General features: G+C 69.6%; 54 protein-coding genes and 1 pseudogene (2 of these 55 running past the window's edge). 27 read left to right on the forward strand and 28 right to left on the reverse strand.

Features of this window, described 5'->3' with window-relative positions:
- The 5 genes from QUG92_RS08465 to QUG92_RS08485 form a co-directional block, all read right to left on the reverse strand.
- Positions 1-384: the 5' portion of a VOC family protein gene (locus tag QUG92_RS08465; protein WP_289458704.1), read on the reverse strand. Its footprint begins 54 nt before the window's first position; 384 of the gene's 438 nt are visible here — the first part of the coding sequence; its start codon is at positions 382-384; the stop codon falls past the left edge of the window.
- A 64-nt stretch (positions 385-448) separates the two neighbouring features.
- Complete coding sequence (locus tag QUG92_RS08470) at positions 449-928, reverse strand: VOC family protein (RefSeq protein WP_289458705.1); 480 nt, start codon at positions 926-928, stop codon at positions 449-451.
- Positions 925-1,080 (reverse strand): DUF8730 family Cys-rich protein, encoded by a 156-nt coding sequence (locus QUG92_RS08475; protein WP_182046326.1) that lies wholly within the window; start codon positions 1,078-1,080, stop codon positions 925-927. The genes QUG92_RS08470 and QUG92_RS08475 overlap by 4 nt, the downstream gene beginning before the upstream one ends.
- A 271-nt stretch (positions 1,081-1,351) precedes the next feature.
- Positions 1,352-2,935, reverse strand: a complete 1,584-nt coding sequence (locus QUG92_RS08480) for an SIR2 family protein (protein WP_289458706.1) — start codon at positions 2,933-2,935, stop codon at positions 1,352-1,354.
- A gap of 97 nt (positions 2,936-3,032) precedes the next feature.
- Positions 3,033-6,494, reverse strand: coding sequence for a proline dehydrogenase family protein (locus QUG92_RS08485; RefSeq protein WP_289458707.1), 3,462 nt, complete (start codon positions 6,492-6,494; stop codon positions 3,033-3,035).
- Positions 6,495-6,575: 81 nt separating this feature from the next.
- On the opposite strand from QUG92_RS08485, the gene QUG92_RS08490 reads away from it, so the two are divergent.
- The 4 genes from QUG92_RS08490 to QUG92_RS08505 all read left to right on the forward strand — a co-directional run bounded on the left by QUG92_RS08490 (position 6,576) and on the right by QUG92_RS08505 (position 11,988).
- Complete coding sequence (locus QUG92_RS08490) at positions 6,576-7,496, forward strand: LysR family transcriptional regulator (protein ID WP_289458708.1); 921 nt, start codon at positions 6,576-6,578, stop codon at positions 7,494-7,496.
- A 124-nt stretch (positions 7,497-7,620) separates the two neighbouring features.
- A complete protein-coding gene (locus QUG92_RS08495) occupies positions 7,621-9,393 on the forward strand; it encodes a hypothetical protein (protein ID WP_289458709.1) in 1,773 nt (590 codons plus the stop codon).
- 242 nt (positions 9,394-9,635) lie between these two features.
- On the forward strand, positions 9,636-11,180 hold the full coding sequence (locus tag QUG92_RS08500; protein ID WP_289458710.1) for a putative Ig domain-containing protein: 1,545 nt from the start codon (positions 9,636-9,638) through the stop codon (positions 11,178-11,180).
- A gap of 175 nt (positions 11,181-11,355) precedes the next feature.
- Complete coding sequence (locus QUG92_RS08505) at positions 11,356-11,988, forward strand: FMN-dependent NADH-azoreductase (protein ID WP_289458711.1); 633 nt, start codon at positions 11,356-11,358, stop codon at positions 11,986-11,988.
- A 24-nt stretch (positions 11,989-12,012) separates the two neighbouring features.
- Here the strand turns inward: QUG92_RS08505 and QUG92_RS08510 are convergent, their stop codons facing one another.
- Entirely contained in the window at positions 12,013-13,056 is a 1,044-nt protein-coding gene (locus QUG92_RS08510) for an MBL fold metallo-hydrolase (RefSeq protein WP_289458712.1), read from the reverse strand.
- A gap of 91 nt (positions 13,057-13,147) precedes the next feature.
- Here QUG92_RS08510 and QUG92_RS08515 point away from each other — a divergent pair, with 91 nt between their 5' ends.
- Positions 13,148-14,191, forward strand: coding sequence for an ATP-dependent DNA ligase (locus tag QUG92_RS08515; protein ID WP_289458713.1), 1,044 nt, complete (start codon positions 13,148-13,150; stop codon positions 14,189-14,191).
- 28 nt (positions 14,192-14,219) lie between these two features.
- Positions 14,220-14,435, forward strand: a complete 216-nt coding sequence (locus QUG92_RS08520; protein WP_289458714.1) for a hypothetical protein — start codon at positions 14,220-14,222, stop codon at positions 14,433-14,435.
- A gap of 22 nt (positions 14,436-14,457) precedes the next feature.
- Here the strand turns inward: QUG92_RS08520 and ligD are convergent, their stop codons facing one another.
- Positions 14,458-15,477 (reverse strand): non-homologous end-joining DNA ligase, encoded by a 1,020-nt coding sequence (ligD, locus tag QUG92_RS08525; protein WP_289458715.1) that lies wholly within the window; start codon positions 15,475-15,477, stop codon positions 14,458-14,460.
- A 47-nt stretch (positions 15,478-15,524) separates the two neighbouring features.
- Here ligD and QUG92_RS08530 point away from each other — a divergent pair, with 47 nt between their 5' ends.
- From QUG92_RS08530 to QUG92_RS08540, 3 genes are read left to right on the forward strand one after another with little or no spacing between them, the layout of a single operon-like run.
- Positions 15,525-16,361: a DUF429 domain-containing protein gene (locus QUG92_RS08530; protein WP_289458716.1), complete on the forward strand. Its 837-nt coding sequence runs from the start codon at positions 15,525-15,527 to the stop codon at positions 16,359-16,361.
- 9 nt (positions 16,362-16,370) lie between these two features.
- Positions 16,371-17,573 carry a glycosyltransferase gene (locus QUG92_RS08535; RefSeq protein ID WP_289458717.1) on the forward strand — a complete coding sequence of 401 codons (1,203 nt, stop codon included), beginning with the start codon at positions 16,371-16,373 and terminating at the stop codon, positions 17,571-17,573.
- Positions 17,573-18,208 carry a uracil-DNA glycosylase family protein gene (locus tag QUG92_RS08540; RefSeq protein ID WP_289458718.1) on the forward strand — a complete coding sequence of 212 codons (636 nt, stop codon included), beginning with the start codon at positions 17,573-17,575 and terminating at the stop codon, positions 18,206-18,208. Before QUG92_RS08535 ends, QUG92_RS08540 begins: the two co-directional genes overlap by 1 nt.
- 198 nt (positions 18,209-18,406) lie before the next feature.
- Here QUG92_RS08540 and QUG92_RS08545 read toward each other — a convergent pair whose 3' ends face one another.
- Complete coding sequence (locus QUG92_RS08545) at positions 18,407-18,835, reverse strand: DUF6892 domain-containing protein (RefSeq protein WP_069711223.1); 429 nt, start codon at positions 18,833-18,835, stop codon at positions 18,407-18,409.
- Positions 18,836-18,958: 123 nt separating this feature from the next.
- Between QUG92_RS08545 and QUG92_RS08550 the strand changes: the two genes are divergently transcribed.
- Together QUG92_RS08550 and QUG92_RS08555 are read left to right on the forward strand one after the other, a co-directional pair.
- Positions 18,959-20,428, forward strand: a complete 1,470-nt coding sequence (locus tag QUG92_RS08550) for an APC family permease (RefSeq protein WP_289458719.1) — start codon at positions 18,959-18,961, stop codon at positions 20,426-20,428.
- Positions 20,429-20,664: 236 nt separating this feature from the next.
- Positions 20,665-21,279 (forward strand): hypothetical protein, encoded by a 615-nt coding sequence (locus QUG92_RS08555; protein ID WP_289458720.1) that lies wholly within the window; start codon positions 20,665-20,667, stop codon positions 21,277-21,279.
- Here QUG92_RS08555 and QUG92_RS08560 read toward each other — a convergent pair.
- The 3 genes from QUG92_RS08560 to QUG92_RS08570 all read right to left on the reverse strand — a co-directional run bounded on the left by QUG92_RS08560 (position 21,239) and on the right by QUG92_RS08570 (position 22,669).
- On the reverse strand, positions 21,239-21,715 hold the full coding sequence (locus tag QUG92_RS08560; protein ID WP_182046340.1) for a hypothetical protein: 477 nt from the start codon (positions 21,713-21,715) through the stop codon (positions 21,239-21,241). The two genes, QUG92_RS08555 and QUG92_RS08560, sit on opposite strands and share 41 nt — an antisense overlap.
- 97 nt (positions 21,716-21,812) lie before the next feature.
- Positions 21,813-22,280 (reverse strand): DUF6264 family protein, encoded by a 468-nt coding sequence (locus tag QUG92_RS08565; RefSeq protein WP_289458721.1) that lies wholly within the window; start codon positions 22,278-22,280, stop codon positions 21,813-21,815.
- The gene (locus tag QUG92_RS08570; RefSeq protein ID WP_289458723.1) at positions 22,280-22,669 is read right to left on the reverse strand and encodes a DoxX family protein; all 390 of its coding nucleotides are present in this window, start codon (positions 22,667-22,669) and stop codon (positions 22,280-22,282) included. Before QUG92_RS08570 ends, QUG92_RS08565 begins: the two co-directional genes overlap by 1 nt.
- A gap of 117 nt (positions 22,670-22,786) precedes the next feature.
- On the opposite strand from QUG92_RS08570, the gene QUG92_RS08575 reads away from it, so the two are divergent.
- Positions 22,787-23,119: a hypothetical protein gene (locus tag QUG92_RS08575; protein WP_289458724.1), complete on the forward strand. Its 333-nt coding sequence runs from the start codon at positions 22,787-22,789 to the stop codon at positions 23,117-23,119.
- Positions 23,120-23,156: 37 nt separating this feature from the next.
- Here the strand turns inward: QUG92_RS08575 and QUG92_RS08580 are convergent, their stop codons facing one another.
- Positions 23,157-23,648 carry a DUF427 domain-containing protein gene (locus tag QUG92_RS08580; RefSeq protein WP_182046344.1) on the reverse strand — a complete coding sequence of 164 codons (492 nt, stop codon included), beginning with the start codon at positions 23,646-23,648 and terminating at the stop codon, positions 23,157-23,159.
- Positions 23,649-23,694: 46 nt separating this feature from the next.
- Between QUG92_RS08580 and QUG92_RS08585 the strand changes: the two genes are divergently transcribed.
- The 3 genes from QUG92_RS08585 to QUG92_RS08595 all read left to right on the forward strand — a co-directional run bounded on the left by QUG92_RS08585 (position 23,695) and on the right by QUG92_RS08595 (position 25,861).
- A complete protein-coding gene (locus tag QUG92_RS08585) occupies positions 23,695-25,125 on the forward strand; it encodes an amino acid permease (protein WP_289458725.1) in 1,431 nt (476 codons plus the stop codon).
- Between the two features lie 99 nt (positions 25,126-25,224).
- Complete coding sequence (locus tag QUG92_RS08590) at positions 25,225-25,551, forward strand: hypothetical protein (protein ID WP_289458726.1); 327 nt, start codon at positions 25,225-25,227, stop codon at positions 25,549-25,551.
- Positions 25,552-25,600: 49 nt separating this feature from the next.
- On the forward strand, positions 25,601-25,861 hold the full coding sequence (locus tag QUG92_RS08595; protein ID WP_289458727.1) for a hypothetical protein: 261 nt from the start codon (positions 25,601-25,603) through the stop codon (positions 25,859-25,861).
- 42 nt (positions 25,862-25,903) lie between these two features.
- On the opposite strand, the gene QUG92_RS08600 is transcribed toward QUG92_RS08595, so the two are convergent.
- Positions 25,904-26,209, reverse strand: a complete 306-nt coding sequence (locus QUG92_RS08600) for a hypothetical protein (protein WP_289458728.1) — start codon at positions 26,207-26,209, stop codon at positions 25,904-25,906.
- A 64-nt stretch (positions 26,210-26,273) separates the two neighbouring features.
- The gene (locus tag QUG92_RS08605; RefSeq protein WP_182046349.1) at positions 26,274-26,723 is read right to left on the reverse strand and encodes a BLUF domain-containing protein; all 450 of its coding nucleotides are present in this window, start codon (positions 26,721-26,723) and stop codon (positions 26,274-26,276) included.
- Positions 26,724-26,808: 85 nt separating this feature from the next.
- Here QUG92_RS08605 and QUG92_RS08610 point away from each other — a divergent pair, with 85 nt between their 5' ends.
- The 3 genes from QUG92_RS08610 (at position 26,809) to QUG92_RS08620 (ending at position 30,844) form a co-directional block, all read left to right on the forward strand.
- Positions 26,809-30,111 carry a DEAD/DEAH box helicase gene (locus QUG92_RS08610; protein ID WP_289458729.1) on the forward strand — a complete coding sequence of 1,101 codons (3,303 nt, stop codon included), beginning with the start codon at positions 26,809-26,811 and terminating at the stop codon, positions 30,109-30,111.
- 74 nt (positions 30,112-30,185) lie between these two features.
- Positions 30,186-30,428: a hypothetical protein gene (locus QUG92_RS08615; RefSeq protein WP_289458730.1), complete on the forward strand. Its 243-nt coding sequence runs from the start codon at positions 30,186-30,188 to the stop codon at positions 30,426-30,428.
- Positions 30,425-30,844, forward strand: a complete 420-nt coding sequence (locus QUG92_RS08620) for a type II toxin-antitoxin system VapC family toxin (RefSeq protein WP_289458731.1) — start codon at positions 30,425-30,427, stop codon at positions 30,842-30,844. The genes QUG92_RS08615 and QUG92_RS08620 overlap by 4 nt, the downstream gene beginning before the upstream one ends.
- A 20-nt stretch (positions 30,845-30,864) precedes the next feature.
- On the opposite strand, the gene QUG92_RS08625 is transcribed toward QUG92_RS08620, so the two are convergent.
- Positions 30,865-31,644 carry an aldo/keto reductase gene (locus QUG92_RS08625; protein ID WP_289458732.1) on the reverse strand — a complete coding sequence of 260 codons (780 nt, stop codon included), beginning with the start codon at positions 31,642-31,644 and terminating at the stop codon, positions 30,865-30,867.
- A gap of 179 nt (positions 31,645-31,823) precedes the next feature.
- Between QUG92_RS08625 and QUG92_RS08630 the strand changes: the two genes are divergently transcribed.
- Together QUG92_RS08630 and QUG92_RS08635 are read left to right on the forward strand one after the other, a co-directional pair.
- On the forward strand, positions 31,824-32,657 hold the full coding sequence (locus QUG92_RS08630) for an HNH endonuclease family protein (protein ID WP_289458733.1): 834 nt from the start codon (positions 31,824-31,826) through the stop codon (positions 32,655-32,657).
- A gap of 91 nt (positions 32,658-32,748) precedes the next feature.
- A complete protein-coding gene (locus QUG92_RS08635; protein WP_289458734.1) occupies positions 32,749-33,540 on the forward strand; it encodes an SDR family oxidoreductase in 792 nt (263 codons plus the stop codon).
- A 45-nt stretch (positions 33,541-33,585) separates the two neighbouring features.
- On the opposite strand, the gene QUG92_RS08640 is transcribed toward QUG92_RS08635, so the two are convergent.
- From QUG92_RS08640 to QUG92_RS08655, 4 genes are read right to left on the reverse strand one after another with little or no spacing between them, the layout of a single operon-like run.
- Positions 33,586-34,605 (reverse strand): aminoglycoside phosphotransferase family protein, encoded by a 1,020-nt coding sequence (locus QUG92_RS08640; RefSeq protein WP_289458735.1) that lies wholly within the window; start codon positions 34,603-34,605, stop codon positions 33,586-33,588.
- Entirely contained in the window at positions 34,602-35,513 is a 912-nt protein-coding gene (locus QUG92_RS08645; RefSeq protein ID WP_289458736.1) for a carbohydrate ABC transporter permease, read from the reverse strand. The genes QUG92_RS08640 and QUG92_RS08645 overlap by 4 nt, the downstream gene beginning before the upstream one ends.
- A complete protein-coding gene (locus QUG92_RS08650; protein ID WP_289458737.1) occupies positions 35,513-36,472 on the reverse strand; it encodes a carbohydrate ABC transporter permease in 960 nt (319 codons plus the stop codon). Before QUG92_RS08650 ends, QUG92_RS08645 begins: the two co-directional genes overlap by 1 nt.
- Positions 36,469-37,818 (reverse strand): ABC transporter substrate-binding protein, encoded by a 1,350-nt coding sequence (locus tag QUG92_RS08655; RefSeq protein ID WP_289458738.1) that lies wholly within the window; start codon positions 37,816-37,818, stop codon positions 36,469-36,471. Before QUG92_RS08655 ends, QUG92_RS08650 begins: the two co-directional genes overlap by 4 nt.
- Positions 37,819-37,952: 134 nt before the next feature.
- Here QUG92_RS08655 and QUG92_RS08660 point away from each other — a divergent pair, with 134 nt between their 5' ends.
- The 3 genes from QUG92_RS08660 to QUG92_RS08670 all read left to right on the forward strand — a co-directional run bounded on the left by QUG92_RS08660 (position 37,953) and on the right by QUG92_RS08670 (position 40,617).
- Positions 37,953-38,381 (forward strand): SseB family protein, encoded by a 429-nt coding sequence (locus QUG92_RS08660; RefSeq protein WP_289458739.1) that lies wholly within the window; start codon positions 37,953-37,955, stop codon positions 38,379-38,381.
- A 285-nt stretch (positions 38,382-38,666) separates the two neighbouring features.
- Positions 38,667-39,443, forward strand: coding sequence for a hypothetical protein (locus QUG92_RS08665; protein ID WP_289458741.1), 777 nt, complete (start codon positions 38,667-38,669; stop codon positions 39,441-39,443).
- A 130-nt stretch (positions 39,444-39,573) separates the two neighbouring features.
- Positions 39,574-40,617 carry a restriction endonuclease gene (locus QUG92_RS08670; RefSeq protein ID WP_289458742.1) on the forward strand — a complete coding sequence of 348 codons (1,044 nt, stop codon included), beginning with the start codon at positions 39,574-39,576 and terminating at the stop codon, positions 40,615-40,617.
- Between the two features lie 191 nt (positions 40,618-40,808).
- Here QUG92_RS08670 and QUG92_RS08675 read toward each other — a convergent pair whose 3' ends face one another.
- Both QUG92_RS08675 and QUG92_RS08680 read right to left on the reverse strand, forming a co-directional pair.
- Positions 40,809-41,606 (reverse strand): nuclease-related domain-containing protein, encoded by a 798-nt coding sequence (locus tag QUG92_RS08675; protein WP_289458743.1) that lies wholly within the window; start codon positions 41,604-41,606, stop codon positions 40,809-40,811.
- A 135-nt stretch (positions 41,607-41,741) separates the two neighbouring features.
- Entirely contained in the window at positions 41,742-45,233 is a 3,492-nt protein-coding gene (locus QUG92_RS08680; protein ID WP_289458744.1) for a TM0106 family RecB-like putative nuclease, read from the reverse strand.
- 658 nt (positions 45,234-45,891) lie between these two features.
- Between QUG92_RS08680 and QUG92_RS08685 the strand changes: the two genes are divergently transcribed.
- A complete protein-coding gene (locus tag QUG92_RS08685) occupies positions 45,892-46,710 on the forward strand; it encodes an N-acetylmuramic acid 6-phosphate etherase family protein (RefSeq protein WP_289458745.1) in 819 nt (272 codons plus the stop codon).
- Here QUG92_RS08685 and QUG92_RS08690 read toward each other — a convergent pair.
- From QUG92_RS08690 to QUG92_RS08715, 6 genes are all read right to left on the reverse strand, one after another.
- Positions 46,690-48,288 carry a DUF262 domain-containing protein gene (locus QUG92_RS08690; RefSeq protein ID WP_289458746.1) on the reverse strand — a complete coding sequence of 533 codons (1,599 nt, stop codon included), beginning with the start codon at positions 48,286-48,288 and terminating at the stop codon, positions 46,690-46,692. The genes QUG92_RS08685 and QUG92_RS08690 overlap by 21 nt on opposite strands.
- The gene (locus tag QUG92_RS08695) at positions 48,288-49,082 is read right to left on the reverse strand and encodes a hypothetical protein (protein WP_289458747.1); all 795 of its coding nucleotides are present in this window, start codon (positions 49,080-49,082) and stop codon (positions 48,288-48,290) included. Before QUG92_RS08695 ends, QUG92_RS08690 begins: the two co-directional genes overlap by 1 nt.
- A 119-nt stretch (positions 49,083-49,201) precedes the next feature.
- Positions 49,202-50,029 carry a hypothetical protein gene (locus QUG92_RS08700; protein ID WP_289458748.1) on the reverse strand — a complete coding sequence of 276 codons (828 nt, stop codon included), beginning with the start codon at positions 50,027-50,029 and terminating at the stop codon, positions 49,202-49,204.
- A 7-nt stretch (positions 50,030-50,036) separates the two neighbouring features.
- Positions 50,037-51,704, reverse strand: a complete 1,668-nt coding sequence (locus QUG92_RS08705) for an N-6 DNA methylase (protein ID WP_289458749.1) — start codon at positions 51,702-51,704, stop codon at positions 50,037-50,039.
- A 509-nt stretch (positions 51,705-52,213) separates the two neighbouring features.
- Positions 52,214-52,618 (reverse strand): hypothetical protein, encoded by a 405-nt coding sequence (locus QUG92_RS08710; RefSeq protein WP_289458750.1) that lies wholly within the window; start codon positions 52,616-52,618, stop codon positions 52,214-52,216.
- A 142-nt stretch (positions 52,619-52,760) separates the two neighbouring features.
- Positions 52,761-52,976: a DUF1653 domain-containing protein gene (locus QUG92_RS08715; protein ID WP_289458751.1), complete on the reverse strand. Its 216-nt coding sequence runs from the start codon at positions 52,974-52,976 to the stop codon at positions 52,761-52,763.
- Positions 52,977-53,028: 52 nt separating this feature from the next.
- On the opposite strand from QUG92_RS08715, the gene QUG92_RS08720 reads away from it, so the two are divergent.
- On the forward strand, positions 53,029-53,619 hold the full coding sequence (locus QUG92_RS08720) for a hypothetical protein (protein ID WP_289458752.1): 591 nt from the start codon (positions 53,029-53,031) through the stop codon (positions 53,617-53,619).
- 110 nt (positions 53,620-53,729) lie between these two features.
- Positions 53,730-53,990: pseudogene (locus tag QUG92_RS08725) on the forward strand (very short patch repair endonuclease); the annotation flags it as partial.
- Between the two features lie 227 nt (positions 53,991-54,217).
- Here QUG92_RS08725 and QUG92_RS08730 read toward each other — a convergent pair.
- The gene (locus QUG92_RS08730; RefSeq protein ID WP_289458753.1) at positions 54,218-55,150 is read right to left on the reverse strand and encodes an NADP-dependent oxidoreductase; all 933 of its coding nucleotides are present in this window, start codon (positions 55,148-55,150) and stop codon (positions 54,218-54,220) included.
- 1,031 nt (positions 55,151-56,181) lie between these two features.
- Between QUG92_RS08730 and QUG92_RS08735 the strand changes: the two genes are divergently transcribed.
- On the forward strand, positions 56,182-56,962 hold the 5' portion of the coding sequence (locus tag QUG92_RS08735; RefSeq protein WP_289458754.1) for an ATP-binding cassette domain-containing protein. It continues 1,670 nt past the right edge of the window; 781 of the gene's 2,451 nt are visible here — the first part of the coding sequence; the start codon lies at positions 56,182-56,184; the stop codon falls past the right edge of the window.

Here is a 56,962-nt window from a genome sequence, read left to right on the forward strand (position 1 = left end):
GATGACCATGCCCGCATCGCCGAGGTCGGTGACCTCGCCGTGCTCGATGCCCGCGGCGTCGAGTCGCTCGGCGGCTGCGTGGAGCTCGTCGACGGAGCCGACCACGAAGCTCACGTGGTCGAGGCCGACCGTGTTCGGGTCGAAGCGCTGACCGCTCGGTGCGACGGGGCGCAGGCCGAACAGCTGCTCACCGACCGGGAAGATCGCACCGCCGTACAGCCGCTCGCGGTCCTCGGTGATCCCGGGCTCGTCGATGTGCTCACTAAAGTCCATCGCCGGTGCCGTGCCGAACAACTGCTCGTAGAAGGCCTTGCTGCGGTGGATGTCGGTGACGGTGACCCGCACGTGTGCGAGGCCGAGGGGCTTGACGATCTGTTCGCTCATGCCGTCAAGCCAACGCCGGGCACCTGGGCGGTGGTGGGGGTCGTGCGGCTACCGGCCAGCGTGCTCAGTCGTCCTGGCGAGCGGGGTCCGGACGGGGCGCTGCGAGTTCGAGGTTGATGTCGTCCGGGTCCTGCAGCGAGAGGATCACGAGGCCGAACGGTTCGAGGTCCGTGACCTCGCCATGCGCGATGCCCGCAGCGTCGAGCCGTCCGACGGCCCGGTGGAGGTCGTCGACGGACGCCACGCGGAGGCTCAGGTGGTCGAGGCCGACGCGGTCGGGGTCGAAGCGGTCGCCAGCCGGGGCGACCGGTCGGAGCCCGAGCGTCTGCCCGTGGAAGGTGAAGGAGCAGCCGCCGTAGGTGCGCCACGGGTCGTCGCGGACCGTCGGGTCGTCGATCTGGTCGCTGAAGTCACTGCCGGGTGCCGTGCCGAACAACTGCTCGTAGAACGCCTTGCTCCGCGCGATGTCGGTCACCGTGAGTCGCACGTGGGAGAAGCCCCGCGGCTCGACGATGCCGTCGCCCGCCGCCTCCGATGTGCTCACCGGAAGCCCGCGGTGTCGAACACGTGGCGCGGGAGTCCGTGGCCCGTGCAGCGGTCACGACGGCGGACGCCGCGGAGGACGTCCCGCACGTGGTCGCCGCAACCGGTCCACGAGGTCTTGCCGCACACCGGGCACTGGACGGACTCGCACATGGCGGCCACGGTACGCAGCGGCCCACCGGAGCGACCGGCGGAGGCGTCGCCTGCACCGCTGACGGTCCGGAATACGCACTCGGCGCCGCGGCCGTCGCGCACCGAACCAGGACGCCGACATCGAACCAGCGGGCGGTGCTGGTTCGACGTCGGCTCCGTGGTTCGACGGACCGTGTCAGATGAACGGACCGGGTCAGACGAGCGCGTCGGTAAGGTGGTTCGGCGTCCCCTACCGTGTGGAGTGCGCAGAGGGCTACGAGTGCGCAGAGAGCTACTCAGTAGACCGTCCGAACTCTACGTAATCGAGGAAGCAGACGCACTTCGCCCATTGCGTAACCTGCAACGGTCTTGAACCTTCAAACACGCCTCTCTGCTCCTTCAGATATGCGCGAAGTTGTTCGACGTCCACACCACTTGGGTCGAGGTGAGGAATCGCGAAGAGCACATCGTCCATGCTGCAGTTATCGATCAGCCCAGCAAGACTGCTAAATTCAGTCACATGTTGCAGAGCCTTCTTCACATAGCCACCTGGGGCACGCAGCGCCGATGTGATATTCGTGACTCGCTTAGTAATGATTGCAGGGAATCTCGAGCTATCGATAACCTCACCGTTCTGCGTCAGTTCTCCAGCACCGCGTAGGTACTTGAAAATAGGCGTATTCGTCGTTCCGGTGAGAAATTTAGGCAGGACCTTCGTCACAATCTGCTGGTAAATTGCCGGATCCCCGTCCGGAATTTGTGAGTCGATAACGTCCTTCAGAAGTTCCCGCCGCTGAAGACCAACGATTCCTTCCGAAGCGAGCTTCGCTCTCACTCCGACACCGATAACGACGTCTATGTCAGTTGTATCTACGTCGCTATCGATGTCCTGAACATATAGCCGCCCCTTTGGAGAACTAGTCCGCACCAGCTCGTAAACCTCTTCCTTAAGTTCATGCAGGAACTTTGTAGGAAAACGCCGCCGAATCTTACCTAAGGCGTCGAACACTTCCGAGAAGTCGTTCACATGTGCGGCAACCATGGGGAGCGAGAGACCGTCGAGCGGAAATGGTGCGGGTGACAGATGCGACGCCACCGGCTCCTCGTGCCATTGAATGAAAATCAACCGATCCTGGAGCTTCTCAATATTATTCTTTGTGAGGACACTGGCGATACTCGTCAAAATCTCACGCACATTATCATCCTCAAGGGAATAACCCAAGAAGACAACGGGGTGCTCAACGAAAATGGTCAGAAGCTTAGCTGCTAGGTAAACGTTCCTATCCGTGAACCGATCGTAGTCTTCGGCGGTCAGCACGAGACTTTCTGGATCTGTGATAGAACCGTGGATCTTGTAGATCTCGCCAACACCCACCGCGTCATGAAAAAGAAGTTCATCCTGCCCCGAAAACACTCGGAAACCCGGAAACACTGACTCAAGTAGAGAGTCAAAGTTGGTCGTGATCACACCTTCGACGGTTGCCGATCGGAGCTGGTTCAACTCGTCGGCGAGGCCACCTTCTTCCGGTAGACGCCCGTCGAGATCAGCCAGCAATCTCGCCACCTCAATTTTCAGAGGAGAAGAAGGGCCCTGAGGAGAAGGGTAGAGGCCGCGGCTGTCCTTGAAGTCATCACCATCCCACCACACGTCGTGAAAGTCATCCGCGATCGCCGACGCAATTCGGGGCAGATCGTCACTTCCATATCGCGAAACGTACCGCTCATAAGGCGAGTTGGTCGAATCCGCGAAGTGACGCAGGAGGCCCTTCCAGTCTGGCGAATTAGCGTAGCGGCGCGAGAAGCCGCTCCCAACGAACAAGAAGGGCGCGGTCTGCAACCGCCCGAGGTGCAAGACGAGGTCGTCGGAGAGAGACACATACCTATGTGTCCCGAGGATCGTTCAGGCATTTTGCACTCGTTTTCGGCGTGTCGCGAAAGCCGATGGCTGATTGAGGGCTGAGAGGCTCGCGCCGTTACAGAACTAGCGAACGAGCAGTAACGCTGGGCGTGCCGAAGCGGTGCGCGGTGATCGACACCGCCTGCTCGCGGAGGAACGGCAGCAACTCGATCCGCCCGGCCTCGGTGACGGGCTCGCCGTACACCGCGACGTCGGGACGCCCACCGATCGCGGTCGTCAGCGCCGCGGTGTCCCCGCCGACGAGACGCACCCGCGTGGACTCGCCGCGCGCGATGCGGCTGGCGAACGCGTCGTCGGTCTGCCCCTCGGCGACCGAGCGGACGTTCGGCAGCGCGCGGATCGCGGACGCCACGGCCGCCGGCAGCGACGCGGCCGTCGAGACGTCCACGGTCGTGCCGGCGCGGAGCGCCGCCGCGACCACCCGGACGAGGTCGGCGACCGAGGACTCCTCCGCCGACGCGAGCCGCACGTGGACACCGGGGTACGGCAGGTACCGGGCGATGTTCCGCTCGGCGCTCAGCGCCGACACGTCGACCGCGGCGCCGAACAGCGTCGACCAGGCCTGCTCGTCGGACGCCGTGGCACGGTCGAGCACCTCGGACGAGAGGCCGGTCGCGCGGACGAAGGACTGCACCGGCGACGACACCGCGGCACCGCTCGACGCCGTCGCAGACGTCCAGGACCCGAGCCCGAGCAGGTAGTTGAGGCCACCGGCCTTGGTGCCGGCACCGACGGCCGACTTCTTCCACCCACCGAACGGCTGGCGACGGACGATCGCGCCGGTGATGCCGCGGTTGACGTAGAGGTTGCCCGCCTGGATGTGCTCGAGCCACGTGCCGATCTCGGACGCGTCGAGCGAGTGCAGGCCCGAGGTCAGGCCGTAGTCGACCTCGTTGACGATGTCGATGGCCTCGTCGAGGGTCGACGCGGTCATGATGCCGAGGATCGGACCAAAGTACTCCGTGCGGTGGAAGGCGGACCCGCGACGCACGCCGTCGCGGACACCCGGGCTCCAGAGCTGCCCGGTCTCGTCGAGCCGCTTCGGCTGCACGGCCCAGGTCTCCCCCGTGCCGAGCGTCGTGAGCCCCTCGAGCAGCTTGCCGGTCGCGGGCTCGATCACCGGGCCCATCTGCGTGGTGGGGTCGGTCGGGTACCCGACCGTGAGCGACGAGACGGCGTCGAGCAGCTGGGACCGGAAGCGGCGCGAGGTCGCGACGGACCCGACGAGCACGACGAGCGACGCCGCCGAGCACTTCTGCCCCGCGTGCCCGAACGCCGAGGCGACGACGTCCTTCACGGCGAGGTCGAGGTCGGCCGACGGGGTGACGATGATCGCGTTCTTGCCCGAGGTCTCCGCGAGCAGCGGCAGGTCGGGGCGGAACGACCGGAAGAGCTCGGCGGTCTCGTACGCACCGGTCAGGATCACGCGGTCGACCTGCGGCGCGGCGATCAGCTGCTTGCCGAGGTCGTCCTCCGCCACCTGCACGAAGGCCAGGACGTCGGCAGGTGCCCCGGCAGCGTCGAGCGCGGTCTCGATGACCGACGCCAGGACGGCACCGCAGCGCTCGGCGGGCGGCGCGGGCTTGAGGACCACCGCGGACCCGGCGGCGAGCGCAGCCAGCGTCGACCCGGCGGGGATCGCGACCGGGAAGTTCCACGGGGGCGTCACCAGGGTCAGGGCGGCGGGCGAGAAGGCGGCGCCGTCGACCTCGTCGAGCTGCCCGGCGAGCTCACCGTAGAAGTGCGCGAAGTCGATCGCCTCGGACACCTCGGGGTCGGCCTGGTCGATGGTCTTGCCCGCTTCGGCCGCCATGACCTCGACGAGTGCGGCGCGGTTCGCCTCGAGTGCGTCGCCGATCGCGTGCAGCACCGCGCCCCGCGCGCTGCCGGACCACTGCGCCCACGACGTGCCGGCGGTGCGGACGCGGTCGAGGACCGTGGTGAGCTGCGTGGCGGAGGTGAGCCGGGCCTCCCGGACGCCGCGCTCACCGAGCGTCGACGACGCGACGCGCGACGTGATCGCCGCGCCCCACTCCCGCACCTCGGCGACCGACGGGTCGCTGTCGGGGGTGTTGTCGAAGTGTCCGGGGCGCGGTCGCTCGACGGCCGCGTAGCGGTCCGCCACGCGGTACGAGGGCGGGGCGTCGAGGCCACCCGGCTGCGCGAGCGGCGCGAGGGAGTCGCGGAAGCGCGCTTCCTCACGCGCGAAGAGCCGCGGCGAGGACGCCAGCGAGAACACCGCCGACATGAAGTTCTCCTGCGACGCCCCTTCTTCGAGGCGGCGGATCAGGTAGGCGATCGCCACGTCGAACTCGCCCGGGTGCACGACCGGCGTGTAGAGGAGCAGCGAGCCGACGGTGCGGCGGACGGCCTCGGCCTGTCCCTGCGCCATGCCGAGCAGCATCTCGAACTCGATGCCCTCGCGGACCCCGCGCTCCCCGGCGAGCAGCCAGGCGTGTGCGACGTCGAACAGGTTGTGTCCGGCGACCCCGACCCGCACGTTCGCCACGCGCTCCGGCGTGAGTGCCCAGTCGAGCACGCGCTTGTAGTTCGTGTCCGAGTCCTGCTTCGTGTGCCAGGTGGCGAGCGGCCAGCCGTGCACCGACGCCTCGACCTGTTCCATCGGCAGGTTCGCGCCCTTGACGAGCCGCACCTTGATGTCGGCACCGCCGCGTGCACGACGGGCCGCGGACCACTCCTGCAGCTGCTGCATCGCGGCGAGCGCGTCGGGCAGGTACGCCTGCAGGACGATCCCGGCCTCGAGGTCGGTGAACTCGGGCTCGTCGAGGAGCTTCGTGAAGACCGCGATCGTCAGGTCGAGGTCCTTGTACTCCTCCATGTCGAGGTTGATGAACTTGCGCGGGCTGCTCTGCACCGCACGGCGGAACAGCGGCCGGAGCTTCGCGATGATGTCCTCGACCGCGTGGTCGAACGCCCACGGCGAGTGCGGGTGCACGGTCGACGAGACCTTGATCGACACGTAGTCGACGTCGGGGCGGGCGAGCAGCCGCTCGGTGCCCTCGAGACGACGCGACGCCTCCTTCTCGCCGAGGACCGCCTCGCCGAGCAGGTTGACGTTGAGCCGGACGCCGTCGCGCTTGATCTTGGCGATCGCCGGGCCGAGCTTGGCGTCGGTGGCGTCGACGATGAGGTGTCCGACCATCTCGCGGAGGACCCGGCGTGCGATCGGCACGACGACCCCCGGCAGCACGGGAGCCATGCCGCCGCCCAGTCGGACGAGCCCGCGGAGCGCCGCCGGCAGGAAGCCGGGAGCGTCGGGCGCGATCTGCCGGAGCTTCCGGGCGGCGACCCCGAGGTCCTCCGGGCGGACGACACCGTCGACGAAGCCGACCGCGAACGCCAGGCCCTTCGGGTCGGCGAGGACCCCGGCGAGCTGCTTCGCCGAGCCGTCGACCGGGTACGTCTCGGCCTCGGCCAACCACTGCCGCACGAGGGCGACGGTGCTGTCGGCGAGCGCGTCGTGGTCGGTGGTGGTGGGCGCCTGGAGGTCGGTCATGGGATCAGTGTGGAGTTCCGGAAGCGGTAGCGGAAGCAACTCCTGCTGATGCGTACCGTTCAGTTCAGCTACAGTCTCGTCATGTTCGACGTCCGGCGTCTGGTCCTCCTCCGCGAGCTGTCGATCCGTGGCACCGTGGCCGCCGTCGCCGAGGCGATGAACTTCACCCCGTCGGCGGTCTCGCAGCAGCTCGCGGTGCTCGAGCGCGAGGCAGGGGTGCAGCTCCTCCGCCGGTCCGGACGCCGGCTCCAGCTCACCCCGCAGGCCGAGGTCCTGGTGACCGCGGCAGGCGAGGTGCTCGACGTCCTCGAGCGCGCACAGTCGTCGGTCGAGTCGACGCTGACCTCGGTGCAGGGACGTGTCCGCGTCGCGGTCTTCCAGTCGGCGGCGCTCGCGCTCATGCCGTCCGCGCTGCGTGCGATGGCGCTCGAGCACCCCGACGTCCGGGTGGAGATGGTGCAGCGCGAGCCGGAGACCGCCCTCGGCGAGACGTGGGCGCGCGACTTCGACATGGTCATCGCCGAGCAGTACCCGGCGCACTCGGCCCCGCGGCTGCCCGGGCTCGACCGACGTGACCTCACCACCGACGCCGTCCGGCTCGCCCTGCCGCCGGTCGACGTCTGCCTCGTACCGCTGTCGGACGACGACCCCACGGTGGCGTTGCTCGACGCGGCCGAGATGCCGTGGGTGATGGAGCCCCGCGGGACCGCCTCACGGCACTTCGCCGAGCAGACCTGTCGCCGCGCGGGCTTCGAGCCGGACGTCCGGTACGAGACCGCGGACCTGCAGGCGCAGATCCGGCTCATCGAGTCGGGCAACGCGGTCGGGCTGATGCCGGACCTGGTGTGGGCCGGGCGGTCCACGAGCTGCCGCCTGCTCGAACTGCCGGAACCGGCCCGACGCACGATCTTCACGGCGCAGCGGATGTCGAGCGCGCAATCCCCCGCGGTGACGGCGCTCCGCGCGGCGTTGGAGCACGCGGCCACGACCCAGCACGCATGACGGCGGCCCCTGGCCGGCCCCGCACCGTTGCCCGATCGTGACCTCGGAGCCGTGAGGAGTGTCGTCGGCCCGACACCTCCAGGTGAGGGGCCACCGCGGCTCCACCAGATCCGAGGGGGATCCCATGCAGCACGTCCACCGCCCAGTCGTCCGCCGCACCGCGGCGTTCGGCGCGACCATCGCCATCGTGAGCGCCGCGTCGGCGTTCGGACTGGGCGCGACGAGCGCGACGGCCGAGAGCGCCGGGCCGGACGCGACACCCACCAGCACGAGCACCGCCACGCCCACGCCCACCAGCGCGAGCACCACCGCCGCCGCCACCACCGCGACCCCCGCGGCCACCCCCGCCCCCGCGGCCACCCCCACCGACACCGCGACGCCGGCCGCGCCCACGACGAGCACCCCGGCCGCCACCGCCACCGCCACCCCCGCCGGCACCGTCGCGGTCACCGGCACCCCGCGGGCCTGGCGCACCCTGACCGCCACGACGTCGGGGTGGCCCGCGGGCACGACCTTCACGTACGCGTGGCACTTCCGGCACCCGGTCGTCATCGACAGCCAACCCGCCACCGACCGGACGTACGTCGTCGACCCGGAACTCGCGGACGCGACGGTGACCGTGACGGTGACCGGCACCGCACCCGGTGCGACCCCGACGACCGTCACCAGTGCCCCGACCGCGCCGGTCGTCGTCGACCAGGAGGAGGACCTCCGCTTCATCTACGGGTCGCGGGTGGTCTCCGTCACGCCCGACGAACCGTTCTCCGTCTCCCTGTCGCCCGCACCGAACCCCGACCTGCGCTTCTTCGCGAACGGCTCGATCGGCGGCGGCCCCGACCCGAGCGCGCTGCCGACGGGCGTCACCCTGTCCGAGGACGGCGTGCTGTCCGGCACCCTGCACCGCTCCCCGTCCGAGGGCTTCTGGGTGCACGTCTCGACGCCGTTCCACCCCGGCGGCGGCCTCTCCGAGCGCATCCTCCTCAGCGCGATCCCCGAAGCGGGCGACGGAGACGGCGCGGGCAGCGGCACCGGCACCGGGAGCGGCACCGGCACCGGGACGGGCACCGGGACGGGCGACGTCGCGGGCTCGACCCCCGAGTCCCCGCTCCGCCTCGAGGCGACCGCCGGCGAGGCCTTCTCCCACGACTTCGCCGTCGACACCGCGCCCGGCGAGGACGTCCGCTACACCCTCCGGTCGCCGTCCCCCGAGCTGGCGGACGACCCGCTGCGCGGCACGGACTTCCGGTTCGACCAGCGCACGGGCGTCCTGTCCGGCTCGGGCACCACGGCGGGCCTGTCCTCCCTCATCGTGGACACCACCGTCGGGGACCGGACCACGACCCGGTACGTCGAGCTCGCCGTGCGGCCGGGCGCGACGACCGGTCTGCAGGCGTGGCTGACGCTCGTCGGCGATCCGCAGCTCCGGGAGTGGAAGGTGGACCAGGACGGCACCGTGACGCAGACCGTCTTCCCGAAGGGCGGACCGGGCCGGAGCACGACCGTGTCCCGGCCGAGCGTCCCGCAGTCGTCGACCCTCGACGTCCGGGCGACGCCGGTCGACCGCTGGGGCAACTTCACCGCCCGCTACGAGGACCTCGACGGCGACGGCTCGGCCATCCGCTCGGATGTCCGCAGCGACGTCGCGACGGACGTCGTGACGCCGGACGGTGCCGCCGTCCGTGTCCGGTTCCCGCACGCCTCGACGCACACGCTGACGATCAGTCGGGGCGGCGCGACCGCGGTCGTCCCGATCACCGTCGTGCCGCGGGACGGACAACTGGCCTTCACCGGCGCGGACACGACGGCACCGCTCGCCGCCTCGGGCGGGCTCCTCACCGTCGGCGCTGCGCTGCTGCTCCACCGGGCTCGTCGTCACCTCCGTCGTGGGCGCGCCTGAGCGACCCTGCCGACCACGTGACGGACGGGAGGCTCCCCACCAGCCGGTGGGGAGCCTCCCGTCCGTCCCGGCGCCGTCGCCCACCCGTGCTGCGGGGCCGCGCAGAGGGCCCCAACACAGGTCACAATCCGGGCACGGAGACCCCTGCGAGTCACCTGAACCTCTACGATCCGAGAACGCCGTAGATTCACGGCAGATTCTCACGATCCGGCACCCGACCGGACCTGATCCCTGGGGGACCCGTGCACCGCAGCACCTCCACGACCCGACGCGCCTGCGCGCTCGGCACGACCGTGGCACTCATCGGCCTGACCACCGGCTTGGGCGTCTTCACCTCGACGGCCGCCTTCGCCGTCGAGGGCGACGCACCGACGCCCGTCGTCGCCTCGGCGGACCCGACGCAGCCCGCCGCGCCGACCGACGCCGCCACCGCCCAGCCGACCGACACCGCCACGACGCCGGCCCCCACGGACGCCGCGACCGCGCCGACGGACACCGACACCGCCACGCCGGCACCCACCGGCGAGCCCACCGCCCCGACGACCACGGCCCCGGCGAAGACCGTCGCCCCCGCCGGCGGCTCGGCCACGACGAAGGCCGCCCCGAGCGCCGTCGCCGCCACCGTGACGATCGTCGGCGACGCGAAGGTCGGCACGACCCTCCGCTACGACTCCACCGGCATCGGCAACCCGTCGAGCGCCGTCTGGACCGTCGACGGTGCCACCGTCGCCGAGGGCTCCTCGTACCTCGTCCCGAAGGAGATCGTCGGCAAGACGATCACCCTGACGGTGACGGGCGCGACCCCCGACCAGACCGCGACCGCCACCACGAAGGCCGTCACCGAGGACGTCGCGTTCGCCGACGAGACCACCGCGGACGCACCGCTCACGCTGTCCCTCACGGCCGGCCAGGACCTCTCGCGCTCGTTCGCCGTCACCGCCGGCAGCGGCGACGTCACGTACTCGGTCGGGTACACCGACCCGTCGTACGCCGACCCGGACGACCCGGAGATGACGCCGGAGTACTTCCTGCCGGACGGCGTCACGCTCGACCCGACCACCGGTCTGCTCAGCGGCACGCCCACCAGCGCCAGCTCGTACGACTTCACGATCGTGGCGACGAACGGCACCTCGACCGCGACCGAGTACGTCGTGGTCGAGGTCGCCCCGGCCGAGGCCGTCGGCGTCCTCGCCTACGCGACGGACACGTCCTTCGAGGAGTTCTTCGACTCCATCGACGACGAGGGCAACCCGCGCCTCGACCACCCGGTCACCTCGTGGATCATCACCCCGGACGGTGAGATCATCACGCTGACGCAGCCGGCGGACTGGAACGATGAGCCGACGGTCACCCTCGGCGGCAACCCGACCGTCAAGCAGGGCGGTTCGCTCTGGATCGACGGTGCACCGGTCGACCAGTTCGGCAACCCGACGGTGCAGCCCGACGAGGACGGCAACACCCCCGCGCCGACCGTCACGAGCGACGTCGCGAGCGACCAGATCGCCTTCGACGAGGACGAGTTCTCCACGCGCGTCACGTTCCCGCACGCCTCGACCCACCACCTGACGGTGGCGCAGTCCGGCCTCTCGGTCTCCTTCCCCGTGACGGTCGTCCCGACCGCCGCGACCGTTGGTACCACGCCGACCGTCGTGACCCCCACCACGGGCCAGCTCGCCTTCACGGGTACCGACGCGACCGGCGCCCTCCCCTGGGCCCTCGGCTTCGTCGCCGCCGGTGCCGGCCTGCTCGGCGCGGGCGTCCTGCGTCGCCGCCGCGCCCAGCGCTGATCCACCCGCTCCCGTCCGGTCCGTCCCTCGGCACCGGACGGGAGGCTCCTCCCGCGGCCCCGTCGCGTCCCTCCCGGACGCGGCGGGGCCGTTCCGCGTCCGCGCGGACACGGCCGGTCGGCCGCACGTCCGGCACGCCGGTCGCGCCCCCGGTCCACATCGGTAGCGTTGGCGCATGCCCTCCCTGCTGCACATCGACTCCTCCGCCGACCTCACCCACTCGCGCTCCCGCGCGCTGACCGCCGCGTTCGCCGACGCGTGGCGCGCCCGCGGTCCGGAGTACACGGTGGTGCGCCGCGACCTGCACCTCGACCAGCTCCCGCACCTCGAGAGCTCCGCGCTGCACTGGGCGGTCGCCGACCGGACCGCCGAGGAACACGTCGACCCGCAGGCCGACGCACTCCGGCAGGAGGTCATCGACGAGCTCCTCGCCGCCGACGTCGTCGTGGTCGGCGCGCCGCTGTACAACTACACGGTGCCCTCGACCCTCAAGGCCTGGATCGACCGCGTGCACGTGCCGGGGGTCCTCGCCGGTGGCGTCCAGCCCCTCGCCGGCCGTCCGGTCGTCACCGTGGTCAGCCGCGGCGCGACCTACGACGCCGGCACCCCGACCGAGACGTGGGACCACGGGTCCCCCGTGCTGCACCTGATCCTCGGCACCGCGCTCGGCATGAAGCTGTACCCGGTCACCGTCAGCGCCACCCTGGCCGACCGGATCCCGGACCTCGCGGCCCTCGCCGAGCACGCCTCGGCCGAGTTCGCCGACGCCCGCACGACGCTCGAGCGCCTCGCGACCACGGTCGTCTGACCCGACGAGCGGCACCGCCCGGCGTCAGGCCGGGCGGACCTCGTCGCCGCGGCCGAGCAGGTCCACGTGGAAGGCCGTCTGCGTGAGCGCGCTCGCGAGCAGGAAGCCCGACATCGAGTCGATCCCGCCGCTGAACGGCACGCGGGACGCCACCTCGAACAACGTCGGCGACGACAGGTCGTCGAGCGCACCGGCCACGTGACAGGTCCGCTCCTCACGGTGCCGGACGAGTGCACGCACCCGGGTCACGACGTCGCGGAACCGGTACTCGTGCCCCGGGCAGACCTCGAGGTCGCCGTAGCCCTCGAGCCGCACGAGCGAGTCGAGGTACTGCCCGAGCGGGTTCGCACCGGTCCGGCCACCCAGACCGATCCCGGAGTTGATCCGCGGCAGCACGTGGTCGCCGGTGAAGAGCAGGCCGTCCTTCACGTCGACGAAGCACAGGTGGCCGGCGGTGTGCCCGGGGGTCCAGAGCGCCCGGAGCCCGCGGCCCGCGACCGGCAGGAGGTCGCCGTCCTCGACGAGCAGGTCGGCGAGGGGCTCCTCCGTCCGGCCGAGCCCGATGCGCCGCCCGCTCCCCCAGGCGGCGACCACGCCCGCACGCAGGTCGTCCGGCACGCCCCAGGTCGCGATGTCCGCGTCGTTCGCGACGGCGTCGTCGTGCTCGCGGCGCAGGGCCTCGACCTCGAGCCGGTGCATCGCGACCCGGGCACCGCTGGCACGCCGGATCGCCGCTGCCGCCCCGAGGTGGTCGGCATGCAGGTGCGTCACGACGACGAGTCCGATGTCGTCGACCGACCGGCCGATGTCGCGCAGGCCGGCCCGGAGCACCTCCGGTCCGTCATCGGATGCCCACCCGGGGTCGATCACCGTGAGCACGCCGTCCGTGCCCTCGACCACGTACGCCAGGGTCGCGTCCGCGGTGCCGGAGCGGAAGGGCACCGCGATCGTCCAGATGCCGGGCCGGATCTCCTCGACGGGCGGCAGGACGCCGTCGCGGAGCGCGGCGGCCTGCACCGGACTGATCGGGTCCGGAGCCGGCGCTGCCGGAGGGGGCACGGTCGTCACGGCACCACCGTAGCGACCGCCGGTGACGCTGCGCAGGCCGCACCGCGCCTCCCGGCCCGACCCGGTGAGCACGGCCGAGTAGACAGGTCCCATGGAGATCGCACCGATGCTCGCCAAGGCCATCGCCACCGTCCCCGATCCCGACAGCGTGCGGGGCGGCCTGCGGTACGAGCCGAAGTGGGACGGCTTCCGCGGCATCGTCACCGTCGACGGCGACGACGTCGAGATCGGCAGCCGCGGCGCGAAGCCCCTCACCCGGTACTTCCCGGAGCTCGTCGACGCGTTCCGCGAGCAGTTCGGCGGACGCGACCACCCGGTCGTGCTCGACGGCGAGGTCGTCCTCCGATCCGGCGAGCGCGGCGCCGAGCACCTCGACTGGGAGGCCCTGTCACAGCGCATCCACCCCGCCGAGTCCCGCATCCGCAAGCTCAGCGTCGAGACGCCCGCGCAGTTCGTCGCGTTCGACCTGCTCGCCGTCGACGGATCGGAGCTGGTCGACCTGCCCTTCGACGAGCGGCGGGAGCGGCTCGAGAGCCTCGCCGAGGGCATGCGCGACCCGCTCTTCGTGACGCAGACCACCCTCGACGTCGACCTCGCACGCGAGTGGCTCACCACCTTCGAGGGCGCCGGCCTGGACGGCGTCGTCGCGAAGCCGCGCGTGAAGCCCTACGAGCCGAACAAGCGCACGATGCTCAAGGTGAAGCACCACCGCACCGCGGACGTCGTCGCGATCGGGTACCGCGTGCACAAGAGCGGCTCCGGCGTCGGGTCGCTGCTCGTGGGGCTGTACGACGACGGGGGCGAGCTCCGCCAGGTCGGCGGGGTCTCGGCCTTCACGGACAAGCGACGGCGCGAGCTGGTCGAGGAGCTCGACCCCGTCGTGCTCCGGGATGCGGACGGGAGGCCCGTCACCGGTGACGGGGAACGCTCACGGTTCTCGTCGGGTCGCGACACGTCGTTCGTCCGGCTGGCGCCGGAGCGGGTGCTCGAGGTGCGGTACGACCAGATGGAGGGCGACCGGTTCCGGCACACCGTGCAGTTCGAGCGCTGGCGGCCCGACCGGGACGCCCGGTCGTGCGGGTTCGAGCAGCTCGATGTCCCATCTGCGTACGACCTGCGCGACGTGCTCCGCTGACGGTTGCACCGTTCACCTGCCGACCAATATGATCACAGTAGTTAGGCTAACTAGCGACATCGAGGACGCGGCCTTCGGGTGCGGGGAACGGGAGCGGGACATGATCATCGACGGCATCAGCGACGCACACCGCGGCACCTGGTCCCGCCTCACCCGCCTGCACACGGCGAGCGTGACCCTCCCGATGCACACCTCGCGCGTGGCCGAGACCGACCGGCGCAGCGAGGACCTCACCGCGGCCTGACGCCGTAGCGGTCCGGGCGGGCTCAGGCCTTCTTCGCCCGCGACGGCTGTACGCGGGGCGGCTCCCCCGGCATCTTCGGGAAGTCGGGCGGGAACGGCAGCTCACCGAGGCCGTCGCCGAGGTCGCGCTCCCACCACGCGAGCAGCGGCGCGATGTTCCCGGGCTCGTCGTGCATCGCTTCCCAGGGGTCGCCGACCGCTGCGAGGCGCTCCGGGACCGACCGGACCGTGAAGGTCGTCGGGTCAGCGGTGTCCAGTTCGTCCCACGTGATCGGCGTCGAGACGCTGGCGTGGGCGAGCGCACGCGGGCTGTACGCGCCCGCCATCGTCCGGTCGCGGTTCGCCTGGTTGAAGTCGACGAAGACGCGCTGCCCGCGCTCCTCCTTCCACCACGCCGTCGTCACCCGGTCGGGCATCCGCCGCTCGAGCTCCCGGGCGGCGGCGATCACGGCGTGCCGGACGTCGAGGAACTCGTGCTCCGGCTTGATCGGCGCGAACACGTGCAGCCCGCGGTTGCCGCTCGTCTTGATCCACGCCGACAGCCCGACGTCGCCGAGGACCCGACGGAGCTCGTGCGCGACCGGCACCGTGTCGTGGAAGTCGGTGCCCGGCTGCGGGTCGAGGTCGATGCGGAGCTGGTCCGGGTGGTCGGGGTCACCGGCACGGCTGGCCCACGGGTGGAAGACGACGGTGTTCATCTGCGCCGCCCACACGGCGACCGCTGGCTCGTCGATCACGAGCTGCGGGTGCGAACGGGCGCTCGGGTACGTCACCACGACGTCGCGGACGTAGTCGGGCGCACCCTTCGGCGGGTTCTTCGAGAAGAACGAGTCGCCGTCGATCCCGGCGCCGTAGCGCTGCAGGGAGATCGGGCGGTCGCCGTTGGCCCGGACGAACGCGTCCCCGACGGTCACGAGGTACTGCGCGAGTTCGAGCTTGGTGATCCCCGGCTCGGGGAAGAGCACCCGCGACGGACTGCTGATCCGGACCTCCCGGCCGCCGTGCGGCCCCGGGACCGTCAGCGTCGTCGCCTCGCTCGCCATGCAGCGGACGGTACACGGGCCCGACCCGTGGCGTGCACGATGGAGGGGTGACGGCGTACCTCGGGGTGGACCTGGCGTGGGGCCTCGGCTCCGGACGGAAGCCCGCGAACGAGACCGGTCTCGTCGCGATGGACGCTGACGGGGCGATCACGGACGCCGGGTGGGCCCGCGGGGTCGACGCCGTCACCGACTGGATCGCGGAGCACCTCGGGCCGCGCACCCTGGTCGCCGTCGACGCGTCCCTCGTGGTGACGAACCCGACCGGGATCCGCGAGGCCGAGCGCCAGGTCGGGCAGCGCTACGGCCGGTGGAAGGTCGCGGCGAACCCGACGAACCTCGCGTCCGCGGCGAGCGCCGGCGCCCGGCTGCTCGAACGGCTGACGGAACTCGGCGTCGGGTACGTGTCGGACACCGCGGGGATGCACGCGCGGACCGGCCCGGCCGCGTTCGAGTGCTACCCGTACACGACGCTCGTCGGCGTCGAGGAGCTCGGCTACGACGTGGAGCGACCCCGCTACAAGCGCCTCGACCTGCGGGTGCCCGCCGCGGAGGCCCGCACGGCCCGCGCCGCAGCCTTCGACGACCTCGTGCACCGGCTCCGGACGACGCCGCTCGACCCGCCGCTGCTGCTCGACTCCCACCCGCTCACCGCCGGGCTCGCCGACCCCTCGGTGCTGCACGGACCGACGCACAAGCACCGGGAGGACCTGCTCGACGGTGCCCTGTGCGCCTGGACCGCCGCGTTCTGGGAGCGGCACGGCGACCGACGGGTGCAGGTGCTGGGAGGTGATCCGGCCCTCCCGTCCGACCCGCCGGACGACGCGGGCCGGAGACCCGTCGTGGTGGCACCCGCCCGCCCGTCCCAGCGGCGACCCGCTGAGTAGGCTGACGACGTGAGCACCACCACCGAACCCCTGCGCATCGGGCTGGTGTCGCTGCACACCTCCCCCGGCGACGAACCCGGCTCCGGCGAGGTCGGCGGCATGAACGTCGTCGTCCGTCACCAGGCCGAGGCACTCGCGGACCGCGGACACCACGTCGAGATCATCACGCGGCGCTCCGACCCGACGCAGCCGGACAGCGTCTCGCTCGTGCCGGGCGTCTGCCTGCGGTTCCTGTCCGCCGGCCCCGCGCAGCCCGTGCCGAAGGGCGAGCACGATGCGTTCATCGAGCCGTTCCGCCGCGGGCTCGAGGCACTCGGCCCCTACGACGTGCTGCACTCGCACCACTGGTTCTCCGGCGCGGCCGCACTCCCGGTCGCCCGCGAGCGCGGCATCCCGCACGTGCAGTCGTTCCACTCGATCGCCGCCGACTCGGACACCCCGCTGTCCGAGGGCGAGCGCCCCGAGTCGGCCGGCCGGCCCGCCGGGGAGCGGCTACTGGCGCAGGAGTCCGACGCGGTCGTCGTGGTCTCGGCGGCCGAGGCGTCGACCGTCCGGGACCGTCTCGGTGGCCGTGACGACCGGGTCTGGATCGTCCCGCCGGGCGTCGACGGGTCCGTCTTCCGACCGGCCGCCGTCGGCGCGCGTCGCGCCGCCTCGCCGTACGTCGTCGCCGCGGCGCGCGTGCAGCCGCTGAAGGGCCTGGACCTCGCCATCGAGGCGGTCGCGGGCATCAGCCGGGAGGCACGCCCCACCCTCGTCATCGCGGGCGACGCCTCGAGCGAGGCGGGCGACCACGTGGCGGAGCTGCGTCGGCTCGCCGCCGCGCACGGCATCGCCGACCGCGTCACCTTCATCGGTCCGCAGTCGCGGGCCGACCTGGCGTTCCTGTTCCGGGGCGCGGCAGCCGTGCTCGTGCCGTCGCACTCCGAGACGTACGGCCTCGTGGCGCTGGAGGGGTCTGCGTCCGGCGTGCCCGTCGTCGCCGCGGCCGCCGGCGGGCTGCGCGAGGCCGTGGTCGACGGCGAGACCGGGGTGGTGCTCGAGTCGCGCGACCCGGCCGTGTGGGCGGCGGAGATCGAGCGCATCCTGACGGACACCGACTACGCCGCCGGCCTGGCCGCGGCCGGGCGGGAGCACGCCGAGCGCCTGAGCTGGGAGCAGTCGGCGGCCGGGCTCGAGGACGTCTACCGCCGGGTGCTCGGGCGGGCCTGATGGCCGACGGGACCCCGACGACGGCGAGCGGCCGGTTCGACGGGTTCTGGGCCGCGCTCGACGCGGTGCCGGTGGCCGACGACGCCGAGGCGCTCTACGACCCCGGCACCCCGGACGGACGGCTCCGTCGCGCGAACCTCGCGGCCTACCTCGAGCACGTCGGGACCTCGGCGGACACGCTGCTCGTCGCCGAGGCCCCCGGCTGGCGCGGCATGACGAACACGGGCGTCCCGTTCACGAGCATGCGAGAGCTCGACGCGCTCGGGTTCCCGGTGCAGGCCCCGCCCGCGCCGACGGCTCCGTGGGAGGCGTCCTCGCGCGTCGTGCACGCCGCACTGTCGGGCTGGTCGGGGCCGCTCCCCCTGGCGTGGGCGATCTTCCCGCACCACCCGTTCGTCGCGCCGGACCGGCTGACGAACCGGACGCCGCGACCGGCCGAGGTCCGCGACGGCGCCCCGGTCGCGCTCGCGCTGCTGCGCGCGCTCGAGGTCGACCGGGCGGTCCGCGTGGTCGCCGTCGGGCGGAAGGCGCAGGGGGCGCTCGCGCTGGCCGGCATCGAGGCCGAGGCCGTGCGGCACCCGGCGCAGGGCGGCGCCGCGCAGTTCACCGAGCAGGTGCGGGCGCTGCGGCGGTAGCGGTAGCGGGCGCGGGCGGGCCGGCCGTTCCGCGGCTCGGTCGCACACGATCTGCGACATCGCACGCGTCGTTCGACGAGCGCGATGTCGGACGATGCGCCCGCATCCGGTGCGGACGCACGGAGCGACATCACACGTGTCGATCGACGCGTGCAACGTCGCAAACTCGCCGCCGACGACGAGCGGGCCACGGGCCGGTCAGGCGGACTGCACCTCGACGCCCTTCGCAGCGAGCCGGTCGGCCACGTGCGCGGGCAGCGGTGCCGCGGCGTAGACGGTGGCCAGGGCCGGGAGGTCGAGCAGGTCGTCCCAGTTCTGCGGGTCGTACCGGTCGTCAGAGCCGTCCCAGCCGGGGTGCACGTCCTGCAGGACCTCGAGGTCGGTGTCGACGGTCAGCTCGGTCACCAGGGCCAGGTGCGACGGCAGGAGGTCGAGCTCGTCGTAGTACTGGCGCGCGCGGTCGTCCTGGCCCTCGACGTCCAGGTCCTCGCCGGTGTCCTCGTCCTCGTCGGGGGCGTACGGCTCGAGCACGTCGAGGTCGTAGCAGAGGACGTCGAGCACCAGCAGCTTCGCGTTGAAGTCGGCGAACTCGACGGGTTCCTCGGTGGTGTCGGAATCGTCGTACATGGCTCGGAGCGTAGCCACCGCCCCCTCGGAAGCGCTCGGCGGCCGCGCTACGGGCGTGTTGCGGCACCCCGGGAGGAGTCTGAGGAAGTTGACAGCGAGCCTCCAACCGGGAAAGGGTGACGCATGGCCACCACCAACACGGACCGCCAGCAGCAGGAACAGCCGACGCTCAAGCGCGTGCTCGGCCCCAAGCTGCTGCTGCTCTTCATCGTCGGCGACATCCTCGGCACCGGCGTCTACGCGCTGACCGGGCAGGTCGCGGCCGAGGTCGGCGGAGCAGCGTGGCTCCCCTTCCTCATCGCGTTCGCGGTCGCACTGCTCACCGCGTTCTCGTACCTGGAGCTCGTCACCAAGTACCCGCAGACGGCGGGCGCCGCGCTGTACGTGCACAAGGCGTTCGGCATCCACTTCGTCACGTTCATCGTGACCTTCATCGTGATGTGCTCCGGCATCACGTCGGCGTCCACCGCGTCACGTGCGTTCGCCGCGAACCTCGGCGTCGGGTTCGGGCTCGAGCTGCCGAACGCCGTCGTGATGCTGATCGCGATGGGGTTCATGCTCGCGGTGATGGCGGTGAACTTCCGCGGTGTCAGCGAGAGCGTGAAGACGAACGTCGTGCTCACCCTCGTGGAGCTGTCCGGGCTCGTGATGGTCATCCTCATCGGCTTCTGGGCGATCGCGGGCGGCAACGCGGACTTCTCGCGGGTCGTGATGTTCGACACCCCCGAGGACAAGTCGCTGCTGCTGTCGGTGTCCACCGCGACGTCGCTGGCGTTCTTCGCGATGGTCGGCTTCGAGGACTCGGTGAACATGGCCGAGGAGACCAAGGACCCGTCGCGGATCTTCCCGAAGGTGATGCTGACCGGCCTGGGCATCACGGCGGTCATCTACGTGCTCGTGTCGATCTGCGCCGTGGCGATCGTGCCCATCGGCGAGCTCGCCGGTAACGAGACGCCGCTCGTGACCACCGTGCAGACCGCCGCCCCGGACTTCCCGATCGCCGACCTGCTGCCCTTCATCTCGATGTTCGCCGTGGCCAACACCGCGCTGATCAACATGATGATGGCGTCGCGACTGCTGTACGGCATGAGCAAGCAGGGTGTCCTGCCCGGCTTCCTGTCGCGGGTGTCGCCGACCCGTCGCACGCCGTCGACGGCCATCGTCTTCACGACGGCCATCTCGCTGCTGCTCATCGGCTGGGTCTCGCTCGACCCCGACTCCCCCATCGTCGTCGTCCTCGGCGGCACGACGTCGCTGCTCCTGCTGTCGGTGTTCGCCGTCGTCAACGCCGCGGTGCTCGTGCTCCGTCGCGACCGCGTGGAGCACAAGCACTTCCGCGCCGGGGTCGTGATCCCCGTCATCGGTGTCGTGACCTGCGTGTGGCTCGTGGTGCCGTTCTCGTCCGGACGCGACCCGCAGCAGTACCAGATCGCGGGAGCGCTCCTGGCCCTCGGCGTGCTGCTCTGGGTCGTCACGTGGTTCACGCACGGCCGCAAGCAGGCCGAGAAGGCCCCGACCGGGCTGGTCACCGAGCCCACCGCGGTCGTGCACCGGGGCGACGACCGCGATCCCGGCGACGACCGGACGGCATGATGGACGCGGTCGACGTCATCTTCGCGATCTCGATCGGGTCGATCGTCGTGATCGCACTGTCGGCGACCGGCCTGTTCCGCCGCCGTCGCGACTGACCGGCGGCGCGACCGCCCGAGGGCGCGACACCCCCGATCGGGCGGGTGCGGTTCCCAGCCGGTGCACCTACGCTCGTCGTGCTCTGCACTCGACGGGCCGCGGCACCACCGCCGGTCCGCCCCGCCCGGAAGGACCCCCGCATGCGCCGCGTCGGCATCACGATCGCCTCGGTGTTCGGCGCCGGCGTGGTCGCGGCCGTCATCGGCGTGGTCGTGGTGGTCGTCATCGCGGTGCACTCGCTCACCGGCGCTGCCCGCGAGGTCACGGCGGCCCCGGCGTGCCCCGAGAAGCCGTCGGTCACGGTCGGCGGCATCGTGGTCCCCGCCGGTCCGGTCGGCGGCTTCTGCCAGGACCGCCTGGTGAACGCCGCCCACGTCATCGACGCCGCGCAGGCACTCGGCATCGGTCCGCACACCCAGGCGGTCGGGGTGATGACCGCGATCGGCGAGTCGAGCCTCGTGAACCTCGACCACGGCGACGCCGCCGGACCCGACAGCCGCGGGCTGTTCCAGCAGCGCGACAACGGCGCGTGGGGCACCTACGAGCAGCGGATGGACCCGTACACCGCGGCGACGATGTTCTACACGAAGCTCGTGAAGACCCCCGGCTGGAAGACGATGTCGCCGACCGAGATGGCGCACGCGGTGCAGATCAACGCAGACCCCGACCACTACGCGAAGTTCTGGCCGGAGGCGAAGGCCGTCGTCGAGGGTCTCACCGGGCAGACCGTCCCGGACACGGCACCGCAGGGCTGAGCTCGAGGTCGTCGGGCTCGTCGGGCTCGTCGGGCTCGACCACGCGCGCGCCCCCGGCGTGCACGACGACCTGCGCACGCAGCCGCACAGCACGTTCCGCGAAGGCGCGGTCGCACGCCTCGACCCACTCCCGGTCGACGGGGAAGAGCCGGGTCGCGCCGGGGCGTTCCCAGACGAGCACGACCTCCGTCGCCGACTCGTCCACGCAGACCTCGGCAACGAGCGTCGCGAAGTCCTCGACGTGGTCGTCCGGCTGCAGCGGCAGGTCCGACACCGGCAGCAGGAACGGCACCGGGAGCGCCCGCTCGTCGAGGAACAGCACCCAGCACTGCCGTCGGAGCGGCGTCCCGACGACGCCCGTCACGAGGGCGACGACGTCGGCGTCGGTGCGGGCGGGTGTGGTGAACAGGTGGTCGAGCACGTCGGTTCCGGTCATGCTCCGAGCATCGCGCCGAGGCGACGCCCACACAGCACAGCGGCACCCGGTTGTGGACCGACGCCCTCAGAAGGAGAGCTGTGCAGGAGCACGCACGTCAGACACCGTGCTGCACGGCGCTGTCGACGAGCAGCAGGGCACCCGAGAACACGACGACCTGCGCCGCGATGCCGACGAGCGCGACGGGCCACGCCCACCGACGCCGCACCAGTCGCAGCACGCACGCGACCGTCACCGTCACGAAGACGAGGGCCACGACGACCGGCCCCGCGTACACCACGGCACCGCCCAGCCCGACGTCGCAGGCGTTGCCCGGGGCCGAGCACGAGTGGAAGGCCATCGACAGGAAGACGATGCCGCCCGCGGCGGCCACCGACTCGACCGCCGACAGCACCAGCAGGACGACCGTCGCGACCACGTCGACGACGTGCCGGCGCCCCTGGAGGGTGTGCCGAGCCTCCCGTCCGACCGTCGGCGACCCCGGGTCGTCCCGCGCGGCCGTCCCGACCGCGGTCCGCCGCCCGGACGCGACGTCCGGGTCGTGCGGCGCGGCCGGCCGGACCATCAGCGACGGGCGCCGACGGAGCCGCGCGTCGACCAGAGGGCGGCCCAGATGAGGAGGGGCTGCCCGAACAGCCGGGCGACGCGCTTCTCGTCCGTGTCGAGGCCGAACGCGCTGCGGCGGTTGACCCACTGCGAGAGGTTGCCCGGGAAGATCACCGTGAAGAACAGCGCCGCGATGCTGCCGACGGCCTTCCGCCGGCGGCGCGGTGCGAGCAGGATCGCGCTCCCGAGACCGATCTCTGCCACCCCGGAGGCGAGCACGGTCGTGTCCGTGTCGAGCGGCACGAAGTCCGGGACCTGAGCCCGGAAGTCGCGGCGAGCGAAGGTGAGGTGGCTCGTGCCGGCGAAGACGAGCGCGAGGCCGAGGAGGACACGGACGAAGGTACGCATGCGTCCATCGTGCTCGCTCGCACCGCCGCCGTCCGGCGTGGCGGGTGGGCCGGCTCCCCCGGCAGTCCCCCACGCTGGGACGCGCGGGTGCGCTCGCAGGTCGGTACATTCGGACGTATGGGAGCCGTCGCTCGGGACCACGAGCCACCCGCCGCGCTGGCGACGGTCGCCGTCCTGCTCGCCCCGCTGTCGCTCTGGATGGGCATCATCGTCCCCGCCGCCGGCATGGCCCGGCACGTGTTCCTCGGTGCGGTCTTCGGCCTCGTCGGCGTGCTGTGCGGCCTGCGGGCGGTCCGCATCGCCGGCCGGCGTCGGGCCGTGCGGGTGTGGGCCTGGGTGGGTCTGGTGCTCGCCGCGATCGGCCTGGTGATGATGGCCTGGCAGCTGCTCACCTTCGCCACGGGCGGCGGGTTCCCGCCGCCGTTCTGGTCGCCCTACGCGCGACGCTGAGCCGGACGGGAGGCGCGGGTCGCGCCCGCCACGTCCCTCACCACCCGAGGGTGCCCGGGCCGCCCTTGAACGGTCCGACCACGCGGGACGTGATCCACCCGCCGTAGAAGTCGCCCTCCTGCGCCTGCACCACCTCGCCGCCGACCTCGCACGAGTCCATCGCCGACGGGTAGATCGCGACCTTGTCGCGGAGGTCCTCGTACCCCGGCTCCGGGGTCGGGTAGTTCCACGCGGCACGGGGTGCGACGACGCCGTCCCCGCCGACGACGTCGAAGTACCGTGCTCGGCCCTTGAACTCGCACATGCTCGACCCGTCCGCCGGTCGGAGCTCGACGCCCGCCATCGGCACGTAGTACACCGGCGGGTGCGAGGTCTCGAGCACGCGGACGGCGTCGGTGGTGTCGACCACGACCGATCCGCCGAGGCGGACGACGACCCGCTCGGGCACGGTCTCGACGGCGGGCGGGCGGGGGTAGTCCCAGACGGACTCCTGGCCGGGTCCGGGTTCGGTCCTCGATGTGGGGCGCATGGGGTCGGGTCTACCACCGCCGCCGCAGGAGGAGCAGAGTGGGCGCGTGACGACGACGACACAGGGCATCTTCCGACGGAAGCCGATCGACACGATCGACGACGGCGCCGAGGGCGAGGGCGGCGAGGGCGGCCTGAAACGGCACCTCGGCCTCTGGCAGCTCACCGCGATCGGCATCGGCGGCATCATCGGCGCCGGCATCTTCACGCTCGCGGGCACCGTGGCGAACGGGGTCGCCGGCCCGGCGGTCCTCATCAGCTTCCTGGTCGCCGGCGTCGCCAGTGCTGCTGCAGCCCTGTCGTACGCCGAGTTCGCCGGGCTCATCCCGAAGGCCGGCAGCGCCTACACGTACGGGTACGCCGTGCTCGGCGAGGTCGTCGGCTGGTTCATCGGCTGGGACCTGCTGCTCGAGTACACCGCGATCGTGGCCGTCGTCGCGATCGGCATCTCCGGGTACGTCGGCTTCCTCGTCGGCCAGTTCGGCATCGACCTGCCCGCCTGGATGCTCGGCGCTCCCGGCACCGGTGACGGTCACGTGGTCGACGTCTTCGCGATCGTGCTCTGCCTGCTCACGGCCTTCGTGCTCACCCGGGGCATCCGCAGCGCCGCCCGTTTCGAACTCGTCGCGGTGGCGATCAAGGTCGCGCTCGTGGTGCTCATCGTCGTGCTCGGGGTGTTCCACATCAACAGCGCCAACTACTCGCCGTACTTCCCGTTCGGGTTCGGCGGCGTGATGACCGGCGCCGCGACCGTGTTCTTCGCCGTGTTCGGCTACGACGCCATGTCCACCGCCGCCGAGGAGTCCACCGACGCCCGGAAGCACATGCCGAAGGCGATCCTGCTGTCGCTCGGCATCGCGATGGTCCTCTACGTGCTGGCAACCCTGGTGCTGACGGGGATGCAGAAGTACACCGACATCGACCCGGCCTCGGGCTTCTCGTCGGCGTTCGCGTCGGTCGGGCTCGGCGGCGTCGCGAACGTCATCGCGATCGGGGCCATCGTCGGCATCGTGACCGTCCTCGTGACCTTCATGCTCGGAGCGTCGCGCGTCTGGTTCTCGATGAGCCGCGACGGCCTCATGCCGGCGTGGTTCGCGAAGACCGACCCGAAGCGCCACGTGCCGACCCGGGTCACGTGGATCCTCGGCATCGCGTCGGCGGTGCTCGCCGGCCTGCTGCCGATCGGCATCGTCGCCGAGCTGACGAACATCGGCATCCTGCTCGCGTTCGTGGTGGTCTGCTCGGCGGTGATCGTGCTGCGCTACCGCCAGCCCGACCTCGACCGGCAGTTCCGGCTGCCCTTCATGCCGGTGGTGCCGATCATCGGGGTGGTCGCGTCGCTGTGGCTCGTGACGTTCCTGCAGTGGGAGACGTGGGTGCGCTTCGCGATCTGGTTCGCGATCGGGCTCGGCGTGCACTTCGGGTACTCGCGGAAGCACAGCAAGCTGGCGACATCCGACGCGTCTCAATCTCGATAGTCCGCAGATCGTCCGCAGGATCAGCGGTCGGCGTGGACCCCGACCTGTGTCCCCCCGCCTGTGCCCCGTATGCGGCGAACCGTCAGTGAGTGTCCAGTGGTGCTCGGAGCAGCTGAAGCATCCACGCTCGTGTGCTCCGCCTGCGGTCTCAAGGGCGACACTGCCGCGCTGTTGCAGGAGCGAGACCTCGCCGACCTCCTGCAGGACTTGCGCTCCGAGGAAGTCGCGGAGCCGGCCAAGGGCAGACGAAGAAGCAGGCCGCCCGGAATGATGCAGATCACCCCGCAGACCCTGAACCGCTCCATCCAGCAGGTCGGGCTGAAGACCCACACGGCCGATGGAGCGGTGTACGTGAACGCTGACCAGCGGCGGGACATCTGGCGTGGGAAGTGGATGAGGAACGCGAACCAGCAGCGCGGCACGTGAGCGCTCAACACGCATCGTAGGCTGCCTTCAGTCGCTAAAGGAGGGCTTGATGGACCACAAGACGGTCGACGAGCGAGACACGGAATGGGAAACGGCCACCCCACGCTTGCGAGCGTTCTTCTGGACCAAGGGGCGAACCCACCTGGACTGCGAGGAGATCTCCGGCGCGACCATCAGCGAAGCGTCGTCATGGGCGCGCGGGGAAGCAGCACGCCGGGGCGCCGCTCTGGACCTCGCCATCCTGTCCACCGACAAGGCAGGCGCTCCCGGGCTCATCTGGCTGACAGACGAAGGCGGTGCGGACGCCTAGGAGCATCCGCACCGCTGTCGCGACCAGTCATTCTGACCAGGGCTACTCCGCGACGACCCACACGTGCTGCGCCTCCCACCCGTCCGGCACGGAGTCGCGGTACGCCGCGAGCGCCGCCGTGTAGTTCGGGCCGGACGCCTCGTGCTCCCGCGTGGCCGTCGACCGCGCCGTCGCCCGGATCGTGGTCTCCCCCGTGGCCTTGCTCTCGACGGCGTTCGTCTGCGTCAGCGCGAACCCGTCGAGGTCGAGCGCGGCGACCGCGGCCTCCTTCGCCGCGACCACGGAGGTCGCGTACCCCTCGGCCTCGCGCGTCTCGGTCGAGCGGATCGTGCCTCGCAGTGTCGTCACCGGACCAGTATGACCGGCCCGAGCGACCGCTCGGCGCCCGTGCAGGCGACCGACCCGGTCAGGCTCAGGCGTCGCGCCGGTGCTTGCCCTTCGACGCCGTCGGGTCCGCCATCGGGTGGTTCCGGAACCAGCGGAGCAGCTCCCGCGGACGGCTGGCGTCGGCGCTGTGGTCACCATGGTCGAGGAACGTGCTGAACCCCTCCGGCACCGCGACGCCGTCGGACTCGCGGTCGTACGCCATCGACCACTCCGGGAAGCGCCGCGTGTGGATCGACTCCTCGACGAGCAGCCGGACCTCGTCGTGCCGGGGGTCCTCGACGATCCGTGAGTAGGTCGCCATCACCGCGTCGTACGGGCCCTCGAGCAGCTGCATGAAGCGGCCACCGCGGTGCACGAGCATCCCGGACAGGCCGTCCTCGGTGTTCCGTGCGCGCGCGTGCTCGAGCACCGCCTCGAGTGCGTCTTCGTCGAACGGCTCGGTGGCGGAACTCATGTACACCAGTGACTGCAGCACGCTCCGATCCTGCACCTTCCCGGCGGTGCGCGACGCCCCCAGATGACGGGCCGTGCCTGTCGGTCCCACCTGGCACGATGGGTCCGTGCCCGCCGCCCCGATGATCGACGCCGTCGACGTCATCCGCTTCGTCGGCCCGCAGACGTTCGGTCGGGCCCGTGACGTCGTCCGAGCGGGTCTGGTCGAGGACGCCACCTGGCACGACGACGACGGGACGGTCACGGCGGCCGTGTCCGGTTCCGCCGACGAGCCGTACGAGCTCCGCGTCGAGACGACGGCCGCCCGCGGCGAGTTCGTCCGCCCGGTCCGCAGCACCTGCTCCTGTCCCCTCGGGGGCGACTGCAAGCACGTCGCCGCCGCGCTCCTCACCGTCAACGCCCGCGCCCTCGCGGCCGCTGCCGGTCCCCGGACGAGCGCCCCGGTGAGCGCACCGGCAGCCCCGGACTGGAGGCACGACCTCGCCCGCCTCGCCGGTGACGACGACCGGGTGGTCACCCCGCAGGGCACGCCCATCGGCCTCCAGTTCGAGTTGCGGGACGCGGTCCCCGCCGCGCTCGCCTCGCGCGCACGGGCGGCCGGCCGCGCGCTGCCGACCCGCTCGCGGAGCGTCCGGCTCGGCGTCCGCCCCGTCACGCGCAGCGCCGCCGGCAACTGGGTGCGCGGGCAGCTCACCTGGGGCACGCTCCCCTACTCGATGAACCGGCTCGGCATCGCGCCGGAGCAGCACGCCTGGTTCCTGCAGTTCTCGGCGCTGCACCGGGCCGGACAGCTCGCCGGGCTGCCGGGCGAGAGCGACTGGGTGCACCTCGACGACTTCGGCAGTCCGCTGCTCTGGCCGCTGCTGCAGCAGGCACCAGGGCTCGGCATCGCGTTCGTCACGGGCAAGCGTGACGGCGGGGCCGTCCTCGGCGCCGAGGCCCGCGTGCTCCTCGACGCTGCCCGCCACGACGGTGCGCTCGTCATCGGTGCGAGCGCGGTCGTCGACGGCCGTCCCGTCCCCGAGAGCGCCGCTCGGACGATCGGAGACCACGGGGTCTACGCCTTCCGCGAGAGCCCCGAGTTCCACGTCACGCTGGCCCCGACGCCGTCGCCCGTCCCCGAGGACCAGCGTCGGATGCTCGTCGAGGGCTCCCGCATCACCGTCCCGAGCGAGGCCGTCGACGAGTTCCTGGCGGACTGGTCGCCGCGCCTCCGCGGGGCGCTGGGGCTGGTCAGCTCCGACGGATCGGTCGAGCTGCCCGAGCGCACCCCGCCCGAGCTCGTGCTCACGGTGACGTTCGAGCCCGCACGGGCCCCGCGCACCGACGACCGCGTGCACCTGCAGTGGCGCTGGCACGTCGACGGCCGGAAGGACCCGGTCGCCCTGCACGGTCCGCTGCCCGACCTGTCCGCGCTGCACGCCGCCGACGAGACCGAGTCGTCCGGGCCCGGCGGCGGCCTGGCCTGGTTCGAGGACGGCACCGTCGAGGACGCCGACGCCGCCGTCTTCGTGAACGAGCTCCTGCCGGCCCTGCCCGGACTCGGTGTCCGCACCGTCGTGCAGGGTGAGCCGACCGAACACGAACGGCTCAGTGGTCGACCGCACATCCGCGTCACGACGATGCCGTCCACCAAGCACGACTGGTTCGACCTCGGCATCTTCGTCACGGTCAACGGTCGACAGCTCCCCTTCACGCCGCTGCTCCGGGCGCTCGCGAAGCGCGACCGGCGGATGAAGCTCGTCGACGGCTCCTACCTGTCGCTCGCCGACCCGGCGTTCGACCGGCTCAAGGAGGTCATCGAGGAGGCCCGCGAGCTCGACGAGTGGGAGCCCGACCAGCCGCTCACCGTGACCCCGCTGCAGGCCGGCAGCTGGTCGGAGTTCGACCAGCTCGCCGACGAGTCCGAGCACGACGACCGGTGGCAGCGGATCGCGGCGGGCCTGCTCGACGCCACACCCCCGGGCGACGTCCCCGTGCCCGACACCGTGCACGCGGAGCTGCGGCCGTACCAGCACGCCGGGTACGCGTGGCTGCGGTTCCTGCGCGAGCACGGCATCGGTGGGGTGCTCGCCGACGACATGGGCCTCGGCAAGACGCTGCAGGTCCTCGCGATGGTCGCCGCCGCACGCGCCACCGAACCGGACGGACCACCGTTCCTCGTGGTCGCCCCGACCTCGGTCGTCGGCAACTGGGCGGACGAGGCGGCACGCTTCACCCCGTCGCTGCGCGTGACGACGATCACGGCGACCTCGCTGAAGGACCACGCCCGGATCGCCCGCGCGGCCGCGGCCTCGGACGTCGTCGTGACGTCGTACGCACTCCTCCGGCTCGACGCGACCGAGTACGCCGAGCTGCCGTGGTCGGCCCTCGTGCTCGACGAGGCGCAGTTCGTGAAGAACCCGCAGTCGCAGACGCACCGGGCCGCGGTCGACCTGCCCGCCCCGGTGAAATTCGCGATCACCGGCACCCCGCTCGAGAACGGTCTCACCGACCTCTGGGCGCTGTTCCACGTCGTCGCTCCCGGGCTGCTGTCCTCGTGGTCGCGGTTCGGCGACGACTACGTCAAGCCGCTCGGCTCGCCGGACCTGCGGGGCCAGGCCCGCGCGGAGCTCACCGCCCGGCTCCGTCGGCGGATCCGACCGCTCATGCTCCGACGGACGAAGGAGAGCGTCGCCGCGGACCTCCCGCCGAAGCAGGAGCAGGTCGTCCGCGTGACGCTCGACCCGGCGCACCGCGCGCTGTACGAGCGGACGCTGAACCGGGAGCGCCTCAAGGTCCTCGACCTCATCGACGACCTCGCCCGGAACCGGATGATCGTCTTCCGGTCGCTCACCCTGCTGCGCATGCTCGCCCTGTCCCCGGCACTCGTGCAGGACGCCACCGAGCCCGGCGACCCGGTCCCCTCGGCCAAGCTCGACCTGCTGCTCGACGAACTCGAGCAGCTCGCCGCCGAGGGCCGACGGGCGCTCGTCTTCAGCCAGTTCACGACGTTCCTGCGCATGGTCGCCGACGCCCTCGACGCCCGCGGGATCGGCTACGAGTACCTCGACGGGTCGACCCGGAAGCGCCCGCAGGTCATCGACCGCTTCCGCACCGGCACGGCGCCGGCGTTCCTCATCTCGCTCAAGGCCGGCGGCTTCGGCCTGACCCTCACCGAGGCCGACACCGTGTTCGTGCTCGACCCGTGGTGGAACCCCGCCGCCGAGTCCCAGGCGGTGGACCGGACGCACCGCATCGGCCAGACCCGCTCCGTGAACGTGCAGCGCTTCATCGCGGAGGACACGATCGAGGAGAAGGTCCTGGCCCTGGCCGCGAAGAAGGCCGAGCTGTTCGCCACGATGATCGACGACGACGCCCTGTTCGCCGACGACCTGACCGCCGAGGACATCCGCTCCCTGCTCGCCTGACGCCCGGTCCGGCTCTGCGCATGCGACCTACGAAGGTCTTGGTCGCCGGCCGAGGACCTCGGTAGCGTCGCGCCATGCTCGTCGAACCGATCCTGAACGTCGTCACGCCGCCCGTCGACCCGCGCCACGGCCTGAGCGCGGACCCGCCGATCGCCCTCCGCCGGTCGGGCGTCATCGGACACGACCCAGCTCGTGGCGTCTCCGTCTTCCGACTCCCCAACGGCAACGAAGTCCTGCTCGGCGGTTCCTCCGGTGGGAGCCGTGGCACCTGGTCCCACGGGCCGGAGGGCGATCGCACCGACGAGCCGGCGGCGTGATCGTCCTCGACGCGAACGTCGTCATCGCCCTCCTCGACGAGGACGACGGTTCGCACGAGCGGGCTCGCGACCTGATCGACGACCACGAGTGGGACGAGTTCTGCACCTCCGCTCTGACGCTCGGCGAGATGCTCGTGCGGCCCGCCGAGCGCGGCCACGCAGACCGTGAGCACGGGGCCGTCGAACGGCTCGGCGTCACCGTCCTCCCGGTCACGAGCAGTACCGCCGTCGCGGCTGCACGGGTCCGAGCCGGGCGGCGGCTGCAGATGCCCGACGCGATCATCCTCGCGACGGCACGCGCCGCGGGCGGGCAGCTCGCGACGTTCGACCGGAAGCTGCGTCGCATCGCCCGGTCCGAGGGGGTCGTCATCGCCGAGCTGTACGACGACGGCGGGCCCGGACCGTTCCCGGTCTGAGCCCGCCGTCGTTCGGATCGTCAGCCGGCGAGGCCGTCGATGCGCGTCACCTCGTCGCTCGAGAGCTCGAGGTGCGCTCCCGCGGCGTTCGAGCGAATGCGCTCCGGGTTCGACGACTTCGGGATCACGACGAACTCGTGCGCCACGTGCCACGCCACGATGACCTGCGCTGCGTCGGCGTCGTGCGCCCGGGCGATCTCGACGAGCGTCGGGTCCTGCAGGTTGCTCGCCTTGAACGGGCTGTAGCCCTCGAGCACCACACCGCGCTGCTGCAGCCCTGCGGCGACCTCGGCGTCGTACTCGGCCGGGCTCCAGCGGATCTGGTTCACGGCCGGGGTGGTCCCGGTGGCCTCGGTCAGCTCGTCGATCTGCGCCAGCGAGTAGTTGCTCACGCCGACAGCGCGGGTGAGCCCGTCGGCCTGCGCCTGCACGACCTGCTCCCAGACGTCCGGACGAGCCTCGCCGTTCGGCGGCCAGTGCACGAGCCACAGGTCCAGGTGGTCGAGGCCGAGCTGGTCGAGGCTCTCCTCGATGGTCTGCCGCACGCGGTCGGCGTTGTCCGGCGGGAGCTTCGTCGTGACGAAGACGTCGTCACGCGCCAGGCCGGACGCGGCGAGCGCCTTGCCCACGCCGCGCTGGTTCGAGTAGCCCGTGGCGGTGTCGATGTGCCGGTAGCCGGCCTCGAGCGCAGCGCCCACGGCGGCGGGCGCATCGGCGTCGGGGATCTGCCAGGTGCCGAAGCCCAGGAGCGGCATCGACCCACCGGTGACGGACACGGAGGGGTTCGCATGATCGGTCATGCCCCGTGTCTACGCCGCACGGCCCCCGGTGCTCGGAGGCACGTCCCGGAGCGGACAACCGGCTCCGGTGCGCCGTGTCCCGCCCGGCTCCGTCGGTGCTCGACGGCAGGATCGAGGGCAGTCCGTCCGGACCGGTCCCACCGCACCGTCGCACCACCGCATCAACGAAGGCTCCACCCATGACGTCGAACCGACGCCGCACCCGCACCCGCACCACCCTCGGCACGCTCGGCGTCGTCGTGGCCGTCGTCGTCCTCGGCGCGGTCCTCCACGCCGCCGGTCCGGTCGACACCGACGCCGACGCCGCGACGGACGCGACCCGCGCACCGACAGCCGCCACGACGAGCAGCGGCGACCCGTCGGTCGGCGCGGGCGGCGGGGCGGGGGCGAGCAGCGCCTCCCGGCCGGCGACCGAAGCGTCCCACGCGGCCGAGGCGACCGGCACCACCGCCGCTGCCGCGGCAGCGGACGCCGCTCGACGACAGCTCGCCCTCCTGCCCGTCAAGGGGAAGGCGCCCGGGACCGGTTACGACCGCGAGGAACGCTTCGGCACCGCGTGGCTCGACGTCGACCACAACGGGTGCGACACCCGCAACGACGTCCTCGCCCGCGACCTCACAGACCTCGAGCGGCAGGGGCCGTGCAAGGTCCTGCGCGGGACGCTCGTGTCGCCGTACACCGGCGAACGGGTTGACTTCGTGCGCGGCAACCGCACCTCGACCCTCGTGCAGATCGACCACGTCGTCGCGCTCGAGAACGCCTGGCGCACCGGCGCGCAGCAGCTGTCCCAGGCCGAGCGCGAGGCCTTGGCGAACGACCCCGCGAACCTGTTCGCCGTCGACGGCCACTCGAACGCGCAGAAGCGCTCGGGCGACGCCGCGACCTGGCTCCCCGCCGCCACCGCGTTCCGCTGCACCTACGTCGAGCACCAGGTCGCCGTGAAGACCACCTACCGGCTCTGGGTCGCACCGGCGGAGCGGGACGCGATGGAACGGGTCCTCGCGCGCTGCTGACACCGGGCCTGCTGGACGACAGGTGTAGCGTAGGCGACAAGCTGATGCAGACGCATCGACTTCACCGTCGAAGACCGCAGGAGGCCTCACCATGCCCGACACCACTCGCTTCACCGACCGCGTCGTCCTCATCACCGGCGGCGGCTCCGGCCTCGGCCGCGCGACCGCCGTCCGCCTCGCCGCCGAGGGCGCGGCACTCTCCCTGGTGGACGTCTCCGCCGACGGGCTCGCGGCCACCGAGACCGCCGTCCGCGAGGCGACGCCCGACGCGCAGGTCCTCACCACCGTCGCCGACGTCTCCGACGAGGCCCAGGTCGACGCGTACGTCACCGCGACCACCGAGCGCTTCGGCCGCATCGACGGCTTCTTCAACAACGCCGGCATCGAGGGCAAGCAGAACCCGACCGAGGACTTCACCGCCGCCGAGTTCGACCGCGTCGTGTCGATCAACCTGCGCGGCGTGTTCCTCGGCCTCGAGAAGGTCCTCAAGGTCATGCGCGAGCAGGGCTCCGGCATGGTCGTCAACACCGCCAGCGTCGGCGGCATCCGCGGCATCGGCAACCAGTCCGGGTACGCCGCCGCCAAGCACGGCGTGGTCGGCCTCACCCGCAACTCCGCCGTCGAGTACGGCCGGTACGGCATCCGCATCAACGCCATCGCCCCCGGTGCGATCTGGACGCCGATGGTCGAGAACTCGATGAAGCAGATCGACGCGGAGAACCCGCGGAAGGCCGCCGAGGAGTTCATCCAGGTGAACCCGACGAAGCGCTACGGCGAGGCGCCCGAGATCGCCGCGGTCGTCGCCTTCCTGCTGTCCGACGACGCCTCGTACGTCAACGCGACGGTCGTCCCGATCGACGGCGGGCAGTCGGCCGCCTACTGAGCGGACCCGGTCCGGCGGCGGACACGGACGGCTCTGACACGGACGTCAGGCCGCCTCGGCCGCCAGGGCCCCCCGCAGCCGGTCCTCGACGAGCGATGCGGATCCGGTCGGTGCGAGGATCCCGGTGAAGACCCGGAGTTCCTCGTCCCGCTCGGCCCCGCTGCTCGCGAGCGCCGCGGTCATCGTCGCCGTCAGGTCCTCGAGCGCCCGGATGCAGGCGTAGCGGACCAGCCGGCACTCGTCGAGCTCCACCGGCCCGTACCCCCGGCGGAAGGCGGCGAGCTGCGCGGCGGTCGCCGGCTGGAACAGCACGCTGAACTCCACCAGGTGCAAGTCGATCTCCCGCGGGCCGACGACCGCCTCGTCCCAGTCGACCAGCCGCAGCGAGCCGTCCGGCTCGACGAGCACGTTGCCGAGGTGCGGGTCGCCGTGGCACGGCACGGGCTCCGCGGACGTCCTCGATGCGAGGTCGGTCCCGCGCAGCAGCAGGTCGATGCGGGGGCGAGCCGCACGCCAGAGGTCGAGCACCGGGTCGGTCCCGCCGACGGCTGCGGCGTCGAGCGCGCGGATCTCCGCGCGGTAGCGACGCCGGCGACGGCGGATGCCCCGACGCGCGCCCTGTCGACGCGGCGGCACGGGGAAGGCGTGTGCGTGCACGTCCGCGAGCAGCGCGCCGTAGGCGACCCATGCCTCCAGGCCGAGGCCGACGGTGGCGGCGTCCTCGCCCTCCGACCAGCGGGTCAATGCGAGCTTCCCGCCGGCCCGACGGCTGCGTGAGCGCCCGTCCGTCGTCGGCAGGACGGTCGGGGTGCCCTCGATGCCCGCGATGGCCATCGACGTGACGAGTCGCGTGCCGGTCCCCGTGCGGCGGGTGGTCCACTTCGCCGCCCAGGCCGTCCCCGCGTCGTCGACCACGCGCCAGACGACGGCCGAGGTGTCGGTACCGCCGGTGACCTCCACGATGTCGGCGACCTGGACGGCGAAGTCCGCGGCGAGCCAGTGCCGGGCGTCCTCGACCGAAGGGCGCGAGCCGGACGGGTCCTGCCGGGTGGAGCCCGAGCTCACCGCAGGCCGCTCCGCGACAGGCCCTCGACGAAGTAGCGCTGGAAGGCGAGGAAGAGCGCGACGATCGGCAAGATCATGAGCAGGTTGACCGCCATGATCGCCCCGTAGTCCGACGTGTACTGCCCCTGCAGCGTGCCGACGATGCCGATCGGCACCGTGAACAGGTCCTGGTTGCCGGAGAGCGCGACGAGCGGCCAGCCGAAGGCGTTCCACTCCCCCATGAACGTCAGCAGCACGAGGACCGCGAGCAGCGGACGGCAGAGCGGCAGCACCACCGACACGAACGTGCGGAAGCGGCCGGCACCGTCGAGCTGCGCCGCCTCGATGAGCTCGTCGGGGACGGCGAGGAAGAACTGCCGCGCCAGGAACACCCCGAAGATCGCCGCAGCCTCGGGCAGGATGACCGCCCAGAGTCCGCCGTACAGGTGCAGGCCGATCGAGATGAAGAACTGCGGCACGATGATCGCCTGCGGCGGGATCATCAGCGTCGACAGCAGCACGAGGAACAGCGCGTTCCGGCCGCGGAACCTGAGCTTGGCGAAGGCGTACCCGGCGAGCAGGTTGCAGACCACCGTGATGACGGTCACGACGACCGACACGAGCAGCGAGTTCGCGAACCAGCGCCAGACCGGGAACTCGGCGAACGGGCGCACGAAGTTCTGCAGCGTGAAGTGCTGCGGCCACAGGTGCAGCCCCGGCGCGTAGAGGTCCGCGCGGGTCGAGAACGCTGTGAGCAGCATCCAGTACAGCGGGAAGGCCATCACCACGGTGACGATCACCGCGACGGTCAGGCGCAGCCAGAGCAGGCGGCCGCGACGCTTCCGCGGGGATCGGGTCGCGGTCGTGGTGGCCGCGGCGGCGGACCGGCCGGAGGCTGCGGCGCCGGTGTCCCAGGTCGAGGAGGTCATCAGTCCGTCTGGTCCCGTCCGGCGTTGAAGCGCCACTGCAGTCCGGTGATGAGGAGCGTCACGAGGTAGATCACGATGCCGACCGCCGCGCCGTAGCCGAGCAGCTGCGGGCCGTGCTCGTCGAACGCCACCCGGTAGGCGTACGACACCACCGTGGTCGTCCCGTACCCGGGGCCACCGCGGGTCATCGCCCACACGGTGTCGAACACCTGGAACGAGTAGATGAGGTTCATCACGAGCAGGAAGAACGTCGAGGGACCGAGCAGCGGGAACGTGATGAGCCGGAATCGCTGCCAGCCGCTCGCGCCGTCGGTCGTCGCGGCCTCCTGCACGGCCGGGTCGACGCCCTGTAGCCCCGCCAGGTAGATGAGCATGTCGAAGCCGATGCGCTGCCAGAGCGTCATGAGGATGACCGCGGTCATCGCCCACCCGCCGCTCGACTGCCAGTCGATCTGCGGCAGTCCGAGCGTCGCGAGGAACTTGTCGATGAACCCGTTGTTCTGGTCGAACATCCACGCGCCGAGCACGCCCGTCGCGACGCCGGACACGACGAGCGGCAGGAAGATGATCGTCCGGAACACGGCCCGACCGGGCAGCACCCCGTTGAGCAGCACCGCGATGCCGAGCCCGATCGCCATGCCGACCGGCACGGTGAAGAGCGTGAAGACGCCGGTGTTCCACACCGACTGCCAGAACACCGGGTCGGTGATCAGCTTGGCGTAGTTGCCGAGACCGGCCCAGCTCGTCCCGCCCAGCGAGTCGAGGTCCTGGAAGCTGATCACCAGCGCGTAGACGAGCGGCAACAGCGTGAAGATAACGATGAGCACGACGTTCGGCAGCAGGAACGCTGACGCGGCGGCCGTACTGGAGGCACGGAATCGTCCGGCGGACAGCCGCGGTCCGCGCCGCACGGCTCCGCCCGCCGTGGCACCGCCGATACGCTCCGCTGCGCCCGTCATGCGGCCACCGCCTCGTCGATCGCGGTGCTGATCGACCGGATCGCCTGGTCGGTGCTCCGCCCGTGGAAGGCGAGCTCGAGCTGGTCCTGCAGCGCGGTGTTCACGCTCGCGAAGCCCGGCACCACCGTCTCCCGCACCGCCGTCTCGGTGATCGTCGTCGCCTGCTGCGTGAAGACGCCCATGACGTCGGGGCGTACCGCGTAGTCGAGCGGGGTGTCCGCCAGGCTCAGCAGCGTCGGGAGCTCGTTGGCCCGCTGGCAGAAGTCGCGCATCTGGTCCTCCTCGACGAGGTACTTGAGGAAGGCCGCGGCGAGCTCCGGGTTCTCGGTGTCCCGCGTCGCGACGATCGCGTTGCCGCCGAGGTCGGACGCCGCCGCCCGGTCCTGCGGCATGTACGTGGTGGTCCACTCGCCGCCCTGGTACCCGTTCGTGCCGTCGGCCAGCTCTGGCACGAGGAAGTCGCCGACGAAGGTCATCGCGACCGTCTGGTTGAGGAAGAAGTTGTCCGAGTAGACCGTCGTCTTGATCGTGTTGTTCGCCGGCACCCAGCGCTCGTCGAAGAACCGCTGTGTGAACGCCATCGCCTTCTTGCCGGCGTCGCTGTCCACCGCCGAGCGGGTCAGCTCGGGTGTCAGCAGCGACCCACCCGCCTGGTACAGGAAGCTCGCCCAGCGGTAGGCGCCGGCCGCCGTCCAGTCGTAGGCGAAGGGGTACTTGTCGTCGGGCAGGCTCTTCCGGAGCTTCGTGCTGACGTCGGCGAACTCCTCCCACGTCCAGGCGTCCTCGAGCCGGTCCGGCACCGCGCCGATGCCCGCTTCGTCGAGGGCCTTGCGGCTGAACGCGATCGCCGACGTGTCGGTCTGGTGCGGGACGCCGTACGTGCGGCCCTCGAACCGGACCGCGTCGTACAGCGCCGGCAGGAACGCCTTCGACTCCGCCGAGCTGAGGTACGGCGTCATGTCGAGGAGCACCCCGTGCGAGGTGTACTTGCCGATGCTCGTGTAGTCGACCCGGAACACGTCCGGTGCCGTTTTCGAAAGGATGCCCCGGTCGATGCCGGAGAAGAACCCGTCGTACGGCAGGGTCTGCAGCTCGATCGTCGCCTTCGGGTGCCGCTTCTCGAAGCCCGCCTTGGCCCGGGCGAACCCGGTGTTCTCGCCGTCGCTGCCGCCCCAGAACGCGAAGCGGAGCGTGCCCTCGACCTCGCCGATGTCGGCCTTCGACCCGGGCGCCGCCGTACTCGGTTGCGGTCCGTTGTTCGCGACGCACCCGCTCAGGACGGAGGCGGCACCGAGCCCGAGCGCTCCTGCGAGGAGCGATCGTCGGGTCAGCTGGGATGGTGACACGGTGCTCCTGACTCAGGTCGTGGACACTTGCTCGGACTGTAGACGCCCGTACCGACACCGGTGCCGCCAGTGCGCATTCGGCCTGCGCGCCGGTGCGTGGGAGCATGGCGGGACACCATCTCGGAGGGAACGCGATGAGCAGCAACGAGACGACCGGGTCGGCCTTCGGGCGCGGCGTCGACAACACCGCGTCCACCGCGGCCGGCGAGCTGCGGACGCGGATGGCCGCTTCGGCCGAGGGCTTCCTGTCGAGTGCGGCCTGGGTGCCGTGGAAGTCGGCGGACGACCCCGAGGGCGGGAGCATCGCGCACGTGATGATCCGCGAGCTGCCCTTCGTGCCGGTCTTCACCGACCCCGCCGAGCTCACTGAGGGCGTCCCCGGCACCGAGGCCCGTCCGGTGCGGATGGCCGAGCTCGTGACGGCGGTGCCGGAGGAGTTCGGCATCGTCGTGGACCCGACGAGTGCGGAGGCGGCGAACTTCCTGCACGCCGACGTGCTCGCTGGGATCCGGGCGCAGTTGCGTGGGGAGATCCCGGTCCACGACGAGGGCAACGAGGACTGACGTCGTCGCGCCGACACGCCGCTGGCGCCCGGTTCGGCACACTACCCAGTTCTGGGGATCGCTCAGTTCATTGCTGGACGCCAGACTCACATCTGTCGTTGAAGCAGGAACGAGGGGGCGGCGATGCCACTTGGCGGTCCAGGACCACGTGACTGGTCACCCCCGGGGTACTTCGCCGACTCGCCGTCGGGACCCCCGCCTCGGGGTCCTCGCAGTGCGTACCTGACGGCTGAACCGCCCCGCTACACCCGGGCGACCCGCCCGTGGGCGTGGGCGACGCTCGCGATGCTCCTCGGGCTCGGCAGCCTCGTCATGGCACTCGTCGAACCGCAACAGGGCAGCGTCCAGAGCGGTTTCGTCGCATCGACGATCGGCGTAACGGCGGTCGTCATCGGTCGCCGTCTCATGGCGGACCGGAGCCGCTTCGGCAACGTGGCACGGGCATTCGGCCGGGGAGCGGTGATGCTCGGCAGCGTCGGCACGGCGCTCATGGCATACGCGGTTCTCGCGTTCGGGCTGTCCACCGTCGGGGTGGAGTGGCCGGCGCTCTCGCTGCCGGCGGCCCAGGAACGGCAGATGCCCGTCGATGGGCTCCCGGCGGCAGCGGCGACTCCCGAATCGGCCGCTACCCAGCGCGCCGCCGGGAACCAGGCACCGGAAGAGATGGCACCTGAAGCCGCGCCCTCGCTCGAAAGCGAGACGACAGACCAGAAGCCAGTGCCGATCCCTGCCGAGACCGTTGTCCCCCAGGCGCCGACGGTGCCCGAACCGACGACCTTCGACGCCGAACGCTCAGCGGTCGCCATGGGAGCCGGCACCCTCGCGTTCGCCCTCGAACAGCGGTTCGGCGTCGGGACATATCCGACCGACCTCACGACGATGGGCGCTCCGGCGCGGATCGCCCTTCTCGACGGCACCGGGCTGGCGCCGGTCCCCACCGACGCTCGGGTCCTCTACTCGGTTGCACCGGACCGGACCGCCTGGACGGTCACGATCATCGGCGCCCGCTTCGGCGCGACCGCAACGTACAGCTCGGCGATCGGCACGGTCCAGGCCGGCTGACGGTCTCGCCGGATCATCGCGTTTGCACGATCGACACCGAGACCCGCTAAGGATGGGGCGAGCATGCTGCTTCATCTCGTGGGACTTCGAACGAAGGCAGGACCTGGCAAGCTCAGCACAGGAGGCTTCAATGACAGCGGCATGGGTAGTCCGAACCGGACGCTACGGCGAGCGCGACTCGTGGTCGATCTCGACAGGCGTGACGGGCGGCGGATGGGAGGAGATCCCTGACCTCACCGCGTGCGTCAGCAGAGACGACGTTCAAGCGGTGGTTGCGGAGACGTTCCCTGACGACTCCATGAACAGACGTGCGAACTACACAGGCCAGCTCTGGGCGCTGCGAGGACGGATCAAGTCGGGCGACACCGTGGCCCTGCCCCTGAAGACCACCGGCGAGATTGCCATTGGTCGTGTCACAAGCGGATACGAGTACGTAGCTTCGGAGCCGGATCCCGCCAAGCGTCACCTTGTGCGCGTTCAATGGCTCGTCCAAGATCTGCCGCGCTCCGCGATCAAGCAGGACCTGCTCTACACGCTCGGAAGCGCGCTCACCGTCTTCGCCCCGAGTCGAGGCTTCGCGCTCGAGCGCCTCAACACCATCGCAAAGACCCGAGAAGACCCGGGTCAACTGCCCTTCAAGGACAGTCCGTTCACTGCAACTCGCTCCGGCGCCAGTGACGATGTCGACGAGCCCGAGACACGTCCCGACATCGTGGAGCACGCTCGCGATCAGATCCTGACGAAGGTGTCCGAAACCTTCAAGGGGCACGAGCTGACGGTGCTCATCCGTGCCATCCTCGAGGGAGAGGGATTTGTGTGTGAAGCCTCCCTCGGCGGCGCAGATGGTGGGGTCGACATCGTGGCAGGTCGGGGACTCCTCGGCATGGAGTCGCCGAAGCTGGTCGCTCAGGTGAAGTCCGGCGGACAAGTGGGTGATCAGATCGTCCGCGACCTTCTGGGCACCATGCAGCATGTGGGAGCGGAGCAAGGCCTCCTTGTCGCATGGGACGGAGTTTCGGGACCGGCGAAAGCGTCACTGCAGCGAGAACGGTTCCGAATCCGGTTGTGGACCGCGACCGACGTGGTGGACGCAATGCTGCGGGTCTACGAAGACCTACCCGAAGACGTGCAAGCAGTGCTCCCCCTGCGGCGCATCTGGTTGCTCGCCGACTGATCGCTCAACGTCGTCGACCGGCTCAGTGGGCGGGAGCGACAAACGCTGTGCCAGCCGGTGCAATCCTGCGGCGTCCCGCCGATGATCGGGGCTCGACGACTCCCGAGGTGTGGGGAAATCCGCGCAGCCAACTGAGCAAGGGAGCAGTCCTCGTCCGTCGAAGATGGTCATCCGCGCCCCGAGCCCGCAGATCAGTTCCCGAGGAGCGTCCCGACTGCAGCAGAGAGCGCCAGGACGCCAGCGGCCGGCAGCGCGACGGCACCGAGTACCACGGCGAGCGCCGCACGCCGTCGCCGGGTACGTGCATCGTCGATCTCGCGGAGCAGCCGATCGAAGCGCTGTTCGAGGCGAAGCGTGTCGTCGAGTACGACCGCGGCCGCGTGCCACGTCCCGCGGTCCTCCGCGAGCATCGAAAGGTAGCGCACCGCCTCGTCCGAGTGAGCACGCTCGAGTCCGGCGATCCACGGCCGCACCTGCTCCGGGGTCAGCACGACAACGGGCGCACGCTTCTTACCGAAGGTGATGCGTTCCGCCGCCACGACGAGCAGCGGCTGCACGAGGATGGGACCGCCCGCTGCATCGGACAGGAGGCGCGTGGCCCTCCGACCTTCGCTCTGCGCGGCGCTCATGTGCGAGGTCTTCTTCCCGCCGACCATGAACGCGCCACCGCCGACGAACACCTTGTGTCCGCTGTGGTTCTTCGTGTTGACGGAAAAGACACCGGTCGGACCGATCACGAGGTGGTCGATGTCGGTCGACCCGGAACCGACCGGCACCGCATGGAGCACCGTGAATGCCGGCCCGAGGCGGTCGAGTTCCGCGGCGACCCGACGCTCCCCCATCGCGCCCTTCAACCACGACCGTGCGGCCGGGACCACCGGGTCGGTGCCCCAAAAGCGCTGCGCCTTGGTTCGTGCCGGCGCCTCGGACTGCAGCCGAAGGCACTCCTGCATCACCGCGTACCCGGGGCGACGGGCGCGGAGGGTCATGGGCAGGGCTCCGACCGGCGTCGCTCGCGGCACAGGTCCGTCCAGCGGGTCCGACTGTCCGAGCGTCGTTGTTCCGTTCGTCACACCCCGACGCTCTCAGCCGCAGGTTGAGCGAGGAAAGCCCACGTTCGGGCGTCAGCGGCGCGGCTCGACCAGCTCGATGAACCGCGACAGCAACGACAGCCCGCTGATCGACGGCGGCAACCCCGTGGTGAGCGCCGGCGAGTACACGAGGTACGCCGCCCACTGCGCCCGGGACAGCGCCACGTTCAACCGGTTCGGCATGAGCAGGAAGTCGAGCCCGCGCGGGATGTCCGCCGCACTCGACGCGGCGAGCGACGTGATCGACACCACGGCCTCGCGCCCCTGGAACATGTCGACCGTGCCGACCTGCGTCCCGCGGAGGCCTGCGCGATCGAGGGCCTCGCGGATGAGCGCTCCCTGCGCGTTGTACGGCGCGACGACGATGACGTCCTCGTCCGTCAACGACCGCGACACCTCGCCGTCGACCCACCGGCGTCCGATCAGGTCCCGCGCGAGTTCGACGACCCGTGCTGCCTCTTCCTCGGAGGACGTCGTGTTGCCGCTGTGCACCACCGGCACCGGGTGCACGCCCGGCTCGAGGTCGTCCAGGTGCCGGCCGCTGACGATCGACGTCAGCTGCCCGTCGTACGACAGTCCCGACACCGAGGCGGTCAGCGCGGGCTCCATCCGCCGGGTGTGCGCGAGGAAGTAGCCGAACTCGGGCGGCAGCACGTGCTCCCCGTCCGCCAGCCACCCGAGCGCGGACTGGTCGACCGGCTCCGGGTGGGAGCCCTGCGACACCTGCGGGAGCTGCTGCGGGTCACCGAGCAGCAGCAGGCGCTGCGCGGCGATTGCGGAGGCGATGGTCGGGGCGAGCGAGAACTGCCCGGCCTCGTCGACCACGAGCAGGTCGAGGGAGCGCCGTGGGATCGTGCCCTCGTTCGCGAAGGTCCACGCGGTCCCGCCGACGACTCCCCCGGTGCCGGTCTCGGCGCAGGACGACATGAACGCGGAGACTGCGGCGTTGTTCTTGACCGGCGTCCAGGCGGCGGCCTCGAGCTCGTCCTCGGTCGCACCGGACTTCGGTACCTTAACGACGCGGTCGGCGGACACACCGGCGCGCACCACCGACGACAGGAAGTTCTCGCTCGTCGCGTGGGACTGGCCGACGACCCCGACGCGCCAGCCGTGCTCACGGACGAGCCGGGCGACGACGTTCGACCCGGCGTACGTCTTGCCCGTGCCGGGAGGGCCCTGGATCGCCAGGTACGACCGGTCGAGCCCGAGCAGCGTCGTGACGACCGCGGAGACGGTGTCGTCGCCGACCACCGGGGCGAGTGCACCCCGCGGCGGAACCCGGCGGAGCAGGTCGAGCGCAGGGTCGGGCAGCATCGACGGCAGGGCGTCGAGGACCTCCTGGCCCCACTCGGCGATCGCCTCGGGCTGCGGCTTCGCCCGGGGTGGGGCCGCCGGTGCGAGGGCGACCGGGAAGTCGTGGTGGGGCTCGCCCCCGCCGACCGGCAGGCTCTCCTTCACCAGGACCTCGAACGCATCGCCGTTCTGCTCAGCGTCCAGCACGACCGCGCGAGCCGACGCGCCCTTCGACCCCGGCGCCGGAGCGGTGACCGACGGCGGGAGTGGGTCGTCGTAGACGAGGTGGGGCGTGCCTCCCGGCCGGATGCGCGAACCGGGCGCGAGCGTCCCCGACAAGCGGATCTCTCGCGACAGCGAGCGGGCACGCGGCAGCGTGTCCCAGTCCCGCTCGACCGAGGCGCGTTCGACGACCAGGACGTCACGTGTGTCCGCCCAGTCGTCGACGGGGTTGCGGAGGCGGTCGAAGTGGTCCTGCCAGAAGGTCTTGGCCTCGCGGCGGTGGTAGTCGATCGCGGCGGCCGCGAGCGCCAGGGCGGTCTGGTCGGCGTCGCGGTCGAGGGGGTCGACGTCCGCGATCTGCGCGGCGAGGGCCGTGTACACGGGGTTCGGCTCCCGCTCGACGGGGATCGGCGGGAGGAGTTCGGCCTCGTCGGTCGCCGGCTCGGACTGCGGTGGCCGGAGTGACAGTAGCCAGTCGCGGAGCCGCAGGGTCGAGCGGCAGTCGTAAGCGTTGTAGTCGGCGACCTGGTCGAGCATGCGCTGGCCGGTCGCGGGGTCGCCGTTCCGGAGTTCCTCGATCGCCTCGACGTACGCGGTGATGCTGTCGGCGGCGTTCGTGACGTCGCTGAGCCGAAGGTCCTCGCCCATGTACAGCGGCTCGAGCTTCTTGATCGAGTAGCTGCGGCTGCCGACCACCAGGGCCTTGCGGACGATCGGGTACAGGTCGACGAGGACGCCGGCGCGGAGCAGGTCGTCGACGTCGTCCTCCCCCACGCCGTGCCGAGCCGCGAGGGACAGCAGGTGCGTCCGCTCGTACGCCGCGTAGTGGTAGACGTGCATGCGCGGGTGCTGGGCCCGGCGCTCCTTGATGAACGCGAGGAAGTCGACCAGTGCCTGCCGCTCGTCGCGGATGGTGTGCGCCCAGAACGCGGTGAAGTCGGCGCGGTCGTCGACCAGGCCGAACAGGTAGTCGAGGCCCCAGTGGACGCCGTCCTCGGTGTGGAGGGGGTCGCCCTCGAAGTCGAAGAAGACGTCGCCCGGATCGGGCTCGGGGATCGCGTCGAGTGCTCGGGGGTCGTGGAGTTCGAAGCGCGGCTTGGTCGGTCCCTGCTGGGCTCGGCTTGCTTGCTGCTCGGCTTCCGTCTCGGTCTGGAGGCGCGCCTGACGGACCAGCCTGTCTTGCGTGGATCGCGACATGCCTGGCACGACCGCGGTGCGGTCCGCAAGGTCGTCGATCGTCCGCACCCCTTGCCGGATCAGCTTCGTCCGCTGGTCGAGGCGCATGCCGGCGACGAGGACCAGGTCACTGTGCTGCTGCACCTGGGTCTGACAGATCGCGCAGCGGCCGCAGCTGGAGCAGCGGGGGTCGCCCCACTGCAGTTCCTCGGTCTCCTGCATCCGCTCGGCGATGACTCGTTCGAGTTCGGCGCGCTGCGTGCGGTACACCGGGGCGATGTCGGCGAGCTCGTGCGTGGTGGTCGTGCGGTCGCCGAGGACGAGGTGGACCTGCTCGCCGGTGGGGATGCCGTGCGCCTGCATCCGCTCGGCGTAGGCGGCGAGCTGGAGCAGGGCGCTGATCTTGGCGTGGCGGGCGAGCTTGGTGTCATACACCTCGTAGGCGCCCTGGTCGTTGCGGAGGATGAAGTCGGCGAAGCCGATGAAGCCCGGGCGCTCGGGGGTGGGCGGCTCGTGGAAGGTCGGTTGGTAGAGGACGTCGGCGCCCTTGTGAAAGGCGCTTCTCGCTTCTTCGGCTGCCCGGGCGTAGTCCGGCGGCGCGGGTCGGTCGAACTCGACCACGTCGCGGGTCCGCTTGAGGATCTCGAGGTAGTCGAGCTCGTGCTGGTCCCCCAGGCGGGCGGTTCGCTCGAGCATGTCGTCGTGCTCGTCGGGCAGGGGGCCACCGCGGCCGAGCTTCGCGTCGAGGCGGCGGAGGAACGCCCACTCGCAGGTCGCCCAGGTGCTGAGGTCGCTGGGGCTGAGGAGGACGTGGCCGTCGGTGGTGATCTGCATGCGCTCCCCCTCGTCAGTTGCCGCTAGGAGAGCCTAGGGCCGGGCGCCGACACCACCGATCGGTTCGAAACGGAGCCGCGTCGTGCCCGTCGCGCGACAAATGGGCGGGGGAAGTCGGCTAGCGAGCGGAATGAGCGCCCCCGCTTGCCGTAGAGCGTCTGTTGGACGACGTCCGGCTCCGCGGTCTCGTTGTCGAATGCCACGAGGACGACCTAATGCTCGCGCCCTCGGAATGTCCCCGAGGCGTCACGTCCTCCCTCATTCGATGATGCTACGGCTTCAGCCTCGGACACAAAACGTCGCTTCCTGCCTCGGACCTTCAGAAGGCGGGCCTCCTGGCTGAATGACCCTCAGCCGGCGACGCCCATCAATTGGCTCAATTAATCCCTGCAGCTGTTGTCGCAACATGACGACCCCGAATCGACTTTGAGCGGGTTCACAGGCACTGTCTTCGAAGAAACTGTTGCGCGCACGAACGATCTCCGAGCAATCAGTCTGCAAGGCGTTGCCGCTCAAGAGTTCGGGGCAATTTTGCCCGGTCCTCCTGTGCGGCGTCAGACAGCGGGATCGATGCACCGGGCCTGTACCACAGGCGAAGTGAAAGGGCACTTCAAGCTCCATCGCCGACGAACCGAACAACGTCAAGATGCTCGCGAGGATGGTTAGTCCCCGCGACGTCGTGGCCGTCGTCTCGCACCGAAGGCGACGGACGCTCTCGAAGTCGCGACCGGACCGACCTGGCGCTGAGCCGCCCTCGTCATCGTCGCGATGGGCAGCACGAAGCCAGCTCGCCAGCGTCGACGCCCTGTTCATCATCGTCGCCCAGTGGGCCGACGAGGACTCGCAACCCCTCCTTGAACACAACTGCGACGCCGCCTGCACCCTGGCCACCACCGTCGATGGTGCCGAGGACGACGAGGAAGCGACTGTGAACGACCTGGACCGACTCAACGTGTCCGCCGAAGCCGTGACAGTCGGCATCAGCGCGCCCAACAGGACACCCTGCGTCAGTAGCGCCGTTTCGGCCGCGTGCCGCCGCCTCACCACGTCGATGTCCGTCGCGTGCCACGCCAGCTCGGCCGCATGTCGGAAAGCCGACATTGCTATCGCAGTCGTCGCCGGTCGAGGATTCATTGCGAGGTCTACCCGCCGGAAGGCGAGTACTGCGCAGAAGCTCGTGCCCAACGTGCTGACCACGCGCGCGATGATGCGCAGCAACAAGATGCACGGCATCCGCACGGTGGACGTCCGTCCGACGAACGGAAGGCGCGTCGCGAGCGCGATCTCCTCCGCAGAGGACGTAACCAACGCCGCTTACGACGACTTCGCAGCCGCACTCACCCACGCGGACGGCGAGGTGAAGACGGCACTCGCGATGATATTGACCGGCCTTAGCGCCCCCAACCGCTCGTCCCCGCCGTCCCACGCCCTTTACACGCCGGTGGACCAAGCCGAGTCATGCAAACCAATTCAATGATTCGTGTCCATTGTTTGCAAGGCTTTGCTTCAGCGCACGGGCACGGGCCATAAGTAGAGTGTCCGGACCTCTGTATATTGAGTCGACATCAATTGGGAGAAGCTGCGATTCGAGACTCCGCCTTGACGCGCGCTGAATAACGTCTATCGGATCTGCGCGCAGCTTGGAGGCCGTGTGCCGATTCGCCCACACAAGGCCAAGCACCCGTAGGTGATAATCGCTCTCCGATAGCTTAGGCAACATCGACACAGCCACAACATCGGACGAATTTGGGTCGAGCTCAGCGCCCGTCAGGAGATCCCGAGCGCCATTGGCATGCAAATAAGTCAGGAACGCGGACCAGATAGCACTTTGCTTCTTCCGCGTGGCCGCGATGAGATTTCGTTCCGAGATGGCAAAATCAGCGGCATCCCAACCAGGGGATCTGGCCGACAAGATTCGGGCGTCAGCAGCAATCCGCGTGCTGGAACCCACGTCGTAGCCCATACCGAAAGAACGCCCCCAGAACCAATCCGACAGCTCTCGTGCAACAGCTTCGACATTCATGTCGGGGAACTTCATGAAGCGGTAAGCGATGGGGAAAAGCAAACCACGATAAGGCATCAGGTCGGGTCCGGGAACGCCAAGCTTTCGCAGGACGGCGACTGCGTGCTCAACCGCAGCAGCCGCGGGCTCCCAGTTCCCACTAATCTCCTCCGGCTCTAAATCGAGCAACGCAGGTTGGCGAACATCTTTCTTGCGTGTCAGCGCGATGACTTGCAGCACCGGAAGACCGTCGCGCTTGAGCCAAGTCCCAATGGGCTCGGACTCGGTCCGAAGCGTCTCCCAGTGGTCACGAAGATTCCAATCGTTCGTGTAGGACCGAGCCACCAGCAGATCAAAAGCCCCAAGACGCAAGCCAGTTCGATTGATCCGTTCAAAAATGCGTGCCACCGCTGCCGGCGGCAACGACCGATCGATCACGACCGATGGCAGAGTGTAGGAATTCGCTCGCGAAAGAAAGACCCGATACACCTCCGCCAAACGCTGACGCACATTCTCGCGTTCCGACGCAGCTGCTGCCGCGATAGTCTCATCGCGCCATCCGAAGTAATCTGACGCCGTCCGAAGCGAGCTCAGCGGCACGAGCAATTCCTCAGCTTGACGTGCCGGCGGATACTCAAGAAGCCACTTATCACGATCATGAACCGTTATTGCATCCTCGATATCCTCGGCCTTTCCCGAAGAATTCAGAAGAGCGGTAACGCTGAGAACGAACTCAGTACGCTCATGCCCTCGGAAGGCCCGGTAGAGCGAGGTTAGCCGCTGCTGACCATCGAGGATCACGTACTGGATGTCATTGTCGATCGGAGGCCCGTCTTCAAAAGCTCTGATCTCGAAAAAATCTGGTGCGCCGTTCATCAACAGTAGGCTTCCGGCTGGCCACCCGCAAAGCACCGTTGCAATCAGGCTGATAGCGTCCGCATTGGACCACTTAAAATCACGCTGGAAAGCAGGCAAAACGGCGGAACCTGTCTCCACGCTTTCGAGGATATCCTCGAGACTGAGCTCGTGAGCTTCGATTGTCCTTCGAGCCATCAGAGGGTGCCCATTCTTGTCATGTTCTTGAGGTTTTTCTCAAAGGAGCGCAGGAACCTCGTCGGATATTCGTCATTATTCTGTTCGAACGCAAGCGCGAAAGGATCTTGTGCTGCCGAATCGATGCCCGGCGCCGCCACCATCAGGACCGTCAGTTGATCCACGACGACAATCTGGTAGGACTCGGAGTAATCGTGCAACCGGAACGTTAAATTACTGCCCGGGTGCAATTCGCGCCCAGTACTCGCGGCGGAGCGCCAAAGCGCCAACCCTTCGTCCGCTCCGGCTTGAAATTCCTCGATGATCTTCTCGGTCGCTCGACCGGTGAGAGACCCTACACGCTGCAAGACAGCGGAGTCTTCTCCTGGCAAAAGATATTCGATCACCAGTGCCCGGTTGCGCGCAATCTCTAGCAACCCGTAGGCATTAGACTTGAACCATTGGAGATCAACTGCTACTACGGTTATCTTATTCGCTGCTTCCGTCAGCTCACGCCAATCGATAGCGCTACCACGGATCGCGCGCTGCAGCCCGGACCCGGTAACGGCTCCACCCAGGCGCAAGTAATGCCGAAGCTCACGTCCATGGTCGCGCCGGACGAGGAACTCCCACCCGAACGAAACGACCGCTAAGCCAAATATGACTCCGCAGACGTTTACCGCAGCTGCATAGAAAGGCGTAAAGAGAGACTCTTTTTTTGCCTCGAGTAGCAGCAACAGACCAAACGACACGATGCCAGCAATCACGGCGCTGAAAACAACCGATCGTCGGGTCGACCTGAACTCAGACTTCACTACACTGACCCACATTCCGATCGGTTCATAGCACCGCTAAAGCGGAGCCAGAGTCAACTTTGTCCCGACCCTACCCGATCTGCCATAGTGCTGTCGACCCCAATGCCGAAGAAGTGCAGCTAAGGTGTCGTGGCGTAGCGCTCGATATCAGCTTGCATGCGATCCAAAATCGTGTCTACATGGGTCAGCCTGCCGCGAACGCTGCGTCCGTCATTCAAGGCCCGATAGGCGGTGTTCGTTTCATTGGGAGCGAAAGGGAAAACGCCGACGCCATCAAGATAGGTGTCAGTGAGATCGCGAGCCTGATCCGTCATATATTCCGCGTCGGTTCGCGAGAAGATACGTCCTGCCCAAATGGTGTACACCCGAGGCGGCACGGAAGCGCGCCACTGATCCCAATTTCGGATATTCGGGTCTTCCCTACCTTGAAATAATTTCAGATCAGCTGCTTGAAACTTGAGCTCTTTGCGGCGATTAGTCCAGTCGCTTCGGATGCTTCGGTCTGGCTTAGTCCCGTCGCTGGGAGCGCCTAATATTTTCACTTCGCAGCACACAACAGGATCGGCCAAGATTGGTCCATCCTCAGGCGACCACGCGATGTCGATCTGATGCTCCTGAGAGAAGCCTTTCACTCGGCTCCTCGGCGCCAGATTCACGCCACAGCGGTTCCGAAGCAGTGCGAGGAGGACGTCCGCCAAGCGATCACCTCGTGTCCTGTAGAAAGCGCCATTCCTTGCTTCTTCCGATGCCGCGGAGCGCCTGGTTCCGAAGTCGGAGGGAACGCTGCCGTTGATACGGTACCCGTCGACGCACCATAGCCAGTCGAGCAGGGCTTCCTCGATCATCGAGAATTTCGTGACACGCTCGCGTTTCACTTGCCCGAGTAGTTCATTGAACCTTTGACTGGGCAGCAAATTCATCCCATCGCCTGATTGTGTCGAGTCCATACCCTTGTCATCCCCTTCGAATCCTGCGCGTGCGAGCTTCGGAGCGCGCAATTTGCAGAGCTTCGATACGTTGCGGCGAGATCCCCAGCAAGTTTCCGAGGAGTAATCGGTCGATCACTTGGGTGATTTGATCGTATTCCCCCGCCTTGATCAATAGCTTCAGACGGCGGTCTTCGTCTTCGAGCGCAGAGGTCACGGTACGCCACGTATCTACCGCAGGAAGCAATACCCGTCCCGCTTCTGAAGGTTCAACCTTCAGGATGCCCCCTCCATACCACCTCCCGCTCATTTCGGCCGAAAGCTGTGTCACGGAGTTCAGCGCCAGAATGGGTAGTTGCGACGCTTCTGGGGTCCCTCGAAGATCCGTTTTCAGGCTAAAGCCGTGCGTCGAGTTGAGTTGAACCACGTTCGAGGCGTTTGCTACCACCCGTAAAGTTTTGTGACTCATATAGCTCAAGAAAAAGTCTGGGATTTCCGGAACGGGTGTTCGCCACCATGGCTCGCGATTCCGGCACTTGTAGCCCTCGTGTATCTTCAGCTTCTCGCCGTGTGCTATGTACCGAGCAGCAGCGTATGACGGAACCGACCCTCTCGGCCAGAACAACCAGACTTTCAATCCGTGGTCCCGAGCTTGTCGCCATCTGGAATCAGTAAGCGTTTCTCCGCTGATGTTTTTGATCGATGGCGAGAGCCTGCGTACATCGACGCCCGGCTTTAGGTTCCAGGCCTGCCGTTCGTCGTCAGTCATCACAAAGAAGCTATTTGCACCCGTCACGGCCCCGAGGCGTAAGTCGGCGACGTCGCTCAATAGCTGAAACTCGTGTCCAGTCAGGGCTCCAAGGTCTTCTTTTACCGCGCGGGGCACGAGCAAGCTGCCCCATTTGTCCGAGGCGCCTGGATTAACATTGACTTGCGAATATGGCTTGATTTTTTGGAGCTCGGCGCCGTCTTGGACCGGCCAGAGGGAGAATGTCTCACACGAGCCCGCTCCCTCCGCCAGCAGAAGGATCACATCTGCCTGTGTTCCGGGAAACTGTAATTTGTCGAACAGAACTATATTGACGCTACGGAAGCGGTTGCGCAGCCACTCTCGAACTGGTGCTGCATAACTGACTGTCAAGAGCTCCGCTGGGAGCACCATGGCCAGTCGGCCGGAGGGCTTGAGGAAGCGCGAAGCGTGGACTAAAGTCGCGGCCCAGGAAGACGCCAGCCCGCTCAATTGCACCCCCGCTAGTTGAGCTACGTTGCGCGCAGATCGTCTTGATTCCCCCTTGTGCTCCTGGAACCGAATAAAGGGAGGATTCCCGACAACAACGTCGACACGCGGCACCCCGTCTTCGGAATCCGGCTCGACTGTGAAAACATCCCGCTCGAGAAGATTCACTTGCGCCTGAGATCCTGCCAGGCTCTTCCGAGCCACGTCCAAAGACTCTCCGTGCAGATCGATGCCCCAATAGGCGAAGGAAGATGCTGCTTGAGATTCCGCCAGCACCCGGTCCGCTGCTCGTAGGAACTCACCGTCGCCGCAAGTCGGGTCGAGTATGGTCCGAGCACTACCTCCGTCCAGAGCCCAAGAGACGAGATGCTCCGCGATGGCGGGTGGCGTGAAGAAGGCCCCGCGTTGCTTCCTCGCTGACGGTGTGTCTGATTCCCGTGCCAGCTTGTGAGTGAGCATGTAGTCAGTCTAGAAGCTCGTCACGCCGTGCTGTGCTGCCCTTCACTTACCCGCGGCGGACGAGCTCTGGCCCGGCAAACATCACTCAACTTGCTTCGACGGACGGCATCGTTGTCAAGGCTTCATTCGTCAGCCTCCCCGGTGAGCACGAGTCGCTCCCCCGCGTTCAACCCGCCTCGAACCGCTCGTGCACCTCCACAGCGCGCAACCCCGACAGCACCTTCGCTACTCGTGGCCCAGCACGCTGCGCTCCACGACCTGCCGCGAACCCTGGAGCAGGTCGAACGACGTGCACTCGAGAACATCCCGTGATCCGCTCGGGCCATGGCCCGCGAGTGCGGTTGCCTTCCCACCGCGCAAGTCGGCGCAGAAGGCTCTGCCCCGCACCGCGTCAACTATCTCGTCCCGCTGAATTTCGGCTGACGACAACGCGCTGACCGGACTGCAGGACCACGTGACGGACGGGAGGCGCGGTGCCAGCTGGCACCGCGCCTCCCGTCCGTCACCGCTTAGGTCGCCGCATGATCGCTTTCGGTCTGAAGGGGTACGAGCCACGGCTCGATCCGGACGAGCTGCTCCCAGCCCGCCCCGAGCACAGCGTCGATCTCCTCGACCGGCACCGGGACCAGCGTGCCGACGAACGCTTCCCAACCATGCGCGTCCAGCTCGCCGAAGCGCACCTCGTACGGCTGCCATTCGTCGGGTACGAGCTCGAACAGATCCATCGCGTCGTCGCGGCGGGGCTGCGGGGGTCCCCTGGACGACTTGATGGCGCCAGCTGCTGGCGAGAGCCGCACGACTCGGCCGATCAGTCCGCTCGCGGGAACCGGGCTGCGGACTTCGATCTCGGCGGAGACCCTGCCGCTGCTGATCAGCGGAAGGCCTGCCGTCTCGTCGTCGATGGTCGCGAACACGACTGTGGAGGAGCATCCGCATCCCGTCGCGCGAGGCCGCCGGTCGGCTCAGCGACGAGTACGCCCTCACGGCGGACGACGAACACGTCCCCCACGTACCGGCACATCACACCCATTGTTGCGCGGGAAGCAGTACTGCCGGTCACTCCAGACGGACGAAGCGCGGCCCGTCGTACCCGTCTCGCGACACCGTCGAGGTGAAGTCGGCGAGCGACCGGACCCAGTGCCCCCGCTCCCCGTACAGCGCCTGGTACACGACGACCGGCTCCTCGGTCTCGACGTCCTTCGCCACCAGGACCACCTCGTACTCCCCGCCCTTGAAGTGCCGGTACCGCCCGGGCGTCACGTCGCTGCTCACGCGGCCGATGGTAGCCGGACGTGATCGCGGACCGGGCCCTACTGTTGCCCCTGTGGAGACGCAGTTGCAGGACACCGTCCGTCGAGCCGCACGTCGGGCCGTCTGGATCGCGCTCGCCGGTGCCGTCGCGGGGATCGCGATCGGGGCGTGGCTGAGCCAGGGCGAGCGCCCGCTCGAGGTGTTCCTCACCAGCCTCGGCTGCGCGATGGCCCTCGGAGGCCTCGGCGCCGCACTGTCCACGATGGTGTCGCAGTTCCGGATGAAGCACCTCGTGAGCGCCGCGACCGGGGGTCTCGACGCCGCCGAGCAGCGCGACGTGCAGCGAGCGGTCCTGTCGGGAGCACCGATCCCCGCTGCCCTCGAGGCACGAGCCGTCGCCCATGCTCACGTGCTCGAAGTGACCCTCCCGCTCGTCACGGCGCAGCAGCTCTTCCTCTTCTGCGGCATCGCGGGGTCGCAGGTCATCGGCCTCGCATCGGACGTGACGTCGTGGTTCCGGATCGTCCTCGTCGGGGTGCTGGTCGTCGTCGGGGCGATCACGGTCGTGCAGCTCCGGCGCAGCCTCGCCCGCGTCCGACGCTTCCTCGCAGCGCACGACGACGTCCCGGCGGAGCGCGCGTCCGCTCCCCCTGCACAGAGCTAGCGCAGCGGCAGACTGTCCACCGATCGCTCGTTCGGCGTGCCGCGGCCTGACCCGTCTGTGACGCTCGACGCATGGATCAGTGGGAAGCCGACGACGCACGCCGCCGCCACATGGCCCGCTTCGGCCGCCGTGACACGGCACCCGAGCTCGCGCTGCGCCGAGAGCTCCATCGCCGCGGCCGTCGGTTCTTCGTCGACCGGCAGGTGAGCCGCCGGTGTCGCGTCCGCCCCGACCTCGTGTTCCCGCGGGCGCGGATCGCGGTCTTCGTCGACGGCTGCTTCTGGCACCTCTGCGAGGAGCACGTGCAGCTCCCGAAGGCGAACGCCGAGTTGTGGCGGCGGAAGCTCCTCGCGAACCGGCAGCGCGACGCCCGGAACCAGGCGATCCTGACGTCGGAGGGCTGGCGCGTCATCCGCTCGTGGGAGCACGACGATCCCACGGCCGTCGCAGATCGAGTCGAGGACGAGCTCGAGCGCTGGACAGCCATCGTCCGACGGAGGCGGGACCCCGTCGGACCGGCACCGCAACGGACGGGAGGCGCGGTGCCAGCTGGCACCGCGCCTCCCGTCCGAGCAGTGGTCGCCGAAGCGACCCGCACTCACCAGGTGAGCACGAACCGCCCCCGCGTCCCGCCTGCCTCGAGCCGCTCGTGCGCCTCCGACGCGCGCTCCGCGGGCAGCACCTCGGCGACCCGCGGCACGAGGACCCCGTCCTCCACCGCCTGCCGCAGCTCCTCGAGCAGGTCGAACGACGTGTACTCCGAGAACACCATGATCCGCTCGAACCGGATGCCGCGAGCGCCGTTGCCCTCCCAGCCCCGGACGTCCGCGAAGAACCCGCCGTCGCGCACCGCCTCGACGACCTCGTCCCGCTGCACCGCGGCGTCGGCGAGCGCGTCGACCCCGTCCGGCACGATGCCGCGCACGGCGGCCGCGAAGCCGTCCCCACGTCGGACCAGGTGGTCGGGCCCGAGCGAGCGGACGAGGTCCTCGTCCTTCGGCGCGGCGTCGGCGATGACCGTGATGCCCCGCTGCTTCGACAGCTGCACGACGTAGTTGCCGAGCAGGCCCGCGGCTCCGGTCACGGCGAGCGTGTCCCCGGTGCTGAGGCCCGACCGCGCGAGGATCTGCAGCGCGGTGAGACCGTTCATCGGGACGGTCGCGGCCTCCTCGATCGACAGCCCGGCGGGGATCCGAGTGAACGACCCGACCGGCGCGACGAGGTGCTCGACGTACGCGCCGCCGTGCTCGGACAGCGGGAGCGCCATGGCCATGACCTGGTCGCCGACCTGCCAGCCCTCGACACCGTCGCCGACCTCGTCGATGACCCCGGCGGCGTCCATCCCGGGCACGTACGGCGGCGAGGCCTCCGACGAGTCCCGCTGGCCCGCTCGCACCCCGGTGTCGGTGGGGTTCACGGCGAACGCCTGCACCCTGATGCGGACGGTGCCGGAGCCAGCGTGCGGCTCCGGGACCTCGTGGACGGCGAGGGCCTCGGGCCCTCCGAACGTTTCGACTCCGACGACCTTCATGTCTTCCGGTCTACGCGCCGTCGGCACTGAAGTCTCAGCGGACGTTGCAGGAGCAAACACACGCGGGTACGGCCGATCAACTTACGGTGTTGACCGCACATGGAGAGCCGCTTACTGAGGAACCTCCACGATGATCGGCGGGAGGGTAATCACCGCGTGCGCCGAAGCACCAATCGTCGAACGGCGTCGATCGCGAGCGTGACGAGCCCGAGTGGAATGACGATCAAGCTTGTACCCCCAAGCGCCGTACCCAACGGCTCGACACCTCCAAGTCCCAGTGCCAGCCCGACTGTGAATAGAAGTAAACCGACTACAAGAATGCTCACACTAATAGATCGGACTGTCAGTCGCGCGCGCGCTTTAGACCTCTGCACGGCCCTGATTTGACCGGTCTGTGACGTTGACGGAAAAGATCGATCTTCGATTATAGGCACATCAATTAGATTTCTCTCCACTGACACGTTGAATTGCTGCCTAGTGTAGAAGTCAGCGCTCGCGAGGAAATCCACGTGAAGCAATCGTGGTTCCATCAACAGCTCGCCGGCATTCCAAACCGGAGTGCCTCGAAGCGTCGTTTCAACCGGCCCTGGCGCAACTGGCGGATCAAAACGGAACACGATTGGAAGCCCCGAGTCATAAAGTGAAGATGGGATATCTGCACGCGCTCTTGACCAGATCAGCACGCGCCACGTGCCGGCGGCCTGATCCAACGGCACCACGGCATACCTAAGTTCGCGCTTTGGATGCGTCAACCGATGGAAAATTATCTGGATCACAATCGCAGCTGCGACACCCACGAGGCTAGATGCAAGCTCCACAACAGAATCCTCACATGACCGAGCCCAGATGGGGCCTGCGAGTCCCCTGACGCTACGCATCGATAGCGCCTGCGACGAGGACGGCTTCCGGTCGCACTGAGATGGCTGCGACGACGCACCTCAGTCGTGCAGACCTCCAAAACCGCGACCCTGCGGCGCGGCACGTCTTCGTGACCCGAACGCTGCCCATCCGTCCCGCCTACGCTCGAACGAATGCCCGCCCCGCACCGCCCCACGGACCACACCATCCCGGCCGACGGCTTCATCCGTGTCCGCGGCGCCCGCGAGCACAATCTGCGCGACGTCGACGTCGACATCCCCCGTGACCGCATCGTCGCCTTCACCGGCGTCTCCGGCTCTGGCAAGTCGAGCCTCGCCTTCGGCACCGTCTTCGCCGAGGCCCAGCGCCGCTTCCTCGAGTCCGTCGCCCCGTACGCCCGCCGGCTCATCGCGCAGGGCAGCACGCCCCACGTCGACGAGATCACGGGCCTGCCCCCGGCGGTCGCCCTGCAGCAGCGCCGCGGTGCCTTGAGCACCCGCTCGACCGTCGGCACCCTGACGACGCTGAGCAACTCCGTCCGCATGCTCTACTCGCGCGCCGGCACCTACCCCGCGGATGCCGAGCAGCTGTACTCCGACTCGTTCTCCCCGAACACCGCGGTCGGTGCGTGCCCGCGCTGCCACGGCCTCGGCACGGCGCACGAGGTGACGGAGGCCTCCGCGGTGCACGACCCGTCGCTGTCGATCCGCGACGGCGCGATCACCGCGTGGCCCGGCGCCTGGCAGGGCAAGAACCTCCGCGACGTGACGGCGGTGCTCGGGTACGACATCGAGCGGCCGTGGCGGGAGCTGCCGCAGGCGGACCGTGACTGGCTGCTCTTCACCGAGGAACAGCCCGTCGTCGAGGTCCACCCGAAGCGCGACCGCGTGGCGAAGCCGTACAGGGGTCGCTTCTGGAGCGCCCGGCAGTACACGCTGCACACCCTCGCCGACT

Origin of the sequence: Curtobacterium citri, from assembly GCF_030362955.1 — a bacterium.
GTDB lineage: Bacteria > Actinomycetota > Actinomycetes > Actinomycetales > Microbacteriaceae > Curtobacterium > Curtobacterium citri.

Coding starts and splice junctions, on each gene's coding strand:
- QUG92_RS08700 (WP_289458748.1), bottom strand. CDS start 50,029: ATGGACTCGACACAATCAGGCGATGGGATGAATTTGCTGCCCAGTCAA.
- QUG92_RS08505 (WP_289458711.1), top strand. CDS start 11,356: ATGCCCTCCCTGCTGCACATCGACTCCTCCGCCGACCTCACCCACTCG.
- QUG92_RS08565 (WP_289458721.1), bottom strand. CDS start 22,280: ATGGTCCGGCCGGCCGCGCCGCACGACCCGGACGTCGCGTCCGGGCGG.
- QUG92_RS08570 (WP_289458723.1), bottom strand. CDS start 22,669: ATGCGTACCTTCGTCCGTGTCCTCCTCGGCCTCGCGCTCGTCTTCGCC.
- QUG92_RS08575 (WP_289458724.1), top strand. CDS start 22,787: ATGGGAGCCGTCGCTCGGGACCACGAGCCACCCGCCGCGCTGGCGACG.
- QUG92_RS08560 (WP_182046340.1), bottom strand. CDS start 21,715: ATGACCGGAACCGACGTGCTCGACCACCTGTTCACCACACCCGCCCGC.
- QUG92_RS08665 (WP_289458741.1), top strand. CDS start 38,667: ATGCTCCTCGGGCTCGGCAGCCTCGTCATGGCACTCGTCGAACCGCAA.
- QUG92_RS08545 (WP_069711223.1), bottom strand. CDS start 18,835: ATGTACGACGATTCCGACACCACCGAGGAACCCGTCGAGTTCGCCGAC.
- QUG92_RS08615 (WP_289458730.1), top strand. CDS start 30,186: ATGCTCGTCGAACCGATCCTGAACGTCGTCACGCCGCCCGTCGACCCG.
- QUG92_RS08520 (WP_289458714.1), top strand. CDS start 14,220: ATGATCACAGTAGTTAGGCTAACTAGCGACATCGAGGACGCGGCCTTC.
- QUG92_RS08675 (WP_289458743.1), bottom strand. CDS start 41,606: ATGACCCTCCGCGCCCGTCGCCCCGGGTACGCGGTGATGCAGGAGTGC.
- QUG92_RS08540 (WP_289458718.1), top strand. CDS start 17,573: ATGGCCGACGGGACCCCGACGACGGCGAGCGGCCGGTTCGACGGGTTC.
- QUG92_RS08555 (WP_289458720.1), top strand. CDS start 20,665: ATGCGCCGCGTCGGCATCACGATCGCCTCGGTGTTCGGCGCCGGCGTG.
- QUG92_RS08490 (WP_289458708.1), top strand. CDS start 6,576: ATGTTCGACGTCCGGCGTCTGGTCCTCCTCCGCGAGCTGTCGATCCGT.
- QUG92_RS08660 (WP_289458739.1), top strand. CDS start 37,953: ATGAGCAGCAACGAGACGACCGGGTCGGCCTTCGGGCGCGGCGTCGAC.
- QUG92_RS08685 (WP_289458745.1), top strand. CDS start 45,892: ATGGTTAGTCCCCGCGACGTCGTGGCCGTCGTCTCGCACCGAAGGCGA.
- QUG92_RS08635 (WP_289458734.1), top strand. CDS start 32,749: ATGCCCGACACCACTCGCTTCACCGACCGCGTCGTCCTCATCACCGGC.
- QUG92_RS08595 (WP_289458727.1), top strand. CDS start 25,601: ATGGACCACAAGACGGTCGACGAGCGAGACACGGAATGGGAAACGGCC.
- QUG92_RS08705 (WP_289458749.1), bottom strand. CDS start 51,704: ATGCTCACTCACAAGCTGGCACGGGAATCAGACACACCGTCAGCGAGG.
- QUG92_RS08730 (WP_289458753.1), bottom strand. CDS start 55,150: ATGAAGGTCGTCGGAGTCGAAACGTTCGGAGGGCCCGAGGCCCTCGCC.
- QUG92_RS08495 (WP_289458709.1), top strand. CDS start 7,621: ATGCAGCACGTCCACCGCCCAGTCGTCCGCCGCACCGCGGCGTTCGGC.
- QUG92_RS08550 (WP_289458719.1), top strand. CDS start 18,959: ATGGCCACCACCAACACGGACCGCCAGCAGCAGGAACAGCCGACGCTC.
- QUG92_RS08515 (WP_289458713.1), top strand. CDS start 13,148: ATGGAGATCGCACCGATGCTCGCCAAGGCCATCGCCACCGTCCCCGAT.
- ligD (WP_289458715.1), bottom strand. CDS start 15,477: ATGGCGAGCGAGGCGACGACGCTGACGGTCCCGGGGCCGCACGGCGGC.
- QUG92_RS08650 (WP_289458737.1), bottom strand. CDS start 36,472: ATGACGGGCGCAGCGGAGCGTATCGGCGGTGCCACGGCGGGCGGAGCC.
- QUG92_RS08475 (WP_182046326.1), bottom strand. CDS start 1,080: ATGTGCGAGTCCGTCCAGTGCCCGGTGTGCGGCAAGACCTCGTGGACC.
- QUG92_RS08690 (WP_289458746.1), bottom strand. CDS start 48,288: ATGGCTCGAAGGACAATCGAAGCTCACGAGCTCAGTCTCGAGGATATC.
- QUG92_RS08485 (WP_289458707.1), bottom strand. CDS start 6,494: ATGACCGACCTCCAGGCGCCCACCACCACCGACCACGACGCGCTCGCC.
- QUG92_RS08645 (WP_289458736.1), bottom strand. CDS start 35,513: ATGACCTCCTCGACCTGGGACACCGGCGCCGCAGCCTCCGGCCGGTCC.
- QUG92_RS08670 (WP_289458742.1), top strand. CDS start 39,574: ATGACAGCGGCATGGGTAGTCCGAACCGGACGCTACGGCGAGCGCGAC.
- QUG92_RS08680 (WP_289458744.1), bottom strand. CDS start 45,233: ATGCAGATCACCACCGACGGCCACGTCCTCCTCAGCCCCAGCGACCTC.
- QUG92_RS08630 (WP_289458733.1), top strand. CDS start 31,824: ATGACGTCGAACCGACGCCGCACCCGCACCCGCACCACCCTCGGCACG.
- QUG92_RS08625 (WP_289458732.1), bottom strand. CDS start 31,644: ATGACCGATCATGCGAACCCCTCCGTGTCCGTCACCGGTGGGTCGATG.
- QUG92_RS08580 (WP_182046344.1), bottom strand. CDS start 23,648: ATGCGCCCCACATCGAGGACCGAACCCGGACCCGGCCAGGAGTCCGTC.